Origin of the sequence: Pseudoalteromonas sp. MB47, assembly GCF_011319765.1 — a bacterium.
GTDB lineage: Bacteria > Pseudomonadota > Gammaproteobacteria > Enterobacterales > Alteromonadaceae > Pseudoalteromonas > Pseudoalteromonas simplex.
On sequence record NZ_VFBD01000013.1, the window covers coordinates 1 to 57,671 of the forward strand.

Genomic DNA, 57,671 nt, shown 5'->3' on the forward strand with positions numbered 1-57,671 from the left:
AAGTAGGTTATGTGTAGTGGGGCGGTGAACACCGCGCAATCTATGCACGACGTTATCAAGAGTACGAATCTCTTGCTGAAGCCACTTACTTTAAGTGTTGTGTTATTAAAAGCTCGTCTGAATCGAGTTTAACTATTCAGTTGTCCTAGTGACACAGAAACTTTCTGTTTAAGCTAAGGCCATTCGCCTCGCAGGCTCGGTCTCATCTTACGCAGAAATAGCAAATCAGTGATTTGCAAACCAATTTCTGCGTCCCCATCGTCTAGAGGCCTAGGACACCGCCCTTTCACGGCGGTAACAGGGGTTCGAATCCCCTTGGGGACGCCACATTACTTTAAGTAAGTAATGTATTGGAAAGACTATCTTTTAAATTTCATTTCAAATATAACTAAGATTTTTCAACTTAATATTCCTTATTCCCCATATATCTTTACGATATAGACTCCATATATTTCTAAAACTTTAATTCCTATAGATCACTTTTACAGATCATTTTAATACTTTATAGTATCTAGCAACTCATCAGCTAACCATAAGGAAATTAAAATGTTAGCTAAACGTGTTGTACTCATACTAATTTCTTTAGTCATTACTGCTTGCTCAGACTCAAATGAGGGAGTAGCGCTAGGAACGCTTGAGCGTGAGCGTGTGATCCATCCTGCAACGACTAACGAAATACTGATCGATTTACCCGTTTCAGCAGGCCAGTTGGTCGAAAAAGGGCAGGTGATTGCAAAGTTTGATGCCGAACTACAACAAGCGATTGTTGCTAAAGCACAAGCTCAATTAGCTCAAGCCACTGCATTTCTTGAAAAAACCTTGAATGGTGCTCGCCCCGAAGAAGTTGCTGCCGCATCAGCCAAAGTAGCAGCAGCCAATGCTGCATATACGCAAAGCGAAGCTAATTTTCGCCGTGCAAAAACCTTAGTTAAAGATAAACTCGCAAGCCAAGAAACCTTAGACAGTGCAACCGCTGCACGCGATGAGACTTTCGCTAATTTAGAATCAGCAAAGCAGAACTTAAATGAATTAACAAATGGTTCTCGCGTTGAAGATATTAATAGTGCGAAAGCGCAAGTTCAGGCGGCAGAAGCAGAACTAAAAGTACAGCAAAAATACCTCTCAGATCTGACAATTAAAGCGATGCGTGCTGGCAGGGTCGATAATTTACCTTGGCACGTAGGTGAGCGAGTTACTAAAGGCAGCCCTGTCGTTATTATTCAAGCAAACAGCGCACCTTATGCGCGCGTATATATCCCTGAACCATATCGTGCCAAGCTCAATCAGGGGATGACACTTACGGTTCGTGTCGATGGCATAGATAAAGATATTCAGGGTAAACTGACCTGGATTGCCACAGAGCCTGCGTTCACGCCTTTTTATGCCCTTAATCAGGAAGAACGTGCGCGATTAATGTATCTTGCTGAGGTAACACTACCCACAAGTGAAAATAATTTACCAACAGGCGTACCTGCTCAAGTGATTATGCCATGACTGAATCGGTGATCCATGCCAAAAGTTTGGTAAAACAATTTGGCGATTTAAAAGCGATTGATAACCTTGATCTAGACGTTGAGCAAGGGCAAATTTATGGCTTTTTGGGCCCTAATGGCTGTGGTAAAACGACTGCAATCCGTATGCTTACAGGGTTATTGAAGCCAACCTCTGGTGATATCAATGTGCTTGGCTTGAGTCTGCCAAAAGATGCTGAAAAGCTCAGAACACAACTCGGTTATATGACGCAAAAGTTTTCACTTTATGGTGACTTGACCGTACTTGAAAACCTAAAGTTCATGGCGGCGCTTTACCCGTTTAAAAAGCAGCAAAAGCAACAAAGAATTGACGAATTGCTCCATACCTATGGCCTTGATCAAAGAGTCGATCAAATGGCCGGAAGTATGAGTGGGGGCCAACGGCAGCGCTTAGCATTAGCTGCTGCAGTGATTAATAAACCGAAAATTTTATTTCTTGATGAACCAACATCGGCAGTCGATCCACAAAATCGCCGTGACTTTTGGGAAACACTGTTTGATTTAAGTAATGCCGGTACCACGATATTAGTCACCACTCATTACATGGATGAAGCCGAGCGTTGTCATCGTTTAGCCATTTTAGAATCTGGTATTAAACGCGCGGATGGCTCTCCAAAGCAATTAATGACAGACATGCACGCTCATGTTGTAGAAATCGCAGGGGCGCAAACCAGAGAATTAAAAAAACAGCTCGCAACAATCGACCATGTTATTTCAGCCACTCAGCTAGGTGCACAGCTGCGAGTATTAGTAAAAAAAGATGTTCAAGATCCCGTTGAGTTCATAAAACAGCAATCATTTTGTCAGGATACGTGGCAAGTAAATAGTGTGCGTCCAAGCCTTGAAGACGTGTTTGTCACCTGCACAGGGCAGGGCCGACAATGAGTATTGTGACTTCATTAAGCCGCATAAAAGCAATTGTAAGCAAAGAATTATTACAATTACGTCGCGATAGAATGACCTTTGCGATGGTGGTGATGATCCCCCTTATCCAACTGATTCTATTTGGTTACGCTATTAACACCAACGTTAAAGATATCCCTGTTGCAGTGGTCGATCATAGTCAAACTGCGCTCAGTCGCATTTTAGTACAAACAGTATCGGCGACAAATGTGGTTAAAGTGACAGATTATTACGACAGTATAGAGCAGGCACAAACAGCAATCGCTAGTGCGAAAGTGCGTGCTGTGCTGTTTATACCCCACGATGTGGCAAACCGACTTGCTCAGCACCCAACCGTTGGTTTTGGTTTGCCTGATGGCAGTAATGAGTCGTTAGTCCGGCCAATTGCGCATTGGTTAGTTGATGGCTCAGATACAATGGTCGCGTCGAGCATAAAATCGCTGCGCAATATGCCGCTTGCAGAGCTTCTCGATAAGCCTGCGAATCGAACGTATCCGACCTTTGAGACGACCTTATTTTATAACCCAGAGCAACGCTCTGCAGTGAATATTGTGCCAGGTTTAGCTGCTGTTATTTTAACCATGACGATGATTATGTTTACCTCTGCAGCCATTGTTAAAGAGCAAGAGCGAGGTAATATGGAGCTTTTAATTACTTTACCGTTAAGCTCACTTGAATTAATGATTGGTAAAGTGGTGCCTTATATCTTCATTGGTTTTATTCAGTTATTTATTATACTAGGTATGGGTAAGCTCTTGTTTCATATTCCTTTTGGAGGTGGTTTAGTCGCATTGGTTGTCGCAACCTTTGCGTTTATATGTGCCAGTTTAGTGCTTGGCTTAGTCCTTTCAACCATCGCTAAAAATCAGCTTCAAGCAATGCAAATGACAATTTTCATTCTGTTACCCTCGATATTATTATCAGGTTTTGTATTTCCTTATGAAGGCATGCCAAAGGCAGCGCAATGGCTTGCTGAGTGCCTACCCGCAACGCATTACCTGAGGTTAATACGTGGAATCGTGCTAAAAGGTGTCAATCTAATAAGCATGAGCAGTGATTTACTTTGGCTGTTAGCCTTTACAATTTTGGGCTTGGCTGTGGCTGCATTTAGGTTTAAGAAAACCCTTGATTAGGCTAGGCAATTTAAGACATATGTGCTTAACTAAAGTGTAATTTTAATTCTTTTTGAGTCGATGTAAGCGTGTGGCGAGTATTTTGGGTGGCGGTGCTACTAGTGACGTTTGATTGCTATGCAGCAACGATAAACCTAGCCCATACCATGAAGCATGAGCACTTTAATGAGCTGTTAAGCACACTTGCTGAACAAAGTGGCTTGACGGTTAACTCTGTATTAGTTGACCAAAAGGCGCTAAAAGTCAGGCTGGTGCAAAATACCAGTACCAGCACCTCTACAGACGTTGTTATTGTACCTGCTGATCATTTAGGCCTTGATAAATATGCCAACTACAGCGTTATCCCAGACTCACTCATAGCTGATACCACAGACAAGCGAACCTTAGAAACAGCAAAGCTAAACAACAAGCTCTTAGGTATACCCATCATTCAAGGCAATCACCTGTTACTTTTTTATAATAAGCAGTTTGTTAAAGAGCCAATAGAAAATTGGCAGGATATATACCGAATTCAATCATCATTGCCTGAAAAAGTGAAACTCGTTACATGGAGTTTTATGGAAATGTATTGGTTTATCCCGTTCTTATCGGCTTTTAATGGCGACCTAATTGTAGATAACCATGTTCAGCTTAATACACCAGCAATGCAATCGGCTCTCAAATTTGTTTGGGATTTAAATAAACAAAATCTGGTTGATAGACAGTGCGATTACACTTGCTCAAATAATGCATTTAAAGCGCAGCAAGCTGCCTTCACCATCGATGGAGCTTGGGCATTAAAAACGTATGAGCAAGCGCTTGGTGATAATTTAGCTGTGCAGCAATTGCCGAAACTTAATGGTGAGTATATGCAGCCTTATTACTCTACCTTTGTGTTGGCATTTCCAAATGATGGCTTAAATGGCGTTAATAAAGACAATTTGATCAAATTTGCTAAATTGGTTCAAGCAGAAAAATTTCAAACAATGATTTGGCAAAAGCTTCAAGATATCCCCGTCAATACAGAGGTGTTAAATAGTTTAAAATCACAACAAGGCACACAGTTAGCAACCTTAATTGAAGCGATGCAATTTACAAAAGCGATGCCTTCAACCGCATCGATGATCATCGTATGGGAAGTATTAAATAAAGGATTTATTCGCTATGGCAGTGGTGCCCTAACTGCTGAGCAAGCGGGGCTTTTTATGCAAGGGTTGGCAGAGCGTTCGATTGCCAATGAAGGGGATGAATGAGTAGTCCACGCTTTAGCCGCGCCTTATTTATCAGTGTATTACTACTGGTTATTATTCCCCTACTGATCCTTGCAGGTTTGATGATTGGGCGTTTCTATTTAAGCTCAATTGACCAAGCAAATACGAGTTTGCAATGGCAAGCTAGAAATAATGCAGCCAGTCTTGAACAACTCTTATTTAAGCTTGAGAAAAATAGCCAATTACTAAGTAGCACTAAAGCGATAACTGAGCTGCCAAATAAAGTGGTGTACTCACAGTTCGCGCTTGTGCAGTTACAAGAGTTTGTTGCCCAAAACCCACAAATTAACGCATCAATTGTTATTGATAATCAGGGGTTTATAGTTGAAGGGTATCCGATTACTTCTTTAAATTTGAACTATAAACTCACTAAAAGCATTCTCGACAGTGCTCAAACATCAACAGAGCAAAACACAATTCAAATTATCGATAACCCACAAGTCACTGAGCTACTCGCACCTTTGCAGGCAAAACAAAGTGCTTTACTGGCAATTACATCTAAGTTGTTACATGAGCAAGATTCTCTCAGTGAGCCAATAATTAAAACGGGCGTGTTAGTGTCTTTTGTGCCTTTATCAGAGGCGTTAAAGTGGCTTGCAATACATAATGAACAACCGGTTTATCAAGCGGGTAAGCAGGTACAAATTACAGCACAAGGTAACATTTTATATAGCGTGGGCGATGCTGGCGATAACGGCAAATTAATGGGGCAGGCCTCAATCAGTAATGTTTATTTTAAAGGTAAGCCAACCAGTTTACAGTTCCAAATTAATGAAGCAAAAACCACATACACCAGCGCTGTAAAGCAAACGGCCATATTGGCAGGATTGTTAATTGTCGGACTCTCTATTATTTCATTTATCTTAGTGCGTTGGTTGACGGCACGGCTCCATAACCCGCTAAATCGCATTACTACTCTTAGCCGAGAATATGCATTGGGTAATTACAAACAAGATACCGACGATTTTCATTATCAAGAGTTTAAAGATATTGCAGATTCGCTCAGCAGCATGGCTGATACCATTGATATACAAATTACTTCATTGCAATTAGAAAAACTTCGCGCTGAGCGCTCTGAGCAAGTTAAAAGCCAATTCTTAGCCAATATGAGCCATGAGATACGCACTCCAATGAATGGTATTGTGGGCTTTTTGCAGCTACTCAATAAAAGCACGCTAACACCAGAGCAAGCAGAGTTTGTAAGGCAAATTAATAACTGTAGTGATGTGTTATTAACCGTGATTAACGATATTCTCGACTTTTCAAAAATAGAGGCCAATAAAATAGAGCTCGAGTCGCGACAATGTGATTTAGTCGCGCTTTGCCATGACCTTATCTTACTATTCAAACCGAGTTGTGATGCCAAAGGAGTTGGCTGCCGGCTTGACGTCTCCCCATTACAATCGCTGAATGTTGAATGTGATGAAATACGTGTTAAACAAGTGCTGATTAACTTGCTTTCTAACGCCGTTAAGTTCACCCATCAAGGAGAGATCGTTCTTTCGCTTATTCTGCAAAGCCGAGATGAACACCAGACAGCCGTCGTGTTATCGGTAAAAGATACAGGCATAGGTATCGCTGAAGATAAAATAACGGCCTTGTTTAATCCTTTTGTTCAGGCGCAAACTAGCACAACTCGTGAATATGGAGGGACCGGTCTTGGGCTTGCCATCAGTAAAGGAATGATTGATTTGATGGGTGGCACTATTGCTATCGACAGTGAGCTTGGCAAAGGCTCCGAGTTTACGGTTAATGTTAATTTTAAATCACTAAACCCACAGGACGCTAGTGCAAAAGTACACCAATCAGATGAAGACACTCAGTTCGATTTTAAAGCCGTCGACAAGCCAATATTAATTGCTGAAGATAACCCGATTAACCAAATTGTTATCACTAAGTATTTAACTCAATTAGGTCTAAATTATGAATTGGCAGAAAATGGAAAAATTGCCTGTGAGAAAACCCTAACACAAAACTACGCATTGATTTTAATGGATATTCAAATGCCGGTGATGGATGGATTAACTGCCAGCGAAAACTTACTTGCAAGGCCAGATTTTGATACGCCGATTATTGCAGTCAGTGCTAATGTGATGAAAGACGACATCGAAACAAGCGCAAAAATTGGTATCAGTGACCATATCGCAAAGCCAATTAATTTTGCTGAACTTGAAAAAGCACTCGCAAAATGGCTATCTCAGCAATCGCCGAAATAGCCGGTATGAATCAAAAAGTGTTGTTATCTTTTTTCTGAATTAACTCAATTGCATAACCATCTGGGTCTTTAACAAATGCAATTTCAGTTGTGCCGCCTTTTACAGGACCCGGCTCACGACTCACATTACCGCCAGCAGCTTTAATGTCTTCGCAGGCTTTATAAATATTATCAAACTCGATAGCAATATGACCGTATGCATTACCTAAATCATAACTGTCTGTATCCCAGTTATAAGTAAGCTCAAGCACGGTCGAATCTTTTTCGTCACCATAACCGACAAAAGCAAGGGTGTAGCGGTACTCTTCGTTGTCTGCACGGCGCAGCTCTTTCATACCTAATACCTGCGTATAAAATTCAATTGATTTATCTAAATCAGCAACGCGAAGCATTGTGTGTAATAAGCGCATTTTAAGCATCCTCTTTCTTGTCTTTAAATTCGCACAATTTCAATAACGCAGCATGGTACAACGCTGCGCATTAAAATTATTAAAAATGGATTATAAGTTATTTCGATTGCATGCACAGTAGCATTGAGACAAAGCGTTTAATATGAAAACGGTGACGTTATGCAGCAATGAATAGGGATTGCTGCATAACAATGAGGTTTTTGCGGTATAAGTGAAAGCTTAGCTTTTCACTTTACCTTTAAGTACATAAATTTCGCCATCAAAGCTCCCTTGAATTGTCAGGCCTTGACCCGCCAACTCTTTAAGATATTCGATATGTTCAGTAGTGATATGTTGCCCCGGCACTAACAGAGGGATACCAGGAGGATAAGGCGTCACTAATCCGGCACAAATTCGATTGTTACTTTTGCTAATTGGCACAGATTCACGTTCGCCATAGAATGCATCACTAGGAATACAGGCTAAGTCTATAGCAGGTAGGTTCTCTGGTAGGCGTGTGCGCCTCATTGAAGTGGCAAGTTTTACTTTACCGCTATCGAGTTTCTTAAGCGCATTGTAAAGGCGAATGATCTTTGAGCGTGTGCCGCCAAGAGTCAGTAAAACTAAAATGGTGCTGTGTGTATATTTTTCGATTTCAAGGCCAATTTCATCTAATAGAAATTTATGAATATCCTTTAATGAATACGGTAACTCACTAATATCGATAAGGATCTTCAGCGGGTCGTGACCCATGTTATCGCCACTAAAATGTGGGAATATATCCATGAAATCTTGTTTGTCGAGCACTTTAATATGTTTCAGTGATGCCATTTGCTGCTTAAACTCAGCAACGTGATTCAGCAGGGCATTTAGTAATTTATAACCTTCCATTTCTAATTGCTTTTGGCATACATCCAGCGAGGCAATGAGCTGATATTTTGGTGAGGTACTGGCGTAAATACTGTAGATCTCACGAAAGAAATCGGCATCGAAATCAGGGTCATTAACATGAATATAAGACGCCTGAGAGAACGCTGAAACCACTTTATGTGCCGAATGGGTAACATAGTCTGCGCCAGCATTAATAGCTGAGTAGTGGCGTAAACTTGGATGGAAAAGCGAGTAAGCAAACCACGCTTCGTCGATAAACACTTTAATACCGTGCTGGTGTGCAAATTCAACCACTTGTTTTAAATCGCTAAGCAGACCATCGTAAGTACAGCCGGTTAAAACCAGTAATTTAGCATCGCTATTTTGCTCAATCGCTTGCTTAATGTCAGCCAATGAAGGGGGCGCGAAGATACCATATTTAGGATTTAAAATACTCGATAAATAAATAGGTAAACTAGCCGATTGCAAAATGCCGTAGTGTACTGATTTATGGCAGTTTCGGTCGATGATCACCTTATCGCCTTTACGTAGTAAAGTTTGCAAAATAATCTTATTTGAAGTGGATGACCCATTGGTAACAAAGTAGGTATGTTTTACTTCAAATGTTGCCGCCGCTGATTCTTGAGAGCGGCCTATGGTGTTGGTGCTGTCTGATAATGAGCCAAGCGAGTCGACAGAAACCGACAGGTCGCCAACAAATACGTTACGGCCATAAAACTGATAAAAGTCTTTAATATACGGAGAATTTCTAAAGCTAGCACCGCCACTGTGACCAGGTGTGTGCCATGAATCGTTCGATTCACCCACATAACGACGGTAGGCGGTCCAAAATGGCGTTTCTGAACGGTCATCAAAGTCATTGATCATATAGCCCAAGATTGCTTCGGGGTCTGAAATGACCTCATCTTTAAAAAAGAAAGATTCAATTTCTTCTGACTCGTTAACTATCTCCAAGCCTTTCGTATCGTCACCAATAACATAAACAGGCAGTTCTAGGCGTATGCCTTTTAATTGCTCGATAAAACGGCTATAGGTGCGCTCGCCATTGTTCAGTACATCCCAACTAAGTACTACAGCTTGAATATCGCCATCTTCCTCTACATATTTCAACGCCTGCTTGAGCTCTATGCACTCGATAATGTCGATATCAACATCACTTCGTTCAAAATTAGGGATTGTTTTTGCTAGGTTCGTTGAAAGCTCTTTTAAGGTGGCAGGATCTTGTTCAATTAACAAGATACGAAGTAAAGGTAACATAGCAACTCATATAAAAAATTTCACATTACTCAACAGCATAACGAAAGGATGGAAGCTTGTGAAATGATTACGCTGATATTTTTTGTTCCGATACTGATTATACTTTTTTCGTGTTAATCGCAGATAGTTGAAATTACATGTTCTTACTGTAAAAGTAATGCTTAAGTAAAAGGTTAATTGAGCACTCTGCGATAAAAGCACTCAAGCCAGATACAGATAAAAATAAAGATAAACATGCTAGGGAGAATAAAACATGGCGTATGTTGCCAATTTCAAAACTGTAGTCATCTCTACATTGTTTGCGTTTTGTACGAGCGCAGTTAATGCAGATGAAGTCTCAGATTCAAACAATAAAAAGTCGATACCCGAAGCCACTAAATTTGTGACCCAGCATAAAGGCACCTTTAATGGTACAAAGCTGAAATACCAAGCTGTAGCCGGTGAAACTTATTTGTTAAACAAAAACGAAGAGCCTAAAGCTGCTATCTTTTCGTTTGATTACCTAGCTGCAGATGACAACAAGAACAGACCCGTAACATTTATCTGGAATGGTGGCCCGGGCTCATCGTCTAATTGGTTACATATGGGCGCTTATGGTCCGAAACGAGTCGTGGTACCAAGCGATGCAACGGCTCCTGGATTGGCTCCTTACGAATTAAAAGATGCGCCTGAGACGATACTTGATGTGACTGATATGGTGTTTGTGGACCCTGTTGGTACAGGTTACTCGCGCGCCTTAGGTGACACTGACAGCAAAGCCTTTTGGGGCTTGAATCAGGATGCATCTGCTATTGCTGATTTTATTGCCCAGTGGCTAACAAAAGAAAACCGCTGGAATGCGCCAATATTTTTATTGGGAGAGAGCTATGGTACAACTCGAGCAGCAGCGGTTTCTAAAGTACTGATGGATAAACACCTGATTAATGTAAATGGCATTATTTTTGTATCACAAGCTTTAGACTATCAAGGTTCAAGCCCTTATGTTGATGACAACATCATTTCTTACATCACTTACATACCCACACTTGCTGCAACCGCTTGGTATCATAAAAAAGTAGACACATCTGGAGATTTTGAAGCGTTTATTGATGCGAGCCGACAATTTGCAGTTGATGAATTACTACCAGCCTTATTTAAGGGGAATGCCCTTAGTAAAGCTGACCGAAAGCAAATTGTTGACGGCCTTCACCGTTATACAGGGCTAAGCAAACAATATATTGAGCAGGTTGATTTACGCATTAACGCCTTTAGATTCGCTAAAGAGTTATTGCGTGATGAGGGCGTCGCAGTAGGCTTTCTTGATGGACGTTATAAGCTTGATGAACGAGACGATTTAACAGCAGCTCCTAAGCAAGACGCGTCAAAAGTGATAGGGCCAGCATATAAAGCGGCACTGATGAAATACATGCGCACAGATTTAAACGTACAGTGGAAAAGAAAATACCTAAACCCAGGCGATCCTGAGTTATCAGATAACTGGCGCTGGCGCACAGCTCCTGATGGACAAGGCTGGGAGCCAAGGTACGTCAATACAGCGCCAGATTTATCTTATGTGCTTCGCAGCAATCCACAAATGAAAGTGATGGTCGCCTCTGGTTATTACGATATTGTCACGCCATTTTTTGATGCTGAATACACCTTAAATAGACACGGTATATACGCTGATAAAATTGACTATCACTATTATCACGGCGGTCACATGATGTATGTTCACGAACCAGCAAGAGTGGCGCTGTTAAGAGATACGCGAGAATTTATTAAAAAGCAGGTGAGCCAAAACCCACGATAATGACTAGGAACATTGTGCCAAACCCTGTGTTAGGCACAATGCGCAAAGGGTGTGATAGAAAAGGTTAAGAACGTTACACATATAGTGCCTATCAAGGATTAACCATTGGTGCATATCGACCATATTTGTTGCCAATGTTTGCCAATATCTGCCATAATCAAAGACTGTAAATATATAGGAATTAACTATGGCAACTTTAAATATCTCTATTCCAGATGAAATGCGCTCATGGATTGATGCCCAAGTTGAGTCAGGTCGATTCTCAAATGCAAGTGATTATATCCGCGATTTGATCCGCCATAATCAGAGTGAAAAAGATGCTATTAGAATGGCATTAGTAGAGGGTGAGCTAAGTGGTGAGAGTGAGTTAACGGTTTTAGATATTATATCCAAATCCAAAAACAAAACTTAAAGCGAATGGCTAAATATATTCTCTCTAATAAAGCTCAGTATGACTTGGAGCGTATTTTTCAGTACACCGAAATTGAATTCGGTGTTTCTCAAGCAGAAAACTATTTAATTGGAATTCATGAAACGCTAATGGCTTTGTCTACTGAGCCGAGCCTTGCTCAAGATGTTAGCGATATCAAGCCTGGATATTCTCGGTATATATTTAGAAAGCACTACATCTTTTTAAAAAAAAGAGCCAACGATATTTTCATTGTGAGAATTCTGCATCAACAAATGAAGGTTCAACTACATCTAACAAGCTAATGCAGGTCAGCAATAATACTTAATTACTCTGTCTTTTCTTTAAACTCACACAAATCTTCGATAATACAGCTGCCGCACTTAGGTTTACGAGCCGTACACACATAGCGGCCATGTAGGATTAACCAGTGGTGTACATCGACCTTAAATTCTTTAGGTACCACTTTTTCTAATTTTTGTTCTACAGCCACCACATCTTTACCCATAGCAAACTTAGTGCGGTTTGAAACGCGAAAGATATGGGTGTCTACAGCGATAGTCGGCCAGCTAAAAGATAATAAAGGTAGATTAGGTTGTTGTGTTTGGTATACACTTCGCGACCTCTTAAATTTACTGCTTTGAAAAACATGGAAAATTACCAACAGCCCAAACCTTTAGTGTATAGCTACATTCGCTTTTCTACCTCAGAACAAGCAAAAGGGCATTCACTCAAACGGCAGATGAAATATGCGAAGGACGTGGCAGAACGCAAAGGCCTAGAGATTGATAGTTCACTAACGCTTCAAGATTTAGGGGTCAGTAGCTTTAGAGGTCAAAATGCTACCAAAGGCGTGTTTGGTGGCTTTCTGAGAAAAATTAATGAGGGTGAGGTACCAGACGGTTCAATCTTAATAATTGAAAGCTTAGACAGGCTCTCAAGGGCTACTATGACCGAGTGTAATAGCATCATTACGCAAATTATCAATGCTGGAATTACGGTTATTACGGCAATGGATAACAAGGAGTACAACAAGGAGCTAATCGATGGTAATCCATTTGAGCTTTTAGGGATGCTGTTAATTTTTATGCGGGCTAATGAAGAGAGCCAAACTAAGTCCAAAAGGGCTCGTTCGACAATAATCAAAGAGTGTGAGAGCTGGCTTGAAGGAAAGCGAGGCTTTAAAATTTCCTGTGGTAAGCCTCCTAAATGGTTGAAGTGGGATGATGAAGCAAAGGTATTCAAGTTTAAGTCTCGTGAGAAGGCAATCATGCTGAAAAAGCTTGAGCTCTACAAGGCTGGTTATGGCGCTTTGAAAATTGCTGAGCTAGTCAACGAAGAGTTTGGTGAAGGCACCATGCATTATTCAGGTGCAAATATTTACAAAGAAGTTAAACGACGTAACCTTATTGGCGAGTTGAGTATAAGTTCTGATGATTATCACTACACATTAGAGAGTTATTACCCTTCATTAATGAGTCTAGCAGAATTTGAACAATTACAAATTGACTCAAAGGGTAGAGGGGGGCTAAAACACAAAGCGAAATTTATAGGAATTCTTTCAGGTGTTGAAGTATTCAAGTGTGGAACATGTGGTTATGCAGTGAACTCGCATGTTAATTGGCGTGGTAAAGAACTTGAGGATGTTCCCAGTAGCCACAAGCGCTATGGTTGCGCCGAAGCTAAAAGAAGTGATTTATGTGGTATGAATAAAACTGTGCCTCTAGAACACGCAGAGAATGCGATAGTTCGATTCTGTCAGGACAATGTCAATCTTAGAAGCATTTTACAGCAAGATGATGTTAGTGCGTCTATTGCAAAACAGGAGTCTGCGCTTTTACAAAGGCTAAAGGAGAGTGAGTCTGAAATAAGCAACCTTGTACAGTTCATAGCCCAAGGAAATTCAGCCCCTAAGTCGATTTTGGCAAAGTTGAATTCACTGGAAAAGGAACAAGAGAGTGTTAATGATCAGCTTCAATCGTTAAACAATAAAAAAGTAAAAATTCGAAATACCATGAGGGATGAAGTTTCAGATAGGTGGTTAGGCTTAACGAAAAACTTGAGAACTCTGAGTCCTGAGCAGCGCATGCCAATTCGTCAGTTAGTTAAAGATACCTTTAAAAAAATAACGCTACAGGTAGGTATCAAACAAGAACATACAGGCGGGCTGTCTTCTTTTATTGATGCCTTTGGTGGTAATAATAGTAAGTACTTTGACTTAACATGTGAGTTCCATAACGGGCAAAAGCGACTGCTAAGAATTCACCTAAAGACTGGTGAGCTAGTTCAAGGCATGGACCTTAACAGTGTCTAAGTTGAGCACAGCTCCCAAATCGTTGTACAACACTTTATAGATTAAAATCGTTGTACAACGATGATTTATAAGGATTTTTTTTGCTTTTTATGTTGACTGTGATGATGTGTTGAATAAGAATGCTGCCCTTAATTATTGCAACAGATTGTCACTATCTATTCACTGATAATCGGGACGTTTCCATTTCTGTATTAGTCTACGGCGCAGTTTTACACGAAATACCATTGTTATTATCAATGATACATCTGTTGCTAGGTATATATTATTATCCTAATAGGTGTCTAGTAGTGGTACGTAAAAGAAAAGTATTGAATGAAAGTTGGGTCTCTGTAGATGGTGTCCCTGTGCATATAAACGTCATCGAAGGTTCTGGATGCGATGAAAGAATGCTCAGTAGGTTCAAGCGTCAAGTTGACCTAATGTTGCAGCATGACAGAAAAGTTTTGGCTATCCCCCTGACTGTTAACTTTATGAGTCAGGAATCCTCTAATTGTGAGCAATATGACAGATGTGTGGAACTCATCAATGAAGGTAAGAATACACTTATGTCTGAGATGATAAGGGATTTTCGGGTATACCTAAAGTCAGGCTATGGCAGGGAAAGACAGCGCGAGAGGGTTGCTAAAGGGAAAAAGGCTCGACGAAGGACGATTAAAATTAATAGGTTAGGCTTCCTGTGGGCAAGGGAGTTTTCTAAGAAAGGCGACTACCCACATTATCACTTATGGCTGCTAATTGATGGAAGCCAGCTGAAAAGTGCATTTAAGCTAACACAGAAGCTAAGGTCTATTGCGAGTCACTATAATTTCACCCTATTTTACCTTAAAGGTACTTCATGGCAACTCGACCGAAAAGACCCCTCGTTATATTGGAGTTTTCTGTACCATTTATCGTATGCAACGAAGGAAGCGAGTAAGGACTACACACGAAAAAGCAAAAATGCCAACGGTTATGACTCTAGTAAGCTTCGCCCTCCTTGTGAAAAAAGTCGGGGTTCGCTTACTTGGAAAGGCTTCCAGTTAGGGTGCATTGAACAACACCTAAACGCAGGCAAAGTTTTCACTATTGATAAACACCTAGATAGACTGACTTACAGAAGCTTCAAGCATTTAAAAGAAGAGATCGCTCATTTAGCCTTATAGGCTTGAAGTAGTCTTGACCCGTGTTTGTTTAAGTCTGCTAACCAGCCTCTCAAGCTATGCCTAAAGGCTCTGTGTCTTCGTTCTATGCGAGACCAGTAACTCACCATTCCATGTTATAACTCTATTGGTGTGGGTTTTAAGTTGTGGTCAATCATTTAGGGGGGTAGTCGTTATGGTTTTCAATTCACCCCCTTATACATATGTCTGTAGCGCTTGAGAATTGAGACATGATATTTGAAAATCCTTGTGTACCAGAGTTTTTTGAAGAAGCCTTGCCAAATAAGGTATAAGTATTAACTTGAGCAATCATGAACAAAGGGATCGTAGTTGATAACTCAAGAAATTAAAAGGTTATTTGGTGCTCGGTCATTTGTTCAAGCTGTGTTTCGGTACGAAAAGTTAGGCCTCTGCGGCGCAGGGAGATTGGCCTCACTTTTTATCACTGCCAGTTGGCTAAGACTGCTTTGATTAGCGTAGTCGGCTTTAAAATCATTCATGTGGAGCCTTATAATCACAGAGCTTTAGTCGTATGGCAGTCTTCTATAGGGAAGCGAGCGCATTCAATTTCTTACGAAGCCAAGTGTAGTTAAACAAATCAATGTGATTTTAGCTGCGTCACATCGTTGTACAATACTGTATGGTAGTTGAGCAACCAATTGTTTCTATAGCGAAAAGTGTTGCAGCATAAGATTTTTGGCTTTAGTATGCGTATGTCTTTAGGTGAGCCCATCAGACATTGCCCGATAATTGGCCCCTTCGCTCGTGCAAACCTAAAGCCAGTCATATATGAAAATCCGAGCAGCTAATTTTACATTCGCTTCGGTCCGATACCTGATGGAGTGTCCCATCAATTTACTTATTGATGAACAACTAACAGACATCGCGTAGAGGTGTTTGCTTATATGACTGAGGCATGAGAATTTTATGATCCCAATTGACGCTACTAACCAAGGTTTAATCCTACAGGAAGGCCTGCAACTTGCACTCATAGATGTTGAAGGAAACGTTCTAGAGCAAGGCGAACTAGTCAGCACTGCGGTATTTCAAGCGATGACGGCTCAAGTTATTGAGCAGTTCTGTAGTCGGTTTACAGCTTTTACCAAGGATGACTTTAAAAATCATGATACGAAGACTAGTTGATTGATGAGCTAGCTGGCCTAAAAACTAATGGTTTTGGGCCTATCAAATTGAGCTAGCCAATAGGGGGCCCAAAAGGAGGGGGGTTGGATTTTGAGCCAGGCCTGATATTGTATGGGGGTTTTGAGCTATGGGTTTGAGATATGAGCCAAAGAACATTTTTTTATTGTCGCGTTTCGACTACAGAACAGACAGTTAGTAACCAAGTACTTGCATTCAAAAATCACGGCTATGAAGTAAACGATAACTTTGTAGTAAGCGAGAATGTGTCTGGAGCCGTGACTGCTATGGAGCGCCAAGAGTTTCGTAACCTATACGAGCACAAGCTTTATGATGGAGATACGCTCGTAGTCTTGAAGCTTGATAGGTTGGGTAGGGACAATATAGATGTCCAGAATACGATTGAAATGTTGATAAATAAAGGGGTTAAAGTTCACTGCTTAGATTTGCCAACAAGGGACTTATCCACAGCCGAAGGAAAGCTAATGCTTCAAATGTTTAGTGCTTTTGCAGAGTTTGAGCGGAGCAGAATTCGGGAACGTGTGAAAGAAGGGCTGGCAAGGGCAAAGGCAGAAGGAAGGCCTTGTGGCAGGCCACCTAAGGCTACGCCATCAAAAGTAGCAGAGTTGAGAAAAAGTCACTCACTTATTGAAGTGGCTAAACTACTTGGTATTTCGGTTTCGTCTGTAAAACGCCTGCAAGCTGAATTCAGGAAAAAATAATTTTAGTACAATTACGCCTAGAAGGAGCTACCTACCCTACTTTAGGGTAGGTAGCCTTCTATTTCTTTAGCCCTTTGCTGTAGATAAGACTTCATTTTATCTTCATTTTCAGAAAAGTAGAGCTCTTGCTCTGCATAGTAAATCAAGTCGTCGACTAATGCGCTCATCAAGAAGAAAACTAGATCTTTAAGCTTTTTCAACTCAATTAGATCCAAGTTAAATTCAGCATCTATCTGCTCAATTCTATTACCGTGAGCAACCTTATTGCGATTCTCAAGTAGCTTCTCGTCAATAAACACGCTCTTAGTATCTAAGCTCCCAGCATAGTCAATACCAACAATATTAAGTATTGACTTAAACACTTTTAGACTCAAGTTATCCTTGGTGTTGACGATTGTCTTATCTCGTTCGTGGCGAGAGAAACCTCTGGGTAATGAAAATTTTCTGTTAAGGTTATTTTGAAGTTTGTTTATAAGGTTCAGCTCGTTAACCATAGTTAGACTTTCATGCGACTTATCGACTTGACCAATTAGCCCTTTTAGAGAGATAGCTTTAAAGTTATCTGTAAGAGCTCCAATATCTACTCTCATATCCGATATATGCTCGAGGTAAGCTTTGGTTGCGTTCTTAACGAAGCCTTCCCAGTGTGAGTAAAGTAACAACACTGTTGACTTGATAATTAAGAGCTGATTCTGTTCAGTCTCCATTAGCAAAAGGTTGGCAACCTCTTTTTTCCTCCAACCTAAATCTGCCTCAAGCATAGCAATAAAGTCTTCTGAACTCATAGTGCCTACTCAAAGAAATTCTTGGAGAATGCTGTTAAGTCTCTAAAGCGCTTGATAGGTTTCACACCACGGTCAAGTCCCTCAATTACCTCAGGTGCAGCGTATAGCTGTTTTATTTTTTCAACAAGCTGCGCGTTACCAACATCTTCAATGTTGTCTATATTTCCAGCAATGCCACTTGTAACCATTTCGAAGGCACTAACATTAAAAGGCCCCGAGAATTCACCTCTTTGGGCGTCATACTTTTTAAATGATGATTCAGCTAATGCTGGACTCAATTTGTCAAAGGTTCTCTTGAACACACCTTCGAATTGTTCCATGGTATTAGTATTCATTAATCTAATAGTTTCTTTGTCTATAAAATCGCCGATTACAGTTTTGCTAATTGGCTCATAGTCATGAAAATTCGTATCACCGTCAAACCCTATCAACATTCTAAGAATTAGTTCCATATGGTACTCCTTCTCAAGGTAGTGTTCTTTGAGTGGCTTAATACATTCTAGGAAGTTAGGGTACGTTTTAAGCTCATTCACTTTGTCATAGAATGGAGGCTTAATCATTAGCATCAAACAGTTTCTCACTTCTTGTGGTGATAGCTCTGTTCCGCCAGTATTAAGCCTCTGGAAGAGCTCATATTGAGCTTCGTCGCTATTTTCAGTGAGGATTATGTTTACTTTAATCTTCGACTTCTTGAACTCTCGTTGAGTTGACACAGGTAGGTCGTCCCACACTCTCCCTTCTAAGGACGGAATATACTTGCACAACGTTAACGTTAAAGGTTCAGAATCTCGTAGTACTCCAGTTAGCTGGAATATGGTTGATAAGCGTTGTACTCCATCGACTACATGCCAAGTACCATCCGCTTTTTGAGCAACAAAGATTTCAGGAATAGGAATGCCAATCAATATTGACTCTATAAGTTTAGTTTTCTGTTCGTCTGTCCAGCGGAAAAGCCTTTGAAAGGCTGGGTCGAGAGTAATCTCCTTGTCTCTGTACAGATTAATAAGTTCACCAATAGACATTGAGTAATCGTCGGTTTTTATCGTTTGCCTTGCAACTGAAACTTCCTCGGCAATCTTTTCTTGTACTTGTTCGATGTTAGTCATAACAGTCCTTAATCCTGAGAATTTATTCGTGAGGCCCTAAGAAGCGGTCACCGTTAAAGTGGATCATGTGAGTAGGGGCTTCTGCAACCCATACCTCGGTTTCCCAGCTTAGCTCTGCAAGGTATTTACCCATAGCTTTACGATTCGGGAATGCGGTTACGTATACCTTGCCAGGCTTAGAGTCTTGGAATAAGACTCTAAGCTCATTATGACGTTTACCATCAACGGGGCCATGACTGGTAACAGACTCAATGAGTAACAGCCAATCTTTATCTGGCCAATATAAAACGACATCAGGAAGTTTGCCTTTTCTGTCAACTGTTACACCTAGCTCAGCTAATCGCTCCTTTCTGAAAAAGTCCTCTTTTGCTCCTGTATCACCTAAATAGATAACTTCTGAACCAGGGGCAAAACGAGGACCAAATTCTGTCACAATGTCATGAATAAGCTGACTGTGCTCTCCTGGACTTAGTCTTATTTCGGTGCCATCATCTAACGTCAATGGGATCATTTGCATTTCTCGCTCAGCAGCGTATTGAGCAGCTAATGTCTGTCGTACAGATAGCCAATCCTTGATAGACTGCTCCCATTCTTGGGTACCGAAAGTGCTGAGAACGTCGAACAATTCAGGGGCAATCTGATAGCAGGCTTTCGGAGAGTTAACAGGGCGGTCAGGTTTATCAGGGTTGTACAATGCTATGCCGCCATCAACAAATTGATGTAGAGTTTGTCTACGGAAGGTTTCACGTGTATTTGGAGCATATTCTTTTCCATAAACATCTTTGGCCCAATCCATAATAGGCGTTACGCCTAACATTGGCTTTTCTAGCTCCTGCCAAGACCCCTCTGGATGAAGGTTTAAAAGAGCTAGGAAAGTTAATGCGGAGCGTTCATTTTGTTGAGCACGAGGCATACCAAGCAATGTAATGATTTCAATTGCTTGGTCGATTTTTTCTTGTGTTTTAAGCGGGTTGTTACTATCGGTGCCTGTCATTTCAAAGAATTCCCTGTCGAGTAGTTCGTCTATCTGTTTTTGAGAAAGGTTTGTAGTGTCTAGTTGTGAGCCAATACGCGTTAGTGACTCAATTGACGGGTAATGAATATTCCGTAAATCTGTAGCGTTCACTTGCGTGTGCCCACCAAAGAGTCGGTAATATTTGTCAAGTAAAGTAGAGTTCAAGTAAACGTACAGTCCTAGGGCAAGCTCCTTTTCTAGGCCTGACTTTCGTACATGGAAGACGTTTAATTTGTTCTCAAACCCAATTAGCTCACCTGGAAGTGATGAATCGTAAGGGGTTGCAACAATTCGACGCTTTTCTTCTTTTGAACTAAAACGTCGCACGATGACGAAGTAACCTTCGTGCTTCCAGAGCCAAGATCTAGAGTTTTCTGATACAGCTATTGCATTGGGCTTTTTGGAATCTTTTGGCCAAGCCACACCCCCGTTGAGGTGAATTGGGTATATCAGAGGCACTGCTCCTTCTACAAGTTCCTGCCTAAGATCACTTTTTAGTCTAAAGTCTACAACAGGTCCAGTACTTACCTGGATCTTGAGGTCACTTAAAGAAGACGTAAACATAGATAAGCGGTCAATAATGGCTTGGTCTCGTTCGCTTGCTGCTATGTGAATGAATTTGTCATTGTCGTTGGGGTGAACGATACGTTCGAAGGCAACAGTGCGAGTGGTCATGTCAGATGCTGTTACAGTGCCTGTTTCTTCGTCAATGCAGAAGTCAGCTACAGGACTAGATGTTATCGTTACATCACCTTGCTGTTGGCCTTTTACTAGGTGAATTATTATGTTTTCCTGTAACACATCATCTTCGCTAAAGGCTTTACTTCTGCTATCAAAGATATGGATATGTTTGATAGCTGTTTCCCTTAACAATAACTCACGGAATGGTTGGTAATATGGACCATTACAGAACGAACGAGGTATTATCGCAACGAGCTCTCCACCTTCCACTAGCTGTTGAATCGCTAAAGCAACGAATCCTGTATATAGATTTACAGTTTCGATATCCGCAGCTCTCAGGGCTAGCCTGTGCTCACTCTTTGCTGAGATTTTTTTATAAGGAGGGTTCATGATGCAATGTGTATACTTAGCACCACCACAAAAAAGCCCTGAGCTTTCCCCTGAGGCTATAATGTAATCTGTAAGGGTAAACGATGCGTTTACGTCTATACCTTCACAGGAAGCTTTAGATTCGCAAATTGAGAGGGTTTCGCTAGCGAATGGCGATATACGTTCTTCTACATCGAATGCATGCAGAGCTAGTGACTCAAGTTTTTTTCTGGCTATAGCTTCATCAGTGAAAGCGGCAGTTAGAGAACCTGGGCCACATCCAGGATCTAGTAACTCAACATTACCTTCAATTTCATCAAAGAGCGATGCCATAAAAAGGCATATGGGAGCGCCAGTAAAAAACTGCCCTAAGCTACTTTTAGTTTTTGGATCTAAGACTGAGTTTGCCTTGAGCCTAATTTCATCAGCGCTTGTTAATGTCTTCAAGTTTTAACCTTCTGTCTTTTCTTTAAATTCACAAAGATCTTCAATTATGCATGAGCCACATTTAGGTTTGCGAGCAGTGCACACGTAGCGCCCATGAAGAATAAACCAGTGATGTAAGTTATACATGAACTCAGTTTTATTAGGTGTTTTTTTTATAATATCTTGCTCGGTCTGCTCAACAGTTTTTCCCTTAGCGTAACCAGTACGGTTGGCAAGACGTTGAATGTGAGTATCTACTGCTAAAAAATATTTACCTTCATTATCTTTTAGCCAGCCAAAGGCACAGTTTAAAACAACATTCGCGGTCTTTCTGCCAACCCCCGGTAATGCTTCGAGCGCTTCACGATTCTCTGGTACTTCTGAGTTATGTTTATTGACCAGAATCTCACACATTTTATAGACATTATTGGCTTTAGAATTAAACAAACCAATGGTCTTGATGTAATCACGAAGGCCTTCAAGGCCTAAATCAAGAATCGCTTGAGGCGTGTTAGCAACAGGGAATAGCTTACGGGTTGCTTTATTAACACCCACATCTGTAGCTTGTGCTGATAAGGTAACCGCAACTAATAACTCAAACGGGCTTGAATATTCAAGCTCTGTTTCTGGGTGCGGGTTTTGCTCACGTAGACGAGATAAGATCTCATAGCGTTTTTCTTTATTCATGGTGGCGTAAAGCACGCAGTGACGGTGCGTGCTCTCCTTTAAGTTAAACTTGTTACTCGGGCTCTAGGGCCTTTTTCTGCTTCTGGAGTAACAACTTGCTTAGATTTTATTTGTGTATCAATGACATTTTTTGCAGCAATCAATAAACCAAGCCCTAAAAAGGCACCCGGTGGTAAAATTGCTAATAAAAATTGGTTATCAAAACTGAATACTTCAATTCGAAGTGCAGCAGCCCATGGCCCTAATAATAAATCGGCGCCATCAAATAGCGTACCTTGACCAATAAGCTCTCGCATTGCCCCTAGCACCACTAAAACTAACATAAAGCCAAGTCCCATCATCAGGCCGTCAAAGGCTGAAAGTGGCACCGTATTTTTAGAGGCGAATGCTTCTGCACGACCGATAATGGCACAGTTGGTAACAATAAGTGGAATAAAAATCCCCAATGATTGATAAAGCCCAAATGTATAGGCATTCATCATTAGCTGCACGATGGTTACAAAGCCTGCGATGATCATCACAAAAACAGGAATACGAATATCTTTAGGCACCCAGTTACGCACAATTGAAACAGTAACGTTTGAGCCAACCAGTACTAATAAAGTTGCTAAACCTAGGCCTAATGCATTGGTAATCGTAGAAGTAACAGCAAGTAGCGGGCATAAGCCTAATAACTGCACAAGGGCAGGGTTATTAGCCCACATACCATCTTTAAATAAAGTTTTAACTTGGCTCATTACTTGGCTCCTTGACAGATGTTTGGTGCAGCAAACAAGTTATCAAATTCAGCTTGGGCAAACAGCACAGCTTGTTTAACTGAGCCGACAACCGCACGCGGTGTAATGGTTGCACCTGTAAATTGATCAAATTGGCCACCATCTTTTTTAACAGCCCAGCGGCTGTCATCGTCAGAAAGTACACTTTGGCCTTTGAAAAGGGTGATCCAGTCTGATTTTTTGACCTCAACTTTATCGCCAAGGCCCGGTGTTTCTTCGTGCTTAGTGACACGAACACCCGCTATTTCACCATTAGCAAAAACCGCTGTTAATAAGTTGATGTCGCCGCTATAACCACTTGGTGTTACATGGCGCATTACTAAAGCGTAAGGCTTATTGTCTTTGTAGGCACGATAAATAACTTGCTCTGGGCGTGGCCCTAAGCGCTCATCGGTGATCACGACACAATCTTTGTATAGTTGATTGTCATAATGATGGGCATCAAGTACTTGTTGCAGCTGCTCTGCAAGTTGTTGCTTTTCTTGCTCTTCAATACGCTCAGCAGTCAGGCTATGAGTCAGGGCTACAGTGCCTGTGGTAATGAGCGCAAATGCTGTAAGAATAGCGCCGTTTTTAGTCATTGAGGAAAGGATCATTATTTCATCCCATGGCCGTAAGTACGTGGTTGCGTGTAGTAATCAATTAAAGGCACCGCCATATTTAACAGCAATACACTAAATGCCACTGCATCAGGATAACCACCGAAAGTACGAATTAAGTAAACAAGTAGACCAATTAACGCACCGTAAATTAAACGGCCTCTATTCGTTGTTGATGCAGAAACAGGATCGGTAGCAATAAAGAATGCCCCTAACATGGTCGCACCACTGAATAAGTGAAATACCACGCCCGGCTCTGTGCCAGGAGCTGCAATGTAACCAATACCACTGCACACGGCCAATGAGGCTAAAAAGCTAACAGGGATATGCCAATTAATGATGTTAGCTTTTAATAAATAAAGACCACCCACTAAAAAGCCGAGGTTAACCCAGCCCCAGCCAAGACCAAACCAGTCATTAAAAAGAGGCTTACTCATACTCTCAGCCACCGTTAAGTGATGGGCGACATCTGTTTTAACGGTATCAAGTGGTGTTGCCATGGTTGTGCCATCAATTGCTACACGTAATTGATCGACACTAAATCCAGCGCTGGTAAAACCATTGAAAATAACAGACAGTTGCTGTGAGAAGCTTATCGGAGATGCAAGTAAATCACTCACAGGTAACCAGCTGGTCATTTGCACCGGAAACGATACAAGTAGTAATACATAAGCTGCCATAGCAGGGTTAAATAAGTTAAAGCCAAGGCCACCATAAAGCTGTTTTACAATAACAATGGCAAAGAGACAGCCAATTACGATGATCCACCAAGGCGCTAAAGGCGGAATACTCAACGCCAGTAATACGCCTGTTAACCACGCACTGCCATCACTGAGTGTTGGCCAAACTTTGCGTTTTCGAAGCAGTAATACAGCAGCTTCACAGGCACTAACAGTAATCAGCGCGAGAACAAGCTGAATTAACACAGCGCTACCAAAGAAGAAAACTTGCGCGATTAAGCCTGGAATACACGCAGCAATCACTGTCATCATTAATCGGCTTAATGATTTATGGCTATGATTATGCGGCGAACTCGCCATGGTTAGTTTCATGACTTATCGTTTCCTTCTTGTTGTAACTTTTTCGCTTTAGCTCTTGCAATGGCACGAGCGACCGCTGCTTTTTTCTTATCTTCGCTAGACTCAGTTTCATCAGATTGCGGCTTGGCCTCTGCCTCAGCACTTGAATCATTTTTTTGCTGTGAAGAATCGTCACTCTGCGCTTGCTCTTTAGCGGCTTTTTTCGCTTTGGCACTGGCGATAGCGGCTGCAACAGCGGCTTTTTTCTTATCTTCGTTAGATTCAGGAGCGTCAGCTTGTGGCTTGGCATCAGTCTCATCATTTAAATCATTTATTTGCTCTGAAGAATTGTCACTCTGTGCTTGCTCTTTAGCGGCTTTTTTGGCTTTAGCACGGGCGATAGCGGCAGCAACGGCGGCTTTTTTCTTATCTTCGCTTGATTCAGGAGCATCAGACTGCGGCTTAGCATCTGCCTCATCATTTGAATCATTTATTTGCTCTGAAGAATCGTCACTCTGTGCTTGCTCTTTAGCGGCTTTTTTGGCTTTAGCACGGGCGATAGCGGCTGCAACAGCGGCTTTTTTGTCATCAACTGGTGCGCTATCTTCTTCAGCTTCAGTTTGATTCTCAGCAGCTTGTGCTGCTTTTTTCGCTTTAGCACGGGCGATAGCAGCGGCAACAGCTGCTTTTTTGTCATCAACTGGTGCGCTATCTTCTTCAGCTTCAGTTTGATTTTCAGCAGCTTGCGCGGCTTTTTTCGCTTTAGCACGAGCGATAGCAGCGGCAACAGCAGCTTTTTTGTCATCAACTGGCGCGCTATCTTCTTCAGCCTCAGTTTGATTCTCAGTAGCTTGCGCTGCTTTTTTCGCTTTAGCACGAGCGATAGCAGCTGCAACAGCAGCTTTTTTGTCATCTTTTGGCGCAGCGTCAGTTTCAGCAGAAGCGTTTTCTTCTGTAGCTTGCGCTGCTTTTTTCGCTTTAGCACGAGCGATAGCAGCTGCAACAGCAGCTTTTTTGTCATCTTTTGGCGCAGAGTCAGTTTCAGCAGAAGCGTTTTCTTTTGTAGCTTGTGCGGCTTTTTTCGCTTTAGCGCGGGCAATAGCGGCAGCAACAGCAGACTTTTTATCGTCTTTATCGACGCCTTCTTCACCTTGCTCTAGTGCTTTTTGCTCTTTGTATTTACGTGCTTGTTCTTTACGTGCTGCACGTTCTTTAGCCACTTCAGAGTTATCAGGCTCAATCTCTGCACCTTGCTTTTTCGCTTTCGCACGGGCAATAGCTGCAGCGACAGCTGACTTACTGTCTTTATCATCAGATTTAGCTTTAACTCGGGCGAGTGCATCGGCCACTTTTTGTTTTTCGCCATCTGACTTAGCAGCCGGCTTGCGTTTGTGGCGGTTTTGACGCTCTTCTTGTTCGCGCTCTAAGCGCTCTTTACGTGCTTCAAAACGCTCTTTTGCTCGCTCTGCTTTGATTTGCTCTGCTTGCTGCTCTTTGATTTCAGCTTTAGCAACACGATAGTACTGCACCAAGGGTATTTCGCTTGGGCAAACATAAGCACAGGCGCCACATTCAATACAATCAAATAAATTGTGCTCGTTGAGTTTGTCGTATTCTTTAGACTTGGCAAACCATTGCAATTGCTGAGGTAACAATGATGCAGGGCAGGCGTCAGCACAGGCACTACAACGAATACAGGCTTTTTCATCACCCGGCTCAGCAAGTTCTTGGTGATCTGGCGCTAAAATACAGTTTGTCGTTTTAACGACACCAATACGCACGGTTGGCAGGGTAAAGCCCATCATTGGACCGCCCATAACCACACGTTGCTGTGGAACCGGAGAAAAGCCTTGGCAGTCTAATAAATGTTTAATTTCAGTGCCTAGTAAAGCCCACACATTACCTTGTTTATGAATGGTGTTACCGGTTACCGTTACTACACGCTCTATAAGAGGCTTACCTTCATGTACGGCTTGATTTACCGCAAACAAAGTACCGACATTTTGCACCAACATACCAATATCGGCAGGAATACTACCACTTGGGACTTCTTTGCCCGTTAGCAGTTTAATTAGCTGTTTTTCACCGCCAGAAGGGTAAACCGTTGGTACTGTTTGCACTATGATGCTGTCATTATGCTGTGCTGCGAGTTTCATGGCAGCAATAGCATCGGGCTTATTATCTTCAATACCAATAATTGTCAGCTGTGGACTTAACAGCTGCTGCATTAATTCAATACCGGCAATTATGCCATCGGCATGTTCGCGCATTAGCATGTCATCAGCAGTGATATAAGGCTCACACTCAACAGCATTAACAATTAAAAGCTCAATGGCTTTACGGGTATCTGCTTTTACATAAGTTGGGAAGCCAGCGCCGCCCATACCTGCAATACCACTTTGATGAATAATATCGACAAGCTCATCATGGGAAAGTGCTTTAGCATCAGGTACAGGGTTAAGCTCGCACCAGTTATCTTCACCATCAGGTTCAATAATAACGCTAAGTTCAGGCAACGCCGACGGGTGAGCAGAGGGCATTGGGCAAATATCGCTGATCAACCCTGATGTTGGCGCGTGCACAGGCACTGACCAATTGCCGCTGGGTTTAGTTAATGCTTGGCCTTTTAGAACCTGCTGGCCTTTTTCAACAATTAGTTTGCCGTTAGCACCAATGTGTTGTTTTAGAGATACAACGAGCTTGTCTGGTAGTGGCAGTCTTGCAATGGCTTGTGTTGTTGATTGCAGCTTTTGACCCGGTGGGTGAATGCCCCCAGGTATAGACCACACTTTGCCTTGTTTAATTTGATCTATTAACTTTTCCATCTGTGCTCCTAATCTACCTGAGTCACAGGGATCGCGTTTAATTGCCATTTCCAGGTTTGTTTGGTTTCTTTTACAGGCAGCATATCAATACAGTCTACAGGGCATGGTTCAACACATAAGTCACAACCGGTACATTCATCGATTAATACAGTGTGCATTTGGCGAGTTGCGCCAACGATGGCATCAACAGGGCAGGCTTGAATACATTTGGTACAGCCAATACATTCATCTTCACGAATATAGGCAACGGTTTTAACAGGATCTGCTTGCTCACCGCCTGCCAGCGGTTTTGCTTCTACACCCATTAAATCAGCGAGTTTTTTTACCGTGGCTTCGCCGCCTGGCGGGCACTTATTGATTTCGTCACCATTGGCAATTGCTTCTGCATAGGGACGACAGCCAGGGTAGCCACATTGGCCACACTGTGTTTGCGGTAAAATGGTATCAATTTGGTCAACAATAGGGTTACTCTCAACGCGAAAACGCACGGCGGCAAAACCTAAAATTAAACCAAATATTAGCGCTAATGAACCTAACGCTATCAAAGCATAAAACAAGGTCATATTAAAACTTCACTAATCCTGTAAAACCCATAAAGGCCATCGACATAAGGCCTGCGGTGATCATCGCAATTGAAGCACCCTTAAAAGGAGCAGGGACATCAGCCGCAGCTAAACGCTCACGTAATGCGGCAAACAGTATTAACACCATAGAGAAACCCACTGCGGCACCAAAGCCATACACGGCCGATTGTAAGAATGAGTGGTCTTCTTTGATATTAAGTAGGGCAACACCTAAAACAGCACAGTTAGTGGTAATAAGCGGTAAGAAAATCCCTAATAAGCGATAAAGTGTCGGGCTGGTTTTTCTCACCACCATTTCGGTAAATTGCACGACAACAGCGATAACCAAAATAAAGCTCATGGTACGCAAAAATTCGATATCCAGCGGGATCAAAATATAATGATTCACCAGATAACTGGTCACGGAGGCAAGTGTAAGTACAAAGGTTGTGGCTAAAGACATACCAATCGCGGTATCTAACTTACCCGATACACCCATAAACGGGCATAAACCTAAGAATTGAACTAAAACGAAGTTGTTGACTAGCACAGTGCCAATCAATAACAAGACATACTCTGTCATGCGTGCCTCACGAGAATAAAAACGGCTCTATTATCCTTTTTTATGGGGGCCGATACAACACATGAGGGACGAATAGCTAAAATTAACAAAGCTGTTTACGATTAAAGTGTTAAAGCAAAGTTAATATACCCAAACCACATCAAGATGCGAGTTTCAGTTGGAATTAAAAGCGATTTAGGCAAGGCATTGATTGCAAATAATAGTGGTTCTATTGTTAAAATCAATAACGCAGTATAAATCGCTTTTAAACCAACCCTTTGGGCGTTTCACAGGCACTTACTCTCATCGTTGTTACTTCTTAAAAGGGACTGCCATTCCTGCAAAGTAACGCCTTGATATTAAGCACCTGTGAAACGCTGAATTCTGCATCTTGAGGTGGCTTGGGTATAGCTGGAATAGGCCCAAAAATAGTAAGGTTTTTTGGGCCTTAAAGAGGGGTTAGATATCTTTTGGCTTTTCGATGTAATAGCCTTGCACACCATCTAAACACAGTGTTTCGATGATGTGTTTTTCTTCTTGGCTTTCGACGCCTTCAGCAAATACACTCACACCAATACGATGAGCAAGATCAACCATTAAACGCATAAAGTATTGGTTGTTTTTATCTTCTTCAAGGCCGCGGGTGTAGCTTGCGTCCATTTTGATAAAGTCTGGTTTTAAGTCTCTAAAGAATTTAAATGACGTTAAACCCACACCAAAACGCTCTACGGTAATACGTGCACCCACGCGGTGTACCATATCGATAAAGCGTTTACTTGCTTTAATGTTTTGTTGTAATCCAAACTCGCTGACTTCAAATATAAGCTTAGAGGCGATATTGCTGTCTTTAAGTAATCGGCGCTCTAACCAGATCACAAATTGATCATTGTGAGCGCTTGATGCAGTAACATTAATACCAAAGAATTTTTCAGAGAAATTACGCGTTTTAACCTTCTCTAAAGTGGTATCGATAATTAAACGGTCAATTTCCATTGCCATTTCTAGCTTTTCTGCCATTGCAAGAAAAGAGGCCGTTGGCAGCATTTGGTTTTCTGCAGTTTTGAAACGAACTTGGATCTCAGCATAGGCTTTAACACTTTTACCTATTGGCATAATGTTCTGCATAACCAAGTGCACACGTTTCGATTCGATCACTTCGGTAATGACTTTACGCCAGTTTTGGTTACCAAAACCTGCGCTGGCGTTATTAACTAAATCAGTTTCACGCTGTACATGCCATGCATTTGCTTGTTTTGATTGCGCCATGCTCATTGCATTATCAACAATTGATAATAACTCACCAAGCGGCTTACCTTTTTCGTAGCCAACTATACCTGTGTTAGCAACTGAGCTTAATTCTTGGTTTTGCTGATACTGAGTAAAACGCGATTGTAAGTTATCGCCAAAGCGTTCAGCTTCTTTAAGTGGGGTATTAGGCAGTACCACAGCAAAATCAGAACTATTTAAACGAAAAACCTGACTGCCTGTATAGGTGCCGCTAATATGTTTAATAATATCGGCCACACCTTTTACGTATTCATCACCTTTTTGGTAACCACGTGTTTGGTTTATTGTTTGTAGCTCACTACAACGCACCATAGCAAGTGAACCAAAGGTGCTTTTTTCTGCATTCTCAATATTTTTTTCGTAATACTCTACAAACATATTACGATTGCCAAGGTTAGTGACTACATCTTTATAGGCTTCTTTTTTAATACTTAGCGCATTATTTTGAATATCATCGTGTTTAGTTTGTAAAAAGTGTGACAGACGATTGAACGAAGGAATTAAATCTTTGCTTAGCTTCTTTAATCTTGAAGTGTCCATAGCTTGTTCAATATCGTCGCTTACTTGATTCTGATTTATGTATATATCGACAATATCAGCAACTGTTGTGCTTATTTTTCTGTTTAAGCGACGGAACATACTGTTCATATAAATAATTGGTAATAATGCAATCAATCCAGATATCAAAATGACAATAAACATCGCTTGTTGCAGCAGAGTTGCTAGGTTATGAGCATTGATCGTAAATTCAATTTTTATGTCAGATGTCTTGTTCACTGCAAATTGAGGCCGGATAGAGTTAAATGAATTATTAACTAATTCAGCAAACAAGGGGAGGGGCTGACTAGACTCTATCATTGTAACAACTTTGCCAGTTTGATCGCGGATTACAAATTTAGAAAAAGTACTGCCATCAGAAAGTGCTTGCCTAAGTTTCTCTGGTGCCAGCTGTTCAATAGTTTGTGAGTTTATATAGGCATTAACTACACGCTGTGCTTTTTGCTGGGCATCACTTACTGCACTGTCAAAACTAATTGCAATAAAATATCCGCCTAATAATGCGAATAGTAGCCAAGAAATAAGTTGTACGAATATGAGTTTTTTAAAACCAGCCATGTTTCTTATCTTTTAAAAGCCTAAAAGGAAGGAATCAATTCCTTGATTGATCGGTTCAATAATAGTGAATTCTATTTTATATCAAAGCATATAAATAACTTACACTAGAGTAGTGTATAAGCGCTGGAAAGTCTAATACAATCGGTGAGGCAAAAAAGAGATAAAATTTAATATATTCGTAGAGTTGGCTCCCCCTCCCCGACTCGAACGGGGGACCTGCGGATTAACAGTCCGTCGCTCTAACCAACTGAGCTAAGGGGGAACAATCATATTCATAAACTTGGCTCCCCCTCCCCGACTCGAACGGGGGACCTGCGGATTAACAGTCCGTCGCTCTAACCAACTGAGCTAAGGGGGAATCGTTTATGATTGAAAAACTTGGCTCCCCCTCCCCGACTCGAACGGGGGACCTGCGGATTAACAGTCCGTCGCTCTAACCAACTGAGCTAAGGGGGAAGCGTCATGCCTTTCAACGGGGCGAAATATTAATGACAGCATTGCAAAGTGTCAACATAAAAACTTCATAAATTCAAAAAAGAAGCTTATTCGATGTTTTTATGTTCGATCTGAGCAAAATGTAGCTGAAAAGCGCAGCGTTTTTTGTTTTTTAGAAGACTAGCTATGTCGAAAAGATGACTTTTTTGCATTCTTTTTGAGCAGTAGTACCAAATTGAAAATATAAAAAACCATTCTTTGCTCAGATATTCTCTATTAAAGTGAGGAAATCATCACTTATGCAATAATTTCTTGTGATTGAGAAAATCAAACCTAAGAGTTTTTATTAGGCCATCCTTAGGTGTTATTTTTTTCTTGTATTTTTTTACTACAGATGGCGAATATTCCATCTTTTTTTATGAAGCACATCGACATCATTGTTTGTCGAGGATGACTAAATTTATTTTTAGGTATACATATCAGTTAGTTACTGAATAGTGTGTTGTCGTGTTTTATGTTTCATGCTGGCTTTCCATTAAGGGGAGAGCATTTTTTACACATTCTTTTCTAGAAGCTTACAAAAGGGTCAAAACGGGATACTTCACTATTATTCGTTTTATCAGTTTCAAGCTAGTCTTCAAAGCCTTTATATTTGCGGCTTCTAGAGAGTTATCCACGGTTTCTGTGGATAACTCTGTTTATTAAACTTTAAGAACAGCTATAGTACTAGGATTTTAGGGCGCTCCAGCAATTTCAAGTGTTTAATTAAGTTTTTTTAATTCATTTTAAATCAATGTGTTAGTGTTTTTATCTGAAGCGATGCTGAATTGATAAGTAAATTTATTCGTGACGATGAAATGATGCTATTTATTGTGTAAAAAAACAGCGAATAGTGCCGTTTAATTGTAATAAAGCTATTAAATTTGTTTTTATATTGTTTTTTATAAGGGTTAGTGGTTATTTTTATGTCAAAGCGTCAAAAGTTATAGTTTTGTACATCGATTTTGATTCTGCGAATAAAGCATAGCTTGCAAGTGAAGGATGCTTTAAACTTATAGGCTCATATAAAGAGGCCAAGAATTCTTATGAGCGTGAAACCGCAGAGCAAAACTAAACCTGATCTTTTAAACTCCCCAATTCTGCCGACCTTAAAAAAAATGACCATTCCTATGATTTTCGGAATGATCACTCTTATGATGTTTAATTTAGTCGATACCTTCTTCATCAGTTTGTTAGGCACTGAGCCATTAGCCGCAGTAAGTTTTACTTTTCCAGTTACCTTTACTGTAATTAGTTTAGCAATCGGCTTAGGGATAGGTACCTCCGCAGTTATTGCTAAAGCACTCGGAAGTGATAATTTAGATGAAGCTCGTTTTGATGCCAGTATGTCATTATTGGTGTCGGTTGTAATGGTGTTTTGCCTTTCTGCCTTAGGTTATTTGTATATTGAGCCTATCTTTAAATTATTAGGCGCAGGTGAGCAAGTCTTGCCACTTATTCATGACTACATGAGCGTGTGGTTCATCGGCAGTGTATTTTTAATTACCCCTATGGTTGGCAATTCAGTGCTTAGAGCCAGCGGCGACACCAAAACGCCAAGTATTGTTATGGGTGGAGCGGGGCTGATAAATGCTATTTTAGATCCGGTACTAATTTTTGGTTTTGGGCCAATTCCAGCTTTAGGTATACAAGGGGCTGCTATTGCGAGTGTTATTGCTTGGGCGGTTGCAGTAATTATTATTTTATATATTCTGGCAATTAAGAACGGTTTGTTGAGCCTGCATGCTGGTCAGCAAACAGCAGTTAGTTCAGTTCGTAAAATTCTTAAAATAGGTTTACCGGCGGCAGGCGCAAATATGTTGACGCCAATAGCGATGGCGGTCATGACGGCATTAGTAGCTAAGCATGGCCCTGAGGCGGTTGCAGCGTTTGGTGTAGGCAGTCGCATTGAATCTATCGCAAGCCTTGTGGTGCTTGCTTTATCAATGACCTTACCACCATTTGTAAGTCAAAACTTTGGGGCAGGTAAGTTTGAACGTGTTAAAGAAGCTTACTCAAAAACCTTGAAATTCGTGATGATTTGGCAGTTCGCTATTTATATTTTACTGCTGTTAACCTCTGGCTTTATCGCGGATGTATTTGGTAAAGAGCAAGCGGTAATGGATGTGATTAAGTTATTCATTTATATCTTACCACTGAGTTATGGCCTGCAGGGGGTGATTATTTTATCTAACTCTTCATTTAATGCCTTGCATAAACCAATGAATGCCCTGATTTTAAGTGTGGTACGTCTGTTTGTTTTTTATGTACCTTTTGCTTATATAGGCAGCGAAATTGCAGGTTTAACTGGTTTATTTATTGGTGCCGCGATTGGTAACTTATTTACTGCAATGGTTGCCTATAAATGGTTTATCAAAGAAGTTGATGGGTTAAGTGAGTCATATATGAAGGAGTGTCATTCATGAGCGACCATTTCCAACTAGTTTCTAAGTTTCAGCCAAGTGGTGACCAACCAACGGCCATTGCACAGTTAAAAGATGGCCTAGAGGCTGGGCTTGCACATCAAACATTATTAGGGGCTACAGGAACCGGTAAAACCTTCACCATGGCCAATATCATTAATGATTTGAATCGGCCAACCATTATTATGGCACACAACAAAACACTCGCTGCACAGCTTTACGGTGAAATGAAAGAGTTTTTCCCTCATAATGCGGTTGAGTATTTTGTATCTTATTATGATTATTACCAGCCAGAAGCCTACGTTGTTGCCAGCGATACCTTTATTGAAAAAGACGCGTCTATTAATGAGCACATTGAACAAATGCGTTTAAGTGCCACCAAAGCGCTGCTTGAACGACGTGATACCATTATTGTGGCTTCGGTGTCTGCTATTTATGGTTTGGGCGACCCTGACTCATACATGAAGATGATGCTTTTACTAAAAGTAGGTGAAACCGTCGATCAGCGCGATATGCTGCGTCGGCTTGCTGAATTGCAATATACACGCAATGATATTGAATTTAGCCGCGGTACTTATCGCGTACGTGGCGAAGTGGTCGATATATTTCCTGCTGAATCGGATACTTACGCTGTGCGTGTGGAGATGTTTGACGATGAAATTGAGCGCTTAAGTATTTTTGACCCGCTTACAGGAGCAGTTGAAAAGCATATTGTACGTGCGACTATTTATCCAAAAACCCACTATGTAACACCCCGTGAAAAAATTCTTGATGCCATTGATAAAATTAAAGATGAGCTTAAAGACCGCCGAGCTCAGTTACTCAGTGCCAACAAACTTGTGGAAGAGCAACGTATTGCTCAGCGCACCCAGTACGATATTGAAATGATGACCGAGCTTGGTTATTGCTCTGGTATCGAAAACTATTCGCGATACTTATCTGGCAGAACACCGGGCGATCCACCGCCGACATTATTAGATTACTTACCTGATGATGCATTGATGATTATTGATGAATCACACGTTACTGTGTCGCAAATTGGTGCTATGTATAAAGGCGATAGAAGCCGTAAAGAAAATCTTGTTGAGTATGGCTTTCGCTTGCCATCGGCGTTAGATAACCGCCCATTACGCTTTGAAGAATTTGAAGCCATTGCGCCGCAAACTATTTATGTGTCGGCAACCCCTGGTGACTTTGAGCTTGAGCGCTCATCAGGGGAGGTTGCAGAGCAGGTCATTCGTCCGACCGGGCTTATTGATCCAGAAATTGAAGTACGCCCTGTGGGCACCCAGGTTGATGACTTACTCTCAGAAATCTATAAACGAGTAGAAGTGAATGAGCGGGTGCTTGTAACCACGTTAACTAAGCGTATGGCAGAAGATTTAACCGACTATCTCAATGACCATGACGTAAAAGTACGCTATTTGCACTCAGACATCGACACTGTTGAACGGGTTGAAATTATTCGTGATTTACGTGCTGGCGTATTTGATGTGTTAGTAGGCATTAACTTATTGCGAGAAGGTCTCGACATGCCAGAAGTTTCACTGGTGGCGATACTTGATGCCGATAAAGAAGGTTTCTTACGTTCGACTCGTTCACTTATTCAAACCATAGGGCGTGCTGCGCGTCACTTAAATGGTAAAGCAATTCTGTATGGCGACCGCATCACTAATTCAATGCGACAAGCCATTGATGAAACAGACCGCCGCCGTGAAAAACAACAAGCTTATAACCTTGAACATGGTATTGAGCCACAAGCACTGGTTAAAAGTATTACCGACATTATGGATGTGGGCGAAGAAGCAAGCCCGAAAGACAACCTTAAGTTAGTGCGTAAAGAGTCTAAACAAGTGCTCAGCGCGAAAGATATTGCCAGCCAAATCAAAGCTCTTGAAGCGAAAATGCATGCTTATGCTAGCGATCTTGAGTTTGAAAAAGCGGCGTCTGTGCGTGATGAAATTCACGAATTACAACAACAGTTAATTAACTAAAGATGATGACAAACGATTTTTCTGCCATTTTAAATGCTTTAGCAGAGGCGCCACTTGCTGCTAATGAATTATGTCGTGTATTCCATGGCCGTGGTCACTCAGTCGCTGAGCTGAGCCACATAAACTTAGACTTTTATCCGCCAGCACTCTTTTTAGTTTCATATCAAGAAATAGATGAACAAGTACTTGCGCAATTAACTGATGCCCTGTGGCAATGGGCGCAAGAGAATGCGCCAGCGCTTGTCGGTGCATTGGTTTACCAACAACGTAGCGGCATTAACACCCGCAACGCGCTTATGCATGGTGAATTACCCCAAGAGCACCATGTCAGTGAAAATGGTATTAAGTTTAAAGTCGATTTATTGAGTCGCCAAAATACTGGGATTTTCCCTGATATGCGCCGTGGCCGGGAGTTTGTTCAAGCTAATAGTAAAAATGCAAAAGTGCTCAACTTATTTTCATACACGTGTGGCTTCTCTGTTGCAGCAATGCAGGGGGGGGCAGACCAAGTTATTAATATGGACATGAATAAAGGGGTGCTGCGAACAGGTAAACAAAATCATCAGCTAAATGGTTTTGATCAAGGTGTTAGTTATTTTCCGCACGATATTCTAAAATCATTCGGTAAGCTTAAAAAATCAGCACCGTATGAATTGATCATCGTAGACCCGCCGAGTTTTCAAAAAGGCAGTTTTATATTGACCAAGGATTATCAAAAAATCCTACGTCGTTTACCTGAGCTGCTAAATGAAAACACCCAGTTGTTACTGTGTGCAAATAGCCCTGAGCTATCTGAGCAGGCGTTTAAAGATCTCATTAGCGATCATACACAAGGAGCAATTAGTTTTGTTGAGCGACTAGCTCCTACTGATGGCTTTATTGAGGTTGACAGTGATCGCAGCTTAAAAGCGTTAGTCTATAAAACAGCAAACTAATGGCACTGAGTAAACGACTTTCAGCCATTGTTGATGTAGTTGATTCTGGGTATGACGAAATCTGGGATTGTTGCTGCGATCACGGTTTGTTAGGGATTGAGCTATTACAGCAAAATAAAGCCCAGTTTATACATTTCGTTGATATTGTGCCTGAGCTGATGCAGGTACTAAGTGATAAACTCGAACGTTTTGCCACAAGTGAGCAACGCGGCCGTTGGCAGGTACATTGCCAAGATGTGGCAATGATTTCACCAGATCCTAAAAAGCGTCACCTTGTTATTATTGCGGGGGTGGGAGGTGAGTTATTAGTGCGATTTTTAGCGCAGATTGTTAGTCAACAGCCAAATACGCATATCGACTTTATTGTTTGCCCTGTACATCACAGTTATCAAGTTCGCAGCTATTTGCAGACACTGCCATTGGGGCTCGTATCTGAGCAGTTGGTGTGTGAAAACAAACGATTTTATGAAGTTATTGCCATGAGTGCGTCTTCTTCGCAGTCGATCACTCGAGTTGGCCAGCAAATGTGGCAGCTAACAAGTAAAGAGCACCAAGCTTATCTAAAGCAGTTATGTGCTCATTACCAACGTATGTTAAATCAAGACGCCGATTACTATCAGCCTGTGCTTGAACAATACAGTGCATTATTAACTTAATAAGAGCTAACTTAATTAGAGTTTATTAATTTCTTGTTTTACGCTGTAGCTTGAATCAGTAACGATGGCTTCGAGCGTTTGCACACGCTCTTTTAGCTCTACAAGCTCTTTTGTTACTGCAGCGACATGTTCGTTCGCTTCTTTGCTGTCTTTTAATGTTCGAGATTTAAACTCTAAATGTTTTTTATACATATCATAAATCACACCTGAACCCACAGAAATCAAGACAATCAATACCACCATGGTTGTCCCTGACATAGCACTCTCCTTATTATTTAAAAATTATGTATAGATTATAGCCTGATTTTTTAATTGCAAAGGTGATTCTGTTACAAGGTGTTTCGTTTTAAAAATGGCTTGATACGAATAAAGCCGGTGACCAGCATGGTACCCGCGATAACACACAATGCGCCAACCAAGGTATTAGGTCCAATTTGCTCATCTAAAATTAAATTGCCCCAAACAATGCCAAATAATGGAATTAAAAAGGTAACAGTCAACGCAGAGGTTGGGCCAATGTCATCAATCAAACGGAAAAACAGGATATATGCCACCGCAGTACATAGCACACCGAGTGCCACCACACCAAGCATCACCTCATTACTTGGAATTTCTCTGGCAGGGATAACAAAAATAAGTGGTAGAACCATAATACTTGCCGCCCACATACTGCCATGGGCATTATCAAAAGCAGATAACTTAGGTGCATGTTTTGTGTAATGAGATGCAATGGCATAGCTGAGCGAGGCACACAATGCAGCTACAATTGCTGTGATTGCTTGCGTGTCGATAATCAGGCTATTTTGCCCTACTAAAATGGCAACGCCCGTTAAACCTAATAGCAAGCCAAGTAACATACTTTTGGTGGGTTTCGTTTTACTCCATACAATACCAACGATGGCACCCCAAATAGGGGTCGTTGAATTTAATATGGATAAGGTTGAGGCATTAATTGTTTGCGCTGCATAGGCAAACAATAAAAAGGGAAGGGCGGAATTAAGTGCGCCAATAATGAAAAAATGCTTTTTGTGGGTCGTGAAAGCGAGTTGCTTTCGTAAGTACATCGCAAAAATAAACAGTGTAATTGCAGCAAAGCCAACTCTTAACTCAATTAATACTGCAGGGCCTAAGCTATTCGCTGCCATGCGCATAAATAAGAAGGAAGCGCCCCAAATAGCAGCAAGGATGAATAAGCGTAATAAACTTGGCAATGACATGGTTTTACATTCTTGAATTATAAAACCTGAGCATAACAAATTTCTGCTCTAATACTCGCCATTTTCGGACTATTAATCGGTTGATTTTGGAAGTTTCTTTTCGAAATCAGACTTAACGATTTCTAAAGCTGCTAATACATCTTCGGCGGGGACATCGTTTTGCTCTAATAGCATAATAAGGTCAACAGCAATTTTAATATAGTTAGGCGCACCTTCTAACTCACTGCTCATTTTTGCAATTCCTTTTTCTTAGCGACTTGGCTGATCGCTACATCAATAGCTGTTTGCACTTGTTGCTCCATTCTAATACGTTCTTTTTGCGGTAAATAAAATTCCATATCGACATCGTAGCGAATGTAACGAGCAGGCAGTTGATTTAATACTGTGCAGCATAAATCTGCCATAACATCATCACTATAGGTCGCTTCTAAGTTTCGTTTTGAGATGTCTTCGACAACCAATTTTTCATAGTAATTATGAATGTCGTCATGCAATTTCATACAAAGTTAGCCTTATTTAAAAGTCACTTTTAGTGTATACCAAGCTTTAAAATAAATCGACAGCTGCCCTATAAAGCTGGCTATGAACTTCAACCAAACGGCTTACATTTCGTTGGTAGCCACCGCCCATGGCTGAAAACACTGGGATTTTTGCTTCCTTGGCTTGGTTTAATACAAAATGGTCACGCTGATACACGCCTTCTAAACTCACTTGAAAGTGTCCTAATTCGTCATCTGTTGCGATGTCTGCGCCGGCGTTATACAAAATGATATCTGGCTGGTGGAGTCTAATTGTTAAGGCTAAAGCTTGTTTGACTGTTTCTAGGTATTCATCATCTGTAGTGCCATGCTCTAACGCAAAATCGTAGTTTGATTGCTGTTTAATACGCGGGAAGTTTTGCTGACAATGAATTGAGCAGCTAATGATCTGGGGATGTGCTTGTGTAACTTCGGCTGTGCCATCCCCTTGGTGGACGTCACAGTCAAAAATTAATACGGTGTCGGCTTGCTCGGTATTAATTAAGTGTGCTGCGGCTATCGCTAAGTCATTAAAAATACAAAAACCACTACCATAGCTCGTAAAAGCATGATGATAACCACCACTTAGGTTAAAAGCAGCACCCTGTTGCAAAGCAAACTCAGCGCCTTGAATACTTGCGCCAACAGAGTAAAGTGTTCGCTCAACCAACTCAGTAGACCAAGGAAAGCCCATTTTTTTAATTGCTTTGCTATCAAGGCTACCAGTTAAAAAAGCGTCGATATACTCGGGGTTATGGCACAGAGCAAGCTGCGCTCTAGTGGCTTGTTGTGGGGTAATAAAATGCTGCTCATCAATAAAGTTGCTAACAAGCTGTTTTAACATGCGGTATTTATCAATGGGAAAGCGGTGACGCTCGGGTAAAGTTAACGCTGAATAATTTGGATGATAGTAAAACATTATCTCAGCTGTTGCTTTTCGACTTGCTGAATTTTGTCTTCAGTGGCTGAAATAGCCTTTCGACAACGGCCAAGTCTTGCATGTAAAGCTAATATTTCTTTATTAATTTCGGTTGCTTGCTGTGCATTTGCAGCGTCGAGCTTAAGTTTTCGCTCTTCGATCATCAAAACTAAGCGGCGTTCAAACTCATGGGTTTGTTTTAGTTCGTCATACAGTTCATGGGATGACTGCATGATTTTTTTTACTGCTTGCTTATAAACTTGTGGCTTAGCTTTCGGCTTAAAGCTGTATTTATTTTCTTTAGCCCATACTGGGGTTGATTTGATTACATTGAATACCGCTTCGACTTGAATGGCAATACGCTCAAGCGCATATTGATAAGCATGGCGATGCTCAGCTGGCGGCAGGCTGTTAAGCTCATCTTCGATTTCGGTTACATAGTCAGCCAGCATCATACTTTTCGTACTAAACACGGCTTTATCAAACAAACTTGGCTGGGCTTGCATATAGCGATTTTTAGCAAATAAATTACCCTTATCAAATTGTGTGGCTAATTGTTTGAGTCTTTCAATTTGTGAACGTAGTTTATCAAAAGCAGTCGATTGCATTTATAAATAAGCCTCATAGATTAACTTTAATGCTAACACTATAACCACAGTGTTAAACACTGGGCGGATCATTTTACTACCAAACTTTATTGCAGAATGTGCTCCTAACCATGCTCCAAGCATCAAGAAAAAACCCATTGTGATACCAAGTAGAAAGTTTACATGGCCAAGTGCAACGAAAGTGATCAATGAAATAAAGTTTGAAACAAAATTCATTGAGCGGGCAAGACCACAGTTAAGCAATAAGCTCATTTTATATAAAAGGCTATTTGATGCGGTCCAAAATGTGCCAGTGCCGGGGCCTGCTAAACCATCAAAAAACCCAAGTCCAAGCCCTTGCAGCCACTGTTTAACTTTAGTTTTACTATCAAGCTCTGGTAACTCGTTATGCTCAGTTGTACTTAAACTGCCAAATAAGCTGTAACAAGCGACTAAAATAATCACCACCGGTAGTAATTTATTTAAAAATTCAATACTTAAGTAATCTACCACTAAAGTACCTACGAGCGCCCCAATGGCTGTTGCTAAAATGGACGCAGCCCAAAACCGTGGGTTGAACAACTTTTTACGAAAATACGTTACGCTGGCTGTCAATGAACCAAAACTTGCTGCAAGTTTATTGGTACCTAATGTGAGGTGAGGCGGCAAACCTGCGGTTAATAGTGCAGGTACCGTTAACATGCCACCGCCGCCTGCAATTGCGTCAATAAAGCCGGCTGCTAGTGCAACCGCACATAATAGTGCCCAGGTTGTTGGGTCTAAAGCTAATTCAAACATTAATAATCAATTTGTCTTTTAAAAGGTGGCAAGGTATCGAGCATGGCTTTGCCATATCGCTTGGTCACTAGTCGGCGATCAAGGATAGTAATGCGACCCTGATCATTTTCTTTGCGCAGCAGTCTACCACAGCTTTGTACTAATTTCTTTGCCGCATCAGGTACGGTTATCGAAAGAAACGGGTTGCCACCTTTACTTTGCACAAACTCGGCCTGCGCTTCTTCTATTGGTGAGGTAGGTACCGCAAATGGAATTTTTGTAATTACTAGGTTTTCTAAGTATTTACCTGGTAAATCAAGACCCTCAGATAAACTTTGAGTGCCAAATAAATAGCTAGCACGGCCTAAATCCACATTGGCTTTATGCTTTTTAAGCAGGGCTTCACGAGACATTTCTCCTTGCACTAAGACCTCAATTCCTTTGTTACGTAATGCTTTAACAACATGATCCATCTGCCAATAAGAGGCAAATAACACTAAATTTGCTTTTTTATCATCAAGGAATTTGGGCAATTGCTCAGCTAAGTGATCACTAAACGCTTTATCGGTTGGCTCAATATGACTTGCAGGAATATGCAGCGTCGCTTGTTTAGGGTAATCAAATGGAGAAGGGACTTTTATGTATTTTACGCCTTCTTCTTTGGCAAGACCGCATTCATAAGCAAAGTGATCAAATGAACCCAATGCAGTTAAGGTGGCTGAACAAAGCACGGCACCTGCACATTGATTCCATAATTTATCTTTAAGGTAATAGCCAACTTCAATAGGGCAATCACTAAGTAAATGGTCGTGATGGTTCTTATATTCTAAGCGTTTGATCCAGCGCGCATGGGGAATTCCTTCGCCTTTTGTGGCGTAACTAAACCACAGCTTGTTTAATAACTCTAGACGATTAATGTACTGACCACTTTCAGCCAAGATTGGATCGGCCACATAAGGTTTTACATCGCCATCACTTACGTCTTGCACTAAGGTATCGTGCATCTTGTTGAGTGCTCTTAGGGCATCAAGGGTGGCATCGCTAATATCTTTTGCTTTGGCATGTAAAGATGCTGGGATTTCACCATGTTCAAAACGATAGGTGTCATCACTGTTATAATTAAAGTCTGCGTTATCAAGAATATCACGCACTACTTTTAAGTTCTTACCGGCATCATTGATACTGTCACTGAGCTTAAAATTTTGCCCAATCGCTTTTTGACCTACGAGCACATTGGCCATTTTGCCGGCAAATTTAACCAGCTTGTCGAGCCAGTCTATGGTGCCTTTAATGGTTGCTGCGGCAGAAGAGAAGTCGCGGGTGATGTGCGCTAAATGGTGTGCTTCATCGATAACATAAATCGTATCGTCAGGTTCTGGTAGAATCTTACCGCCACCTAAATCAAGATCAGCCAGTAATAGAGAATGGTTGATCACTAGCACATCCATTTGCATAAGACGCTGACGTGCCATATGAAAAGGGCAGAGCTGATGAGCGCGCATTTGTCGTTGGCATGAATGCTTATCACAAGCAATTAAATTCCACACTTTATCAGGAATTGTATCTGCCCAGCTATCGCGGTCGCCTTGCCATTGCTTTTTTGAATAAGCATCATAAAGTTGCTTTAAGCATTTGGTTTCCATATCTGAAAGGGGCGATGATAGGGTCGGCATAAACTCCATTTGCGTTTGACTGTCGCCATTAACGGCGGCACTCAGTTTTTGTGCACAGATATAACGCTGTCGACCTTTCACTAAATCAAACTTGATGTCGAGGCCAGAGTGCTCTTTAAAAAAAGGCAGCTCCTTACTAATTAACTGCTCTTGTAGAGCAACGGTTGCCGTCGAAATCACTAATTTTTTTTTCTTGGCCATCGCTAAAGGCAATGCCCCTAGACAATACGCTAGCGACTTACCGGTCCCGGTGCCTGCTTCAATAACACAAATTCGTTGGCTCTTGTGATATTCGCCAGCCAATGTTTTTGCTATCTCGGCAACTAAATAGTTTTGACTGCTTCGAGGGCGGTAATCGGTGAGGTTATCAGCAACATGCTTATGAATTTGCCGAATTGTTTTTTTTAAAGAGTCAGAAAGCATGCCCAGAAAACCTAAAGTATGTATATAATTACAGTAATGAATTTTAGAGATTTAACTGGGCAACTACAAGCGACTTGTTGATTATTATTTTAATAGCTTTAACAGGGGCTCGAGGTGAACCTTGTAGTTTGACCACTGAGTCAGAGCATCTTTGTAAATCGGTTGCCTTACTTGTTCAGAACTTGGCGTCATTATTGGACGTTGGTGATTATAAAAATTAATACAGTTTTCATGCATCTCTAAATTGCAATGACGTAGTAATTCAGCCACCGTATTGGAAAAATCATTAACTAGGTTTTGATAATCGACTGTATAAATTTCGCCAGCATATAGCGTGTCCCAGTGTGACATTAAGTCTGTATAATCATTTATGTATTGTGCAAGGGATGTGAAATCGTAGCTATAGGCGTGGCCCTCTGAAAAAGAGTGTTTGTATAAACTCCATGCTGTTGCGGCTTTATCTCGCGTAACTTCGAGTATTTTAGCGTTCGGGAATAGGGTTTTTATCAATGCAATATGATGGAAGTTTGTGGGTTGTTTATCGATAAATATCTTATTTCCCCCACGTAATGGCGCAATAAAATTCAAATACCTTGCGGCATAATGAGCCTTATCTTGTTCTGAAAGATTATCAAGGCCATAAGGTACATCTGAGAGTTTTTTACTCTCAAGCTCTCGCGCAATTGCGTTAATTTCTGTTAATTCATAACTTGCATCAACATCAGGGTGACTTGCTAAAATTTGCTCAACCAAGGTAGAGCCACTGCGGGGTAAGCTGACGATAAAAATCAGCTGTAACGACTCATCCAATGCATTATGAGCCATTGGCTTTTGAGTTAAATGTTGCGTACAACGAGAAGTGAAATTACTCGGCTTGTAGGGAGTTAGTGACTTTTGAATATTGTTTGCTTTTTCTAACATCGCAAATGATAAGCTGAAGTTACCTTGTTGTTCATATGCCTTTGCGAGCGCAAAATAGAATTGGGCACTATTTAGGTGTGGTTTAGCAGTTTGTGTGAGCTGCTCGAGGTTATTGATATTTTCGCTGTCAAAAACGTATGTCTTTAAATTTGCCAAATTCCAATAGGCTTCGCCTAGTTTACTATCTAGTTGTAGTGCTTGTTTGTAATGATCAATAGCAAGCCCAGTATTACCTTTTATTTTTTCTATGTTGCCAAGGCGAAGGTGGCATTGGGCTGGGTAATAATTTGCATCGAGTAACTTGTTATAGAGGGCTGTTGCTTCATCAAATTGCATTAGTTTTACATGAGCGATCGCTAATAAGCTCTCTATGTATAATGTCGGTGAAGATATCGACGAGTGGTAAAAAGAGATTAACTCATCAAATTGCTTGGTATTGAGTAAGGCTTTACAGTAGCTTTCTTTAACAGTTTGTTTTTGTGCGTTGTTTTCAAGGTTATGTTTTGATATTGCAAAGTAAGCTTTGCTATCACCCACTTTAAATGCGATCTCAGCCAGCGTATCAAGTGCTCTATATTCATTTGGTACTAATTTTAATAATTGCTGAATGGTTTGCTGTGCTTGCAGAGGGGTTTGATTGGTTAATTGTTGCTTCGCAGTGTCTAATTGTTTATTAAACCAATAAATCATTTCATATTGTTTGAGTGCACTATGCTGTTGTTCATGCTCTTGCAGTCGTTTGTGAGTATCAGCAAGTAAAGCCCAGCCATCGTGATATTCTGGATGTTCATTGAGTACTTCTAACAACATAACTTTAGCTTTATGTGGTTCAGTAGCAACGAGTGTCTTTGCGTTATTAATCGCATCAATTGGGCTCATAATTGGCTCTTATAATTTTATGTAGTTAGGGTGTACTATACCCCTTCCGTAATAGATTTTTGAAGTAAATGGTTACAGATACAGGTTTTATTCTTTCTAAAGAAGCGTTTGATAGTTCATCAGGGGTTAGTTTTGTGTTTTGGCTCTGGTGTGAAAATGGCCCATTAAAAGTACAGGTTGAGCACCAAGAGGTGTTATTTTTCATTCCTGAAAACCAAGTAACTGCTGCAAAGCGACTATTACAAAATCAAAACATTCATGCTCGTTTTGCTGATGCCAAACTAAAAAATTTCCAAAATCAGTCGGTGATATGCTGTTATTTTAAATCGTTAAAAGATTACTACAGCGCCATTAAGGTTTTAAAAAGTTCACAACTAATCACTTTTGAAGATGATGTTAGGCCAATTGACAGATTTTTGATGGAGCGTTTCATTAAAGGCTCTGTATGGGTAAAAGGTGAAATTCAAACACGAAGTGGTTTTCGACTGTTAAAGAACGCAAGATTAAAACCAAACAATGAATTTAGACCTTTCTTCAAACATGTTTCTATTGATATCGAGTGTAATGGCGAAGGCGTACTATTTTCTATTGGTTTAGTCGGAAACGGTATTGATAAAGTCTTAATGATAGGGCGCCCAGAGCCAACGACTCATCTAGATTATCAAATCAACTGGTGTGAAGATGAAATAGATCTTCTTACTCAGTTTGAAAATGAAATTCAGCGAATTGACCCTGATGTATTGATTGGTTGGAATGTTATTGAGTTTGACTTCAGTGTGCTTCACGCAAGAGCCGAGGCGTTAGGTATATCTCTAAAGCTTGGTCGCAACAAAGAAAAAATGCGCGTGCGCTCGGGAAATATTACTCGCATAACAATGCCTGGTCGTGTAGTTATTGATGGAATTGATACCTTAAAAAACGCTACTTATCATTACGATAGTTTTAGTCTTGCAAATGTAGCGAGTATTGAGCTTGGCGAAGAGAAGCTAATAAATACAGATAATCGTCTTGAAGAAATTATTCGCCAGTTTAATGAAGACAAACTGTCTCTTGCTAATTACAACAGGCAAGATTGCATTTTAGTGATGCGGATTTTTGAGAAACTTAAGTTACTTGATTTTGCAGTTGTAAGAAGCCAGCTTACAGGGCTTGAATTAGAACGAATGGGCGGCTCAGTTGCAGCCTTCACTAATCTTTATCTGCCGTTACTGCATAGAAGTGGCTATGTAGCCCCTAACTTAGGCGATCACGGCTTAAGTTTTGATAGCCCTGGTGGTTATGTCATGTCATCGCAGCCAGGTTTATACAAAAATATCCTAGTGCTTGATTACAAAAGCCTCTATCCATCAATAATGCGTACATTTTGTATAGACCCTCTCGGCCTTATTGAGGGATTAAAAAAATCAAATGATACAATCGAAGGCTTTAACCAAGCACAGTTTTCACGCACTGAGCATCATCTGCCAGAACTTATTAGAGGACTGGCTGCGACAAGGCAAATAGCCAAAGATAAAAACCAAACCATGCTCTCCCAGGCAATTAAAATCATCATGAACAGTTTATATGGTGTACTTGGCTCGAAAGGCTGCCGCTTTTATGACCCTCGATTATCTAGTTCTATCACTTTGCGCGGTCATGAAATTATGCAAACAACCAAGCGTTGGATTGAAGAGTGGGGCTATGATGTCATTTATGGTGATACAGATTCGACCTTTGTTAAGCTTGATGATGATCTAAATCCACTAGACTGTAATGAAATCGGTACGAAACTGGCAGAAAAAATAAACAAATGCTGGCAGCGTGTATTGCAGAAAGATTATAAAATAGACAGCTTTTTAGAAATAGAGTACGAAACCCACTTCAGTCCATTTTTTATGCCAACAATTAGAGGTAAAACAATGGGTTCTAAAAAGCGTTATGTAGGAAAAGTCGAAAAAAAAGGCGTTTCAAAATTAGTCTTTAAAGGGATGGAAACAGTTAGAAGTGATTGGACAGAGCTAGCCCACAAGTTTCAAACAGAATTATTTGAGATTTTATTTTCTGAAAATTACACCCAAGAATTTATTTTTCAAGCGTTTGATAACTATGTTAAAAAACTATATGAAGGTGAATTTGATTCAAAGCTAATTTATCGTAAGCGACTGGGTCAGCATTTGACTGATTACCAAAAAAACATCCCTCCCCATGTAAAAGCAGCGAAACAGTATTTAGCTGACAATCCCAACTTAACGTTTCAACGTGGTCAAATAATTGAATATGTTTACACCGCTAACGGCGCTGAGTACTACACTGGTGACCATAATTATGATTATGGCACTTATGTAAATAAGCAATTGTTGCCAATAGCTGAAATGATAGTTGTTGATTTGGGTACTAAAGTTTCGTCACTAAGTGACCGTCAGATACGGCTTTTTTAAGATTGTTAACATTTTTTTGACTCTTTATTGCGATGAATGATCAATAAGCTCAGTTTAAATGCTTATTTGTTTATTTTTTGCTCTTAAAACTGGTAAAAGTAAACTTTTTGCTGTCTCATTAAAAATTTGTAAATAAAGAGCTGGATATTTTGTTTTATTTGTTTATTATTTGTTTGTCGCAGTCCTGATGCGATACAAATAATAAACAAGCTTATGCTAAATATAGCCACAATATAGTGGTCCAGGGAGAATCAAATGTTAAATAATAAAGTTTCAAAAGCAGTTCGCTTAGCGCTTGCTTTTGGTACAGCTTCTACAGCTGCGTTTTCTGTAAACTCTTATGCTGCTGAAGAAGAAGCAGCAGAAAAAGTTGAACGTATTGAAGTTACAGGTTCACGTATCAAACGTACTGATATTGAAACTGCAAGCCCAGTACAAGTTACAACAGCTGAAGAAATCGCTGTAGCTGGTTTTACACGTGTTGAAGACATGATGAACAGCTTGCCTCAACTTGAAGCTTCAAACACAGCGTTCCAATCAAATGGTGCTTCTGGTACAGCTACTCTTGACTTACGTGGCATGGGTTCACAGCGTACATTAGTACTTATCAACGGTCGTCGTATGCAAGCGGGTGGTATCTACACTCAATCTGCTGATATTAACCAAATCCCAGCAGCACTTATTAAACGTGTTGACGTAATGACTGGTGGTGGTTCTTCAACTTACGGTGCTGATGCGGTAGCGGGTGTTGTAAACTTTGTAATGAATGATGAGTTCGAAGGCTTTGAAGTAAGCCTAGGTTCAACTGCATATCAACACGACAATGATAATGAATACATCCAAGGTTTAATGGATGAACGTGACTTTGACTACCCAGAAGGTAGCTCAGGTTTTGATGGTTCTTCTTTTGACTTCTCAGCTACATTAGGTGGCTCTTTCGATAGCGGTAAAGGCCACGCTGTTGGTTATTTCACTTACCAAAAGCAAAATGAACTTCGCCAAGGTGCTCGTGACTATTCTTCATGTGCTCTAAATGCTGCAGGTACAGCGTGTGGTGGTTCTGGTAACGCGGTAATTCCTAACTTCTATATCTCAGCGCCTACAGACAGCGGTGCATTCGACTGGGATGATTACGATTATTGGACACTTGGCTCTGATAGCAGCTTCATTCCTTCAAGTGGTAACGTATATAACTACGCTCCAATTAACCACTTCATGCGTCCTAATGAGCGTCACACGTTAGGTTTATTCTCTAAATACGAAATTAATGATCACTTCCAACCGTTCATGGAAGCGATGTACATGCGTGACCGTACTACAGCGCAAATCGCTGAGTCTGGTACGTTCTTCAACGAAAACTACGTTATTGATTATGATAGCCCGCTTCTTACAGATGCGCAGCGTCAAAACTTAACTGACCGTTTCGGTTTAACTTCAGGTGACCAATTTGCAACTTACATCGGTAAACGTAACGTTGAAGGTGGCCCACGTGCAGATAGCCTTGAACATAACTCATTCCGTTTAGTACTTGGTAGCCGAGGTGAGCTAAGCGACCTTTGGTCATACGAAGCATTCGTACAGTATGGTTCAACGTCTTCATCTTCTGCATACGAAAATGACTTCTTCGGTCCACGTATCAGCACTGCGCTTTCTGCAAATGGTGAAGACTGTTCAGCAACTTCTGGTTGTATCCCTTACGAAGTATTCACGTACCAAGGCGTTACTCCTGAGTCAGCTGGTGCATTAACTGGTACTGCGATTCTTAACGGTGTTACAGAGCAGTTTATCGTGAATGGTTTCGTTACTGGTGAATTTGAATGGGGTCTACCTTCTTCAGATTACCCAATTGCGGCAGTATTTGGTGCTGAATACCGTGAAGAAACGTTCAGCCGTACTGCGGATGAAGTTTACGCGCAAGGCTTATTACTAGGTCAAGGTGGTACAACTAAGAGTTTAAACGGTGAATATGACGTAACTGAAGTATTCGGTGAGTTAAGCTTACCTATCGTTGAAGGTATCACAGGTGTTGAAAGCTTATTAGTTGAATTAGGCTATCGTTGGTCTGATTACAGCACATCAGGTTCAGAGCCTACTTATAAAGTAGCAATGAACTGGGACGTAACTGAAAACTGGAAAATCCGTTCAAGCTATAACCGTGCAGTACGTGCAGCGAACAACGGTGAGCTATTCGCACAACAAAGCACAGGTTTATGGCCAGGTACCGATCCTTGTGCAGGTGCAACACCATCTCTTAGCCAAGCAGAGTGTGCTAATACAGGTGTTCCTGCATCTCAATATGGTAGCGTAGGTAAGAGCCCTGCTGACCAATACAATGGTTTCTTTGGTGGTAACCCTGAGCTTCGTCCTGAAATTGCTGATACAATCACTCTTGGTGTTGTTGGTAACCCATTTGAAGATTTTAACTTCTCAATCGATTATTGGGATATCGAACTTGAAGATGCAATTGGCGCAATTGATCCTGAACTAATTGTTGAGCAATGTGGTAAAACTGGCCAAGCAGTTTTCTGTGATAACGTACAACGTACACCGGGAAGTGCTAGTCTTTGGATTGGTTCAGGCCAAGTTGTAGCGACAAATACTAATTTAGGTAAAATTCACTATGAAGGTATCGACTTAAGTGCTAACTACGACATCGAAGTAGGCGGTGGTACACTTTCTACAAGCCTAATCGGTACTTACATGATGACTAAGGAATTTGATAATATTCCTGGTGTAAGTGAAGTATATGATTGTGTAGATACACTAAATAATGGCTGTTTCCCACAACCTGAATGGCGTCATGTTCTTAGCGCAAGCTATGACACAGGCAGCTGGTGGAGAGCGACAGCTAAATGGCGTTACTTCAGTGCAGTTAACGAGTACGATGGTGCTGATACACTTGTACAAGATGGTATTGGTTCACAAAGCTACCTTGACCTTAAAGGCACGTTTACGGTGAATGATTACACTTCAGTACTTATTGGTGTAAATAACATTCTTGATAAAGAGCCGCCAATGGTAGGTGGTTCACTTTCAACAAACGCAAATGCTATTGCTGGTTACTATGACACTTTAGGTCGTTACTTCCATGCAAGCGTGACGTTAAAATTCTAATTTGAATTAATTAATGTATGATAAAGCGAGCTTCGGCTCGCTTTTTTTATGGGAAAACAATGACATCAGAACAACACGCGTTTACCCAAGCGGTAGCTTTACTTCAACAAGGTAAAGTTAGCCAGGGGATAGAATTATTAAAACCGTTAACACATAACAGTGAGTTTGCTGAAAAAGCGTTACAGATCCTTTTCAAAGTTGCTATGCAGCAACAAGATACTGAAACAGCCATTGCATATTGCCAACAACTGGTATCTATTGCTCCTACAAAGTTTGATTATGTACTGACCTTAGTACAATTAAGTATGAGTTGTGGCGAGTTCAAAATTGCAAAAAACGCGCTGTTGCCATTATACACAGCAAATCCGCAGCAAGCTGATATTTGCTTTCAGCTTGGAAAAATAGAAAGAAAGCTCGGTAATTTTGATGCAGGGATTTCCTTTTTTGAACGAGCTATAAAACTATCTGAGCAGTTTAAAGCACCCGCTTTAATAGAAATTGCTTTTTTGTATAATGAGCAATTACATCAACCCGATAAAGCCCTACATTACTTACAACAAGCGATTAGTCATGATAAGAATAATCTTCAAGCTCACTTTTCATTGGCAAATATTTACGAACAGCTTGGTGATAAAGAGAAGGCGAAAACAGGCTTTCAACAGGTCTTAAAATTAGATGCATTTAATGCGATGGCTCAAGCAAGATTAGCCGATATTGAGACCTTTTCTGAACGCGATGCAATTGACTATGAACAAGCAAGCTTAGCGATATTAAAGCGAGAGTCAGATGATATAGCATGTGCTGATATTTATTATGCACTTGGTAAAGTATTTAATGATTGCAAAAACTATCAGAAAGCATGGCATTATTATGTAAAAGCGAATCATTACAATAAAAAGTATTTACCAGTCTATGATCGCCAGTCTGCTGAGAAGATTACTGACTACACATTAGCGCGTAATATTGCTCTGCCAGAAGCTAACAGTTCAATAACACCCATTATAATTTGCGGTATGTTTCGTTCTGGCTCAACACTAATTGAACAAATCATCAGCTCTAATGAGCAAATAGCGGCAGGTGGTGAAATTGCCTATTTACATTCATCGTTATTCAGTTTGATTGGTGATGAAAAGGCACTTGTTAATAAGGCTAAAGAGCCTGAATTTATAGATGGTTATAAAGAACAATTAACTTTAAGAGCTGAAGGTGCGCTTTATGTAACAGATAAACGCCCTGAAAATTACCTTTATTTAGACATTATCAAGCAGTTATATCCAAAAGCGAAGATTATCTGGACAGAGCGAGATATTAAAGACAATAGCTTGTCAGCTTTTTTCCAGCATTTAGGTCCGAGCTTAAACTATGCTGTATCTCTAAATGATACTCTACATCACTATGAGCAGCAGCAACGAATTAAATCACATTGGCAGTCGTGTTTTAGTAATGATATTTTTACTCTGAATTACGACCAGCTTGTTTGCTCGCCCGAGCAGATGTTAGAACAGTTGTTTAGTTTTTTAGGGTTAGAATACACTGATGAAGCCCAGCGATTTCATAATAAATCTGGCGCAGTAAGTACAGCGAGTGTATGGCAAGTTAGAAAACCACTTTATAAATCATCCTCAGGACGATTTGCAAATTACCTTGAATACATACAGGCCGATGAAAAATCCTACCTAGATGCAAAAGCGCTGTTAAATAAGTAATTGGTAATAAAAAAGACCATCATCTAGATGGTCTTTTTTATTATTTTAAGGGCATGATATCACATGGAATGGTTAGCCGAGGGCTAGTGCTTTTTAGTTGGTATGTACCATGCCAAATATAGCTTGGAAATATAATAATTTGACCTTCTTCAGGGCATATTTCACGAGCTATAGACTCACGTTCACCTAAGTTAAGACTGGTTTCTCCTAGCTTAAGCCAGCCATTTTTAGTGTCATCATCTTTACTCATTTCATTAGGAATAGAAATATAGCTCGGCGCTGATAACCAACCTTGAGGGTGGATATGATTAGCATGAAAACCGCCTTCTTCTAGTTTCACTGACCAACTACCTCTAGCAACAAATCGTTTATGGTTACGTGCTAAAAGAGGGTGGTTAGCATCCTTTGGTAACTGCATTAGGTATTGATTAATGCATTGGCTCATAGATGACTTAAATAAATCAATAAGTTGGTTTGAGCGGTGTAATAAGTGACCTTGAGTTTGACTACCGCTGCGCACACTTTGATCTAATGGTTGTAGTTTATTTGTGTGAAGGCTGATCATTAATTCCTGCAACTGCTTATTAAAATCAGCAAAGGTTTTAAAACCTGGCGGAGCAGGCAGCTCCATGACTTTAACGAATTTATCTAGATCAGTTAACCAGTGATATTTATCATCATTTGATAAGCGCCAAGCAATACTTAAATATGCCCAAAGCTCTTGGTTATTAGGATTAAATTTTACAGCAGTTTCTAAGTGAAAGATCGCTGAGCTGTAATCGCCTTGTTGTATGTAAAAGTTTGCTAAATCAATACAGTAACGAGCATTTTGTGGAGCTGCTTTAACGAGCTGTTGAAGGAGTGAAAATGCTTTTTCTTCGTCACCTGTTCTATCAAGAATAATACTGTGGGCATGATGTAAATCTAAATTTTGTGGGTTGTTTTGTGTTGCATTACTACTTACTAATAATGCTTCTTCTAGTTTACCTAGTTGTAGTAGTTGACAAATTTGCGAGTGGATCAGAACAGGGTTTGCATCAAAGTGTTTAAAAGTGTCTGCATATGAACTCATTAACTGGCTTTGAGAGTGCTCCCAGTAGAGTTTATTAAGGCTTTCATGTGCAGGTACATAGTTAGGAGCAAGCTCTAGGCATGCCTTAAGATGAGCTTGTGCTTGTTCATATTGCTGTAAATCATAGTATGTACAACCAACTATGTAATGCAATTCGGCGCTTGGTTGCTGTTTTAAAAGCATTTGCAAAAGCGCTAATGCCTCGGGAAATTGACCTAAATTTCGATAATTACAGGCATGTTTATAAACGAAATGAAATTGCCCTTTTAATTGTTTTGGCAATTTTGTTTGAAAATAGTTTTCGATTTTTTGTAAGTCACCCAGTCGCTCGAAAAGTTCTAAAGTGAGCCAATGGTAACGGACTAATGCGTTCTGAGAGGGCGATGTTTTGCTTAATAAAAGTTCGGCTTTTAATAATTCATCTTGATTAACTAGACTTTCAATGTAATTGAGGCGTGGTTTTTCAAGAGACAAAGAAACTGTGTTGTATTCACAAAAATGAATACAGTCTGCATACTTTTTTTGTTTACATAGTAGATTAGTGTAGTTGTCTAAAAGGCCAACATGATTACTAAATTGGCTAAGGCCTTTTAAATAACACTGCTCTGCATCAGTTGTTTTGTTTACAGCTGATAAACATAAGCTATTCAATGTATACCAATCAGCGGTTTTATTTGTATGTAAAGAAAGGAGTTGTAATGCCTGCACATATTGTTGTTGATTGAATGCGTGCAAAGCTCTTTGTAATGAATTATTCACTCGTAAACCCTGTTTTTGCTTTATGTTAACAGGGTGTACAGTAAAGTAAAATATTACTCTTGATTTACATCAAGGTCTTTGATTTATTCAGTGTGTTTATGGTGAAGGGTAATAAACAGCCCTGAAAGTTAACTTAGTTTAGGTTTTTGCTGTAAGGCCTGACCTGGTTGTAAAAAGCTGACTTAGCAATAAAGTTTCTATTCGAAAAAGACCGCATGCCGCTGATTACTGACATGCGGTGTTTAGCGATTAATTATTTGAATCAATATCTTTGATCTCAACAGTACCGCTATTGTCTTGGCGTTTTAAGTTAAGCTTTTTAATTTTTTCTAACATTTCAGGTGAAAAGCGACCAAAATCCATTGTACGCATCATGATAGAGTCGTTAATAAAGTTAACATTAACGGCCCCCATACCTGAGCTACTGCCATCTTCAGATACTGGTACATCAGAATTACTCACCACAGCGTTTAACATTGCTGCTGGGTTAGTTGATGCAGTTGCACCAAAACTACGCTCTGTACCAAATAAGTCGGTTATATTCCAATCTTCAATGTCAATTTTAAAACGTTTTGCGTATTTAACATCGCTTTTCATTTGCCCTTCAGCGTAGTCTTCTAAATGCTCACGTAAGTCAGTTTCGAAGTCAGTAAATAATGATTCAGTTTGCTCATAATATTTAGATACATAAAGGCGGCTTTTACGCTTAATTTGCATGCCTCGATTAGAGTTTACAAATTCTTCACCATTTTCAACTAGTTGATGGTAAACCTTATTACCTTTATAAGCTTCATTGCGCAGGTTTGGGCTACCTATGTTACCTTGATAAAAGCCATACATGACGATTGGTTTCTTTTTACCGAATTTTTCAAAAACAATTTTATGTTGGATATCATTGAGTGAAAGCTTATAACCGGCAACGGTTAAAAACTCTTCATCTAAAATTGAATCATCATCAAAAAGAAGATCTTCTGTATCGCGAATAGGGTAGTGCTCGATTAACTTTTCAACTATCGCTGTATTGTAAAGGTTAAGCCAGTATGCCAATTGCTCATCGAGGCTAAGTTCGTTAAGAGAAATTTCGTCAGGTACTTTTTCCAGGCTTATACGAATTTTGTGAAAGCCATCTTTTATTTCTGATTTAGATACTGCCTCAAATAAAAAACGATTAGCCTCCAAAGCTGTATCATTATTTTTATGTGATTTCATGCGCGTGCCAATGGATGATTGGGATTTACGTGAGCTTCTATCAGACCTGCCCATATCTAGCACTGTTATTTCAAGTAGGTTATCAAGATCCTCGTATGAAATTCTTATATCTCTATTAAGGCTAAAATCTGAGAATTCTTCTGGTAGTTCATTGATTTTTGCGTACGAAGAAAGTGAGCAAAAAGTAAATGCAATTAGTAATAATTGTTTAATCATGGTTTTTCCTTGTTGTTTTAACAATCTAACTATTGCCGATTGTTACATTTTTTTCAAGTTGGAATGTACCGAATTTATTACTACTTAGCGTCTTGGGCTTAGTAAATAAGGAGGGTGAGCTTTTTTCTAGAGTCGACTAATGGGTTTGGTTAATAGAATGTTCATTCTATTAACTTTTGCATGGTTAATCTTAAAAAACATATCTAACTATCATCTTATCTAAGTAATTTGTGGTTTCGTCTATATCTATTGGGTTTAAGTTTTCAAATTTTAAATTTAAGCGAAAAAAAAATCCAAAATACAAACCGCCTATTTATTGTGTTTATTGCAATTATTTGGCGTTATTTTGGTGTGTACCTTTATTGGTACTAAATAATGAAATTCTTCTTTCCCTTTGTAACTCATTGTTAATGATGCTGTACCCTTTGTGGTTTAAGGGTTTTTCGTGTGTTAAATTTGTTTTTAACTCTGTGGTGTTTTTATATTTATTGTTAAAAGTTGAACTTTTGCGTTAGTGAAGTGTTGACCTTTGAGAGTGGCGAGTATTATTATCAAAGCTCGAAATGACTGCGGAATATGCATTTATTTTGAATAACTATAAATATTCCATGAATAACATGGTCCAGGGAGAATCAAATGTTAAATAATAAAGTTTCAAAAGCTGTTCGCTTAGCGGTTGCTTTTGGTGCAGCTTCGACAGCTGCATTTTCTGCTAGTACATTTGCTGCAGATGAAGAAAACGCAGGGAAAGTTGAACGCATCGAAGTAACAGGTTCACGTATCAAGCAAGTTGATATGGAAACTGCCTCACCAGTGACAGTTATTACTGCAGCTGATATCCAGTTATCTGGTGAAGCGACAGTTGCAGATGTATTAAATAACTCGTCTGTAAACAGTTTCGGTTCTTGGCGTGGTATGTCAGGTTATGGTTCAGGTGCCGCCGCAACTTCAAATGTTAATATGCGTGGCCTTGGTGCAAACTATACACTTGTATTATTAGACGGCCGTCGTATGCCAGGTACTAGTTCTTCTTCTGGTGCAGCGGCTGATACGTCACGAATTCCAATGGCAATCGTTGAACGTATTGAAATTCTTCGTGAAGGTGCATCTGCGGTATATGGCTCTGATGCGGTTGCTGGTGTAATCAACATCATCACTAAAAAAGATTTTAATGGTTTAAACTTCACATATGACACAGAGTTACCTTCAGTTGAAGGTGGTGATACTAACCGTTTCTCAGTGACAGGTGGTTATGCATCTGATAAAGGTAATATCACATTAACTTACGAACACTACAAAGCAGATGCAGTTTATGACCGTGATATCTGGGAATTAGATTCTGAATTATACGGTGCATTTTCGTCTTACAGCTCTGTTCCAAATGGTCAAGGCAAAGACTCTAAAAACTGGTACTCAGCAGACTTATGTGATGTTGCAGATAATACAGTACCAAGTAGCGACGGCCGTTGTTTATATAGTTATGGCGCTGTGACTAAGCTTTTCGCTGACGCAGAACAAGACTCAATCCTTTCAAACTTTAAGTATGAGTTAACAGACGACTTATATTTCCGTGGCCGTGCAAGTGCTTCAATGTCTAAGACTGATGCTCGTTATGCTGGTACACCTGTATCAACTACAAAACCGACTATGTATGCTGATAACCCTATGAACCCATATGGTGAAGATATTTCACTAAGCATGCGTTCAGCTAACTTGGGTAACCGTGATACTCGCGTTGAAATTGCTAACATTGATTTTGTTGGTGGCTTAGTAGGTTATACTGATATTGGTAACGGATTTGACTGGGAAATCAATGCGCAGCGTAGCCGCTCTACGACTGAATCATTCAACCGTAATCTAATTAATGATCCACTTGTACAATC

At 40.5% G+C, this 57,671-nt stretch carries 44 protein-coding genes, 4 tRNA genes and 1 pseudogene (1 of these 49 running past the window's edge); 21 read left to right on the plus strand and 28 right to left on the minus strand.

The features are described 5' to 3' along the window. Window positions 1-251 precede the first annotated feature (251 nt). The 6 genes from IMPJCBKJ_RS07725 (at window position 252) to IMPJCBKJ_RS07750 (ending at window position 7,034) form a co-directional block, all read left to right on the plus strand. Window positions 252-327 (plus strand) — tRNA-Glu (locus tag IMPJCBKJ_RS07725). A 219-nt stretch (window positions 328-546) separates the two neighbouring features. After that, window positions 547-1,494: an HlyD family efflux transporter periplasmic adaptor subunit gene (locus tag IMPJCBKJ_RS07730; protein ID WP_166339660.1), complete on the plus strand. Its 948-nt coding sequence runs from the start codon at window positions 547-549 to the stop codon at window positions 1,492-1,494. Next, complete coding sequence (locus tag IMPJCBKJ_RS07735) at window positions 1,491-2,417, plus strand: ABC transporter ATP-binding protein (RefSeq protein WP_166339662.1); 927 nt, start codon at window positions 1,491-1,493, stop codon at window positions 2,415-2,417. Before IMPJCBKJ_RS07730 ends, IMPJCBKJ_RS07735 begins: the two co-directional genes overlap by 4 nt. Window positions 2,418-2,419: 2 nt before the next feature. After that, complete coding sequence (locus IMPJCBKJ_RS07740) at window positions 2,420-3,568, plus strand: ABC transporter permease (protein WP_166339746.1); 1,149 nt, start codon at window positions 2,420-2,422, stop codon at window positions 3,566-3,568. A 101-nt stretch (window positions 3,569-3,669) separates the two neighbouring features. Beyond that, the gene (locus tag IMPJCBKJ_RS07745; RefSeq protein ID WP_166339664.1) at window positions 3,670-4,800 is read left to right on the plus strand and encodes an extracellular solute-binding protein; all 1,131 of its coding nucleotides are present in this window, start codon (window positions 3,670-3,672) and stop codon (window positions 4,798-4,800) included. Then, window positions 4,797-7,034, plus strand: a complete 2,238-nt coding sequence (locus IMPJCBKJ_RS07750) for an ATP-binding protein (RefSeq protein ID WP_166339666.1) — start codon at window positions 4,797-4,799, stop codon at window positions 7,032-7,034. The genes IMPJCBKJ_RS07745 and IMPJCBKJ_RS07750 overlap by 4 nt, the downstream gene beginning before the upstream one ends. Window positions 7,035-7,044: 10 nt before the next feature. Here the strand turns inward: IMPJCBKJ_RS07750 and gloA are convergent, their stop codons facing one another. After that, on the minus strand, window positions 7,045-7,443 hold the full coding sequence (gloA, locus tag IMPJCBKJ_RS07755; protein ID WP_062567031.1) for a lactoylglutathione lyase: 399 nt from the start codon (window positions 7,441-7,443) through the stop codon (window positions 7,045-7,047). 219 nt (window positions 7,444-7,662) lie between these two features. Further along, complete coding sequence (locus IMPJCBKJ_RS07760; protein WP_166339668.1) at window positions 7,663-9,570, minus strand: aminotransferase class V-fold PLP-dependent enzyme; 1,908 nt, start codon at window positions 9,568-9,570, stop codon at window positions 7,663-7,665. Window positions 9,571-9,823: 253 nt separating this feature from the next. On the opposite strand from IMPJCBKJ_RS07760, the gene IMPJCBKJ_RS07765 reads away from it, so the two are divergent. The 3 genes from IMPJCBKJ_RS07765 to IMPJCBKJ_RS07775 all read left to right on the plus strand — a co-directional run bounded on the left by IMPJCBKJ_RS07765 (window position 9,824) and on the right by IMPJCBKJ_RS07775 (window position 12,073). After that, complete coding sequence (locus IMPJCBKJ_RS07765; RefSeq protein ID WP_166339670.1) at window positions 9,824-11,359, plus strand: serine carboxypeptidase; 1,536 nt, start codon at window positions 9,824-9,826, stop codon at window positions 11,357-11,359. 187 nt (window positions 11,360-11,546) lie between these two features. Then, a complete protein-coding gene (locus IMPJCBKJ_RS07770) occupies window positions 11,547-11,771 on the plus strand; it encodes a type II toxin-antitoxin system ParD family antitoxin (RefSeq protein ID WP_054553697.1) in 225 nt (74 codons plus the stop codon). A gap of 5 nt (window positions 11,772-11,776) precedes the next feature. Beyond that, window positions 11,777-12,073 (plus strand): type II toxin-antitoxin system RelE/ParE family toxin, encoded by a 297-nt coding sequence (locus tag IMPJCBKJ_RS07775; protein WP_166339672.1) that lies wholly within the window; start codon window positions 11,777-11,779, stop codon window positions 12,071-12,073. A 23-nt stretch (window positions 12,074-12,096) separates the two neighbouring features. Here the strand turns inward: IMPJCBKJ_RS07775 and IMPJCBKJ_RS07780 are convergent. Beyond that, window positions 12,097-12,345 (minus strand): annotated as a pseudogene (locus IMPJCBKJ_RS07780) (endonuclease III); the annotation flags it as partial. Between the two features lie 72 nt (window positions 12,346-12,417). On the opposite strand from IMPJCBKJ_RS07780, the gene IMPJCBKJ_RS07785 reads away from it, so the two are divergent. From IMPJCBKJ_RS07785 to IMPJCBKJ_RS07800, 4 genes are all read left to right on the plus strand, one after another. After that, window positions 12,418-14,082: a recombinase family protein gene (locus IMPJCBKJ_RS07785; RefSeq protein WP_166339674.1), complete on the plus strand. Its 1,665-nt coding sequence runs from the start codon at window positions 12,418-12,420 to the stop codon at window positions 14,080-14,082. A gap of 287 nt (window positions 14,083-14,369) precedes the next feature. Continuing rightward, window positions 14,370-15,224 (plus strand): inovirus-type Gp2 protein, encoded by an 855-nt coding sequence (locus IMPJCBKJ_RS07790; RefSeq protein ID WP_166339676.1) that lies wholly within the window; start codon window positions 14,370-14,372, stop codon window positions 15,222-15,224. 924 nt (window positions 15,225-16,148) lie between these two features. Next, on the plus strand, window positions 16,149-16,364 hold the full coding sequence (locus IMPJCBKJ_RS07795; RefSeq protein WP_166339678.1) for a hypothetical protein: 216 nt from the start codon (window positions 16,149-16,151) through the stop codon (window positions 16,362-16,364). 140 nt (window positions 16,365-16,504) lie between these two features. After that, entirely contained in the window at window positions 16,505-17,083 is a 579-nt protein-coding gene (locus IMPJCBKJ_RS07800) for a recombinase family protein (protein ID WP_166339680.1), read from the plus strand. A gap of 41 nt (window positions 17,084-17,124) precedes the next feature. Here the strand turns inward: IMPJCBKJ_RS07800 and IMPJCBKJ_RS07805 are convergent, their stop codons facing one another. From IMPJCBKJ_RS07805 to IMPJCBKJ_RS07870, 14 genes are all read right to left on the minus strand, one after another. Further along, a complete protein-coding gene (locus IMPJCBKJ_RS07805) occupies window positions 17,125-17,868 on the minus strand; it encodes an MAE_28990/MAE_18760 family HEPN-like nuclease (RefSeq protein WP_166339682.1) in 744 nt (247 codons plus the stop codon). A 5-nt stretch (window positions 17,869-17,873) separates the two neighbouring features. After that, window positions 17,874-18,974: a DUF262 domain-containing protein gene (locus IMPJCBKJ_RS07810; protein WP_166339684.1), complete on the minus strand. Its 1,101-nt coding sequence runs from the start codon at window positions 18,972-18,974 to the stop codon at window positions 17,874-17,876. A gap of 22 nt (window positions 18,975-18,996) precedes the next feature. Further along, a complete protein-coding gene (locus tag IMPJCBKJ_RS07815) occupies window positions 18,997-21,486 on the minus strand; it encodes a BsuBI/PstI family type II restriction endonuclease (RefSeq protein WP_166339686.1) in 2,490 nt (829 codons plus the stop codon). 3 nt (window positions 21,487-21,489) lie between these two features. Further along, the gene (nth, locus tag IMPJCBKJ_RS07820; RefSeq protein WP_166339688.1) at window positions 21,490-22,152 is read right to left on the minus strand and encodes an endonuclease III; all 663 of its coding nucleotides are present in this window, start codon (window positions 22,150-22,152) and stop codon (window positions 21,490-21,492) included. 38 nt (window positions 22,153-22,190) lie between these two features. Next, entirely contained in the window at window positions 22,191-22,889 is a 699-nt protein-coding gene (locus IMPJCBKJ_RS07825) for an electron transport complex subunit E (RefSeq protein ID WP_054553694.1), read from the minus strand. Next, window positions 22,889-23,524 carry an electron transport complex subunit RsxG gene (gene rsxG / locus IMPJCBKJ_RS07830; protein ID WP_166339690.1) on the minus strand — a complete coding sequence of 212 codons (636 nt, stop codon included), beginning with the start codon at window positions 23,522-23,524 and terminating at the stop codon, window positions 22,889-22,891. The genes IMPJCBKJ_RS07825 and rsxG overlap by 1 nt, the downstream gene beginning before the upstream one ends. Further along, window positions 23,524-24,579, minus strand: a complete 1,056-nt coding sequence (rsxD, locus tag IMPJCBKJ_RS07835) for an electron transport complex subunit RsxD (protein WP_166339692.1) — start codon at window positions 24,577-24,579, stop codon at window positions 23,524-23,526. The genes rsxG and rsxD overlap by 1 nt, the downstream gene beginning before the upstream one ends. Beyond that, the gene (gene rsxC, locus IMPJCBKJ_RS07840; RefSeq protein WP_166339694.1) at window positions 24,576-27,371 is read right to left on the minus strand and encodes an electron transport complex subunit RsxC; all 2,796 of its coding nucleotides are present in this window, start codon (window positions 27,369-27,371) and stop codon (window positions 24,576-24,578) included. The genes rsxD and rsxC overlap by 4 nt, the downstream gene beginning before the upstream one ends. 8 nt (window positions 27,372-27,379) lie before the next feature. After that, the gene (rsxB, locus tag IMPJCBKJ_RS07845) at window positions 27,380-27,934 is read right to left on the minus strand and encodes an electron transport complex subunit RsxB (protein ID WP_054563643.1); all 555 of its coding nucleotides are present in this window, start codon (window positions 27,932-27,934) and stop codon (window positions 27,380-27,382) included. A gap of 1 nt (window position 27,935) precedes the next feature. Continuing rightward, window positions 27,936-28,517, minus strand: coding sequence for an electron transport complex subunit RsxA (gene rsxA, locus IMPJCBKJ_RS07850; protein WP_054553689.1), 582 nt, complete (start codon window positions 28,515-28,517; stop codon window positions 27,936-27,938). Between the two features lie 438 nt (window positions 28,518-28,955). Continuing rightward, a complete protein-coding gene (locus IMPJCBKJ_RS07855; RefSeq protein ID WP_166339696.1) occupies window positions 28,956-30,899 on the minus strand; it encodes a GGDEF domain-containing protein in 1,944 nt (647 codons plus the stop codon). A gap of 185 nt (window positions 30,900-31,084) precedes the next feature. Continuing rightward, window positions 31,085-31,161 (minus strand) — tRNA-Asn (locus IMPJCBKJ_RS07860). Window positions 31,162-31,180: 19 nt separating this feature from the next. After that, window positions 31,181-31,257 (minus strand) — tRNA-Asn (locus IMPJCBKJ_RS07865). Window positions 31,258-31,278: 21 nt separating this feature from the next. Beyond that, window positions 31,279-31,355 (minus strand) — tRNA-Asn (locus IMPJCBKJ_RS07870). A gap of 1,064 nt (window positions 31,356-32,419) precedes the next feature. On the opposite strand from IMPJCBKJ_RS07870, the gene IMPJCBKJ_RS07875 reads away from it, so the two are divergent. The 4 genes from IMPJCBKJ_RS07875 to IMPJCBKJ_RS07890 are packed head-to-tail and all read left to right on the plus strand — an operon-like array spanning window position 32,420 to window position 37,381. Further along, window positions 32,420-33,799 (plus strand): MATE family efflux transporter, encoded by a 1,380-nt coding sequence (locus IMPJCBKJ_RS07875; protein ID WP_054553687.1) that lies wholly within the window; start codon window positions 32,420-32,422, stop codon window positions 33,797-33,799. Continuing rightward, on the plus strand, window positions 33,796-35,790 hold the full coding sequence (gene uvrB / locus IMPJCBKJ_RS07880) for an excinuclease ABC subunit UvrB (RefSeq protein ID WP_054553686.1): 1,995 nt from the start codon (window positions 33,796-33,798) through the stop codon (window positions 35,788-35,790). The genes IMPJCBKJ_RS07875 and uvrB overlap by 4 nt, the downstream gene beginning before the upstream one ends. A 5-nt stretch (window positions 35,791-35,795) precedes the next feature. Further along, a complete protein-coding gene (locus IMPJCBKJ_RS07885; RefSeq protein ID WP_166339748.1) occupies window positions 35,796-36,725 on the plus strand; it encodes a class I SAM-dependent methyltransferase in 930 nt (309 codons plus the stop codon). Further along, entirely contained in the window at window positions 36,725-37,381 is a 657-nt protein-coding gene (locus IMPJCBKJ_RS07890) for a tRNA (adenine(22)-N(1))-methyltransferase TrmK (protein ID WP_138619516.1), read from the plus strand. The genes IMPJCBKJ_RS07885 and IMPJCBKJ_RS07890 overlap by 1 nt, the downstream gene beginning before the upstream one ends. Before the next feature lie 15 nt (window positions 37,382-37,396). Here the strand turns inward: IMPJCBKJ_RS07890 and IMPJCBKJ_RS07895 are convergent, their stop codons facing one another. The 9 genes from IMPJCBKJ_RS07895 to IMPJCBKJ_RS07935 form a co-directional block, all read right to left on the minus strand. Continuing rightward, window positions 37,397-37,639, minus strand: coding sequence for a hypothetical protein (locus IMPJCBKJ_RS07895; RefSeq protein WP_054553683.1), 243 nt, complete (start codon window positions 37,637-37,639; stop codon window positions 37,397-37,399). A gap of 71 nt (window positions 37,640-37,710) precedes the next feature. After that, on the minus strand, window positions 37,711-38,598 hold the full coding sequence (locus IMPJCBKJ_RS07900; RefSeq protein ID WP_054553682.1) for a DMT family transporter: 888 nt from the start codon (window positions 38,596-38,598) through the stop codon (window positions 37,711-37,713). A 72-nt stretch (window positions 38,599-38,670) separates the two neighbouring features. Continuing rightward, window positions 38,671-38,829 (minus strand): YbaM family protein, encoded by a 159-nt coding sequence (locus IMPJCBKJ_RS07905; RefSeq protein ID WP_082389283.1) that lies wholly within the window; start codon window positions 38,827-38,829, stop codon window positions 38,671-38,673. Beyond that, the gene (locus IMPJCBKJ_RS07910) at window positions 38,826-39,098 is read right to left on the minus strand and encodes a late competence development ComFB family protein (protein WP_138602087.1); all 273 of its coding nucleotides are present in this window, start codon (window positions 39,096-39,098) and stop codon (window positions 38,826-38,828) included. The genes IMPJCBKJ_RS07905 and IMPJCBKJ_RS07910 overlap by 4 nt, the downstream gene beginning before the upstream one ends. 46 nt (window positions 39,099-39,144) lie before the next feature. Next, the gene (locus IMPJCBKJ_RS07915; RefSeq protein WP_194442832.1) at window positions 39,145-40,038 is read right to left on the minus strand and encodes a histone deacetylase; all 894 of its coding nucleotides are present in this window, start codon (window positions 40,036-40,038) and stop codon (window positions 39,145-39,147) included. After that, a complete protein-coding gene (locus IMPJCBKJ_RS07920; RefSeq protein WP_054553679.1) occupies window positions 40,035-40,643 on the minus strand; it encodes a primosomal replication protein in 609 nt (202 codons plus the stop codon). Before IMPJCBKJ_RS07920 ends, IMPJCBKJ_RS07915 begins: the two co-directional genes overlap by 4 nt. Continuing rightward, entirely contained in the window at window positions 40,644-41,420 is a 777-nt protein-coding gene (locus tag IMPJCBKJ_RS07925) for a TSUP family transporter (protein ID WP_054553678.1), read from the minus strand. Beyond that, the gene (gene dinG, locus IMPJCBKJ_RS07930) at window positions 41,420-43,495 is read right to left on the minus strand and encodes an ATP-dependent DNA helicase DinG (protein WP_166339700.1); all 2,076 of its coding nucleotides are present in this window, start codon (window positions 43,493-43,495) and stop codon (window positions 41,420-41,422) included. The genes IMPJCBKJ_RS07925 and dinG overlap by 1 nt, the downstream gene beginning before the upstream one ends. A gap of 84 nt (window positions 43,496-43,579) precedes the next feature. Then, complete coding sequence (locus tag IMPJCBKJ_RS07935; protein ID WP_166339702.1) at window positions 43,580-45,295, minus strand: sulfotransferase; 1,716 nt, start codon at window positions 45,293-45,295, stop codon at window positions 43,580-43,582. Window positions 45,296-45,363: 68 nt separating this feature from the next. Between IMPJCBKJ_RS07935 and IMPJCBKJ_RS07940 the strand changes: the two genes are divergently transcribed. The 3 genes from IMPJCBKJ_RS07940 (at window position 45,364) to IMPJCBKJ_RS07950 (ending at window position 52,532) form a co-directional block, all read left to right on the plus strand. Further along, complete coding sequence (locus IMPJCBKJ_RS07940) at window positions 45,364-47,712, plus strand: DNA polymerase II (protein WP_166339704.1); 2,349 nt, start codon at window positions 45,364-45,366, stop codon at window positions 47,710-47,712. A gap of 255 nt (window positions 47,713-47,967) precedes the next feature. After that, window positions 47,968-50,826, plus strand: coding sequence for a TonB-dependent receptor (locus IMPJCBKJ_RS07945; RefSeq protein ID WP_166339706.1), 2,859 nt, complete (start codon window positions 47,968-47,970; stop codon window positions 50,824-50,826). A gap of 59 nt (window positions 50,827-50,885) precedes the next feature. After that, a complete protein-coding gene (locus IMPJCBKJ_RS07950) occupies window positions 50,886-52,532 on the plus strand; it encodes a sulfotransferase (protein ID WP_166339708.1) in 1,647 nt (548 codons plus the stop codon). Between the two features lie 40 nt (window positions 52,533-52,572). Here IMPJCBKJ_RS07950 and IMPJCBKJ_RS07955 read toward each other — a convergent pair whose 3' ends face one another. Further along, window positions 52,573-54,363, minus strand: coding sequence for a putative 2OG-Fe(II) oxygenase (locus IMPJCBKJ_RS07955; RefSeq protein ID WP_166339710.1), 1,791 nt, complete (start codon window positions 54,361-54,363; stop codon window positions 52,573-52,575). A 249-nt stretch (window positions 54,364-54,612) separates the two neighbouring features. Further along, on the minus strand, window positions 54,613-55,788 hold the full coding sequence (locus tag IMPJCBKJ_RS07960) for a DUF547 domain-containing protein (protein WP_166339712.1): 1,176 nt from the start codon (window positions 55,786-55,788) through the stop codon (window positions 54,613-54,615). A 636-nt stretch (window positions 55,789-56,424) separates the two neighbouring features. Here IMPJCBKJ_RS07960 and IMPJCBKJ_RS07965 point away from each other — a divergent pair. Then, window positions 56,425-57,671, plus strand: the 5' end (the start) of a protein-coding gene (locus tag IMPJCBKJ_RS07965) for a TonB-dependent receptor (protein ID WP_166339714.1). 1,390 nt of this gene lie beyond the right edge of the window; only the first 1,247 of its 2,637 coding nucleotides appear in the window; the start codon lies at window positions 56,425-56,427; the stop codon falls past the right edge of the window.

What these genes read in the sequence shown, in the direction of transcription:
- IMPJCBKJ_RS07805 (WP_166339682.1), bottom strand. Translation starts at nt 17,868, where the DNA reads ATGAGTTCAGAAGACTTTATTGCTATGCTTGAGGCAGATTTAGGTTGG.
- IMPJCBKJ_RS07885 (WP_166339748.1), top strand. Translation starts at nt 35,796, where the DNA reads ATGACAAACGATTTTTCTGCCATTTTAAATGCTTTAGCAGAGGCGCCA.
- IMPJCBKJ_RS07920 (WP_054553679.1), bottom strand. Translation starts at nt 40,643, where the DNA reads ATGCAATCGACTGCTTTTGATAAACTACGTTCACAAATTGAAAGACTC.
- IMPJCBKJ_RS07785 (WP_166339674.1), top strand. Translation starts at nt 12,418, where the DNA reads ATGGAAAATTACCAACAGCCCAAACCTTTAGTGTATAGCTACATTCGC.
- dinG (WP_166339700.1), bottom strand. Translation starts at nt 43,495, where the DNA reads ATGCTTTCTGACTCTTTAAAAAAAACAATTCGGCAAATTCATAAGCAT.
- IMPJCBKJ_RS07730 (WP_166339660.1), top strand. Translation starts at nt 547, where the DNA reads ATGTTAGCTAAACGTGTTGTACTCATACTAATTTCTTTAGTCATTACT.
- IMPJCBKJ_RS07890 (WP_138619516.1), top strand. Translation starts at nt 36,725, where the DNA reads ATGGCACTGAGTAAACGACTTTCAGCCATTGTTGATGTAGTTGATTCT.
- IMPJCBKJ_RS07735 (WP_166339662.1), top strand. Translation starts at nt 1,491, where the DNA reads ATGACTGAATCGGTGATCCATGCCAAAAGTTTGGTAAAACAATTTGGC.
- IMPJCBKJ_RS07800 (WP_166339680.1), top strand. Translation starts at nt 16,505, where the DNA reads ATGAGCCAAAGAACATTTTTTTATTGTCGCGTTTCGACTACAGAACAG.
- IMPJCBKJ_RS07810 (WP_166339684.1), bottom strand. Translation starts at nt 18,974, where the DNA reads ATGACTAACATCGAACAAGTACAAGAAAAGATTGCCGAGGAAGTTTCA.
- rsxG (WP_166339690.1), bottom strand. Translation starts at nt 23,524, where the DNA reads ATGATCCTTTCCTCAATGACTAAAAACGGCGCTATTCTTACAGCATTT.
- rsxD (WP_166339692.1), bottom strand. Translation starts at nt 24,579, where the DNA reads ATGAAACTAACCATGGCGAGTTCGCCGCATAATCATAGCCATAAATCA.
- IMPJCBKJ_RS07905 (WP_082389283.1), bottom strand. Translation starts at nt 38,829, where the DNA reads ATGAGCAGTGAGTTAGAAGGTGCGCCTAACTATATTAAAATTGCTGTT.
- gloA (WP_062567031.1), bottom strand. Translation starts at nt 7,443, where the DNA reads ATGCGCTTATTACACACAATGCTTCGCGTTGCTGATTTAGATAAATCA.
- nth (WP_166339688.1), bottom strand. Translation starts at nt 22,152, where the DNA reads ATGAATAAAGAAAAACGCTATGAGATCTTATCTCGTCTACGTGAGCAA.
- IMPJCBKJ_RS07825 (WP_054553694.1), bottom strand. Translation starts at nt 22,889, where the DNA reads ATGAGCCAAGTTAAAACTTTATTTAAAGATGGTATGTGGGCTAATAAC.
- IMPJCBKJ_RS07925 (WP_054553678.1), bottom strand. Translation starts at nt 41,420, where the DNA reads ATGTTTGAATTAGCTTTAGACCCAACAACCTGGGCACTATTATGTGCG.
- IMPJCBKJ_RS07775 (WP_166339672.1), top strand. Translation starts at nt 11,777, where the DNA reads ATGGCTAAATATATTCTCTCTAATAAAGCTCAGTATGACTTGGAGCGT.
- IMPJCBKJ_RS07875 (WP_054553687.1), top strand. Translation starts at nt 32,420, where the DNA reads ATGAGCGTGAAACCGCAGAGCAAAACTAAACCTGATCTTTTAAACTCC.
- rsxC (WP_166339694.1), bottom strand. Translation starts at nt 27,371, where the DNA reads ATGGAAAAGTTAATAGATCAAATTAAACAAGGCAAAGTGTGGTCTATA.
- uvrB (WP_054553686.1), top strand. Translation starts at nt 33,796, where the DNA reads ATGAGCGACCATTTCCAACTAGTTTCTAAGTTTCAGCCAAGTGGTGAC.
- IMPJCBKJ_RS07945 (WP_166339706.1), top strand. Translation starts at nt 47,968, where the DNA reads ATGTTAAATAATAAAGTTTCAAAAGCAGTTCGCTTAGCGCTTGCTTTT.
- IMPJCBKJ_RS07960 (WP_166339712.1), bottom strand. Translation starts at nt 55,788, where the DNA reads ATGATTAAACAATTATTACTAATTGCATTTACTTTTTGCTCACTTTCT.
- IMPJCBKJ_RS07950 (WP_166339708.1), top strand. Translation starts at nt 50,886, where the DNA reads ATGACATCAGAACAACACGCGTTTACCCAAGCGGTAGCTTTACTTCAA.
- IMPJCBKJ_RS07760 (WP_166339668.1), bottom strand. Translation starts at nt 9,570, where the DNA reads ATGTTACCTTTACTTCGTATCTTGTTAATTGAACAAGATCCTGCCACC.
- IMPJCBKJ_RS07900 (WP_054553682.1), bottom strand. Translation starts at nt 38,598, where the DNA reads ATGTCATTGCCAAGTTTATTACGCTTATTCATCCTTGCTGCTATTTGG.
- IMPJCBKJ_RS07910 (WP_138602087.1), bottom strand. Translation starts at nt 39,098, where the DNA reads ATGAAATTGCATGACGACATTCATAATTACTATGAAAAATTGGTTGTC.
- IMPJCBKJ_RS07855 (WP_166339696.1), bottom strand. Translation starts at nt 30,899, where the DNA reads ATGGCTGGTTTTAAAAAACTCATATTCGTACAACTTATTTCTTGGCTA.
- IMPJCBKJ_RS07940 (WP_166339704.1), top strand. Translation starts at nt 45,364, where the DNA reads ATGGTTACAGATACAGGTTTTATTCTTTCTAAAGAAGCGTTTGATAGT.
- IMPJCBKJ_RS07750 (WP_166339666.1), top strand. Translation starts at nt 4,797, where the DNA reads ATGAGTAGTCCACGCTTTAGCCGCGCCTTATTTATCAGTGTATTACTA.
- rsxA (WP_054553689.1), bottom strand. Translation starts at nt 28,517, where the DNA reads ATGACAGAGTATGTCTTGTTATTGATTGGCACTGTGCTAGTCAACAAC.
- IMPJCBKJ_RS07895 (WP_054553683.1), bottom strand. Translation starts at nt 37,639, where the DNA reads ATGTCAGGGACAACCATGGTGGTATTGATTGTCTTGATTTCTGTGGGT.
- IMPJCBKJ_RS07935 (WP_166339702.1), bottom strand. Translation starts at nt 45,295, where the DNA reads ATGAGCCCAATTGATGCGATTAATAACGCAAAGACACTCGTTGCTACT.
- IMPJCBKJ_RS07795 (WP_166339678.1), top strand. Translation starts at nt 16,149, where the DNA reads ATGATCCCAATTGACGCTACTAACCAAGGTTTAATCCTACAGGAAGGC.
- IMPJCBKJ_RS07770 (WP_054553697.1), top strand. Translation starts at nt 11,547, where the DNA reads ATGGCAACTTTAAATATCTCTATTCCAGATGAAATGCGCTCATGGATT.
- rsxB (WP_054563643.1), bottom strand. Translation starts at nt 27,934, where the DNA reads ATGACCTTGTTTTATGCTTTGATAGCGTTAGGTTCATTAGCGCTAATA.
- IMPJCBKJ_RS07765 (WP_166339670.1), top strand. Translation starts at nt 9,824, where the DNA reads ATGGCGTATGTTGCCAATTTCAAAACTGTAGTCATCTCTACATTGTTT.